Source organism: Pseudoxanthomonas mexicana, assembly GCF_010093385.1.
Lineage (GTDB): Bacteria > Pseudomonadota > Gammaproteobacteria > Xanthomonadales > Xanthomonadaceae > Pseudoxanthomonas_A > Pseudoxanthomonas_A mexicana.
In genome coordinates this window covers 1-57,671 of the sequence record NZ_PDWV01000014.1, presented here as the reverse complement: position 1 = coordinate 57,671, position 57,671 = coordinate 1, and the positions used below count along the sequence as shown (strand labels likewise).

Genomic DNA, 57,671 nt, shown 5'->3' with positions numbered 1-57,671 from the left:
AATGTCAGCGGCGATGGCGTCGATCACCGTCCGGGCATTGGGCGTGTGCAGACCATTGCGCCAGGCCCATTCGGCCACGGCGTGGGTGTCCAGCGGGCCCTCGATGCCGGTTTCGGCTTTGTAGCGCTCGACGTATTCTTTGACAGCGGTGGTGTAGGACATGGGGAGCCTCCATCAATCGGTGTGGACAACGCCCCAGCCATCGGTATGGGCTGAGCCGGTGACAAACGAGCGAACCTTGACCTGGTGCTTGCGAAACAGATCCCAGCGACCCAGGCGACGCTGCAATTGGCCTACGACCAGGCCGGGGTGAACGTTCAAGCGCTGCGCAAACAGCACCACACGCTCTTCCTTGAAGAACGGGTTGACCCGAGCAATGAAGCCGCTCATTTCAGCCGGGTCCACGCAAAAGGCGCCAGCGGCGGTGTTGGCTACCACTTCTTCCTCATTGATCTGTTCGGAGGCGGTGGCCTCAATTTCCTGATCCAGGATGTAACCCCGCTCACGCCCATGCCGATGCAACACGTGCTCCAGCTCGTGGCGCAATACGAACCAGAAGTTGTCGATCCGATCCAAGCGCAGCGACAAGGCCACCACCGGTTGGTCGTCGGCCAGCCAGAAGCAGGCACCATCGATCTTGGTACCTGCGATCGGTTCCACGACCACAAAGCGGACCCCGCACTCGGCCAGCAGGCGCGCCACGTGGCGCGTTTCCTCAGGCGCGCTACGCATCGCCGCAAGGCTTGGCAGGGCCTTCCGCAATGCGGCCTCGTCGTAGGGCGCGCTCACGATCTGTCCAGCCACTTGGCAGGCCCGGCGCAACCAAGCCAGTTGCAGGATCATCGGTGGCGCCTCGGCGTCGCTCTTCTTGGCCGCATGCGAAAAGAAAACCGGCTCATCCAACTGCCCGAGGCCGAAGAACTGCAGGAACTGTTGTTCCAGCACATCGATGTTCTTGCTTGCGGTGATCCAGCCCCGCTTGACCATCTCGCGTACGGGGAAGCGCTCATACAGATGCGCCCGCCGGCTGATCAGGTCATCGGCCGTGCGAACCTTGGAAAGCTGATATTGGCTCTCCAAGTTCATCCAAAGCTCGGCACCGGTACCCAGCGAGTCGCCCAGCTGGATAGCGGTCTCGGGGGTAATGCCTTTTTTTCCGGCGATGATCTCGTTGATCAGCCGCACGGGGCGACCGATGATCTCGGCCAACTCGGTCTGCGTCCATCCCCGTGCCTCCAGTTCCTCTCGGAGGAATTCGCCCGGCGGAAAGACTTCGGCGAACGTGTTCATAGGCGTGTCCTTGGGGATCAGTGGTAATCGGCAATTGAAACAATCACGACCAGCTTGCCGGTCTCGTCCTCTTCCAGGCGGAGGATCAGTCGCCATTGGTCGTTCAAGCGCATCGAGCGTTGATGCGCACGATCTCCTTTAAGCTTTTCGTAGTGCAGGGATTTCATGGCGTAGAAAACGCGTTCATCTGGTGCAGCACGGATCAGTTGCATGCGTTTGCGGAAGGCTTTGACCAGAGCGCCATCCAGGCCTGCCGTAAACGTGGCATCCGATTCCAGTCGCTTGAGGGTTTCGTTCTCGAACCTGACTTCCATGTCTGCGGACGCCCAGCCTGCTGTATGCCTCTTTTACACTTAGTGTAATAGGGTCATATCTTGCTTTCAAGCGTGAGTATGTTTGTGCAAGTGGGCGAGTTTCGCCGGGTTTCGTACCGTCAAATCGCCATCTTGGGAGTCCAAGAGCCTTCACACGGGATAATTCAACATTATCCCGCCTGAGCAAAGCCGCCGCCGAACGGCCGCCTGCACTCTTTATTAGTATGTAATTACATGGTATGTAATACATTACGAAATAATTGGAGAACAGCATCATGGCGCGCGCAGGACTCTACAAAGGGGATGTCCAGAAAGCGCGTGACGCGCTGCTGGCCCAAGGCAAGAAGCCTTCCGTGGACGCGGTTCGGGTGGCTCTGGGCAACACGGGCTCCAAGACCACGATCCATCGCTACTTGCGTGAACTGGAAGAGGAGGAGGGCGGCGGTCCGTCACGTGCGGTGGCCGTGAGTGAGGCCTTGCAAGACTTGGTCGCGCGCCTGGCTGCGCGACTTCAAGAGGAGGCAGAAGCGATCCTCACCAGGGAGCGAGAACGCCATGGGGCCGAACTCCAGCGTCAGCAACAAGCGCTTTCCACCGCCCAACAGGAAGCCGCTGCCCTGGGCAGTCAGCTGCAGCGCACTGAGACCAGCTTGACGCAAGAGCAAGCCGCTCACGCCCTACTTCAGCAGAATCTGCGCGACAAGGTCGCGGAAATCGCCCAGTTGAATGAGCGCATCGCCGGCATGACGGTGCGGCTGGCTGATTACGAGGCGCATACGCGTTCTCTGGAGGACAAGCATGCCCACGCCCGGGAAGCGCTCGAGCACTACCGCGCTTCAACCAAAGAGCAGCGCGAGCAAGAGCTTCGCCGTCACGAGCATCAGATCCAAGAGCTGCAAGTAGCCTTACGTCAGGCCAATGAAGCCTTGGGCGCGAAGAATCAGGAGCTGTTGGTGCTTAACCGCGACAATGGCCAATGGCTGGAGCGCCATGGGCGGATTGAGCGTGAGCTTGTCCAGTTGAGGCAGGTCCACGAAGGCCAACACAGCGAGATCGTGGCGTTGCGCCAGACCGCAACGGACCACATGGCACTGCAGGAGCGCTGGAAGACTGACGTCAAGGCCTTGGATGCCCTGCGCAGCGAGCTAGCTCAAGTCCAAGACACCCTTGCGCAGGAGCGTGAGCGCCGCCAGAGCGCTGAAGCCGATGCGTTGCGTGCCAACGCGCGTCTTGAAGCGCTGGAGCCCCTGCTGAATCAACTGACGCCGGCACAAAATACGGTGAAGAGAACCCGGCGCAGCAGTACGCAGGGTGGGGGAGCGGACTAACGAGGCTACTCGTTTGCCTGCTAGCGGCCGGGATAGCGCTCCCCAGTCCAGTACGCCCATTCCATAGGTACGACCCAGTCTACGAACAGCTTGGCTACTGAGGACTCCGGTGCCAGATGGTAGGGCTTGAACATGCCTTGCTGGGGCGAACTGGTCATCAGGTAGCGCAAGCGCTTCTTGACCTCTTGAAAGATGGCCTCGCGCACATGGGCGCTGTCGTGCACGCCAAGACGCATTGCCACCGACGCGCCTTGGCGTACCGCCGCCCAGCAACAATAGCGCCACTGCGCGATCGGCAGACCCCGCGGTCCGGATTGAAACACGAACCCCACATCACGTGCCCAGCCTGGGTCGAAGTGATGTTTGAGCAATTGCTGCTCTAGAAACTGCTCGGTCTCCCAGAGTGCAAGTTCATCCCACAGCTCTAGTTTTGCGTCCGCCAGTTCTACATCGTGTGCCATATCACCGAGTTGGTCTTCCAGCACCGGGAGCAGGTGCCTGCGCTCGTGGGTAGACCAGGCGAAAGCCCATTGCAGATCTTCGATGGGCGTGACCTCGGCATCGGGTCGGATCTGCCATCGATCCGCTGGCCAGGGAACTTGGATCAGGGCCAAGTCTCGCAAGGCGTCCAGCACCAGCAAGGTGGAGCGGCGTGTGGGCGCCACCGGTATGCGTCGTAGCTGCGCGGCCAGCAGCGCGGCAAGGAAAAGGGTGCCACGAAGCCCCAACGCCTCGATGCTGGCGACCCCAGATGGCGTCATTGACGAGGTTCCGGGCATGCGGGTTCCGGGGGTGAGGGAGCGGCGTGGCTCCTGGCGATGGCAGCGCTACCGGGGTCGCCGGTTGCCTCAAAGCTAAGAATATCTTAGTATGCAAGGCAGGGTACATCCGCCATCCTTATGGGGTCTCCATGGGGTGCGCGCGTGACTTTGTCAGTCGACTCAACACCGACCTTCGCTCGACGCCTCAAACAAGCCCGCCTGCACACGGGCTTGTCGCAGAAGGAGTTGGGCATCCGGGCCGGTCTGGATCCTCACGTGGCCAGCCCCCGAATCAACCAGTACGAGCGTGGCAAGCACGAGCCGAAGCTGGAGACCGCTGAGCGGTTGGCTCAAGCGTTGGGGATCCCCGCCGCGTTGCTGTACACCGATGATGATCTGCTGGCCAAGTTGCTCCTACGCTGGGGCTCGCTCAGCAAGCAGCAGAAGCGCGAGCTGGTGAAGCTGATCGAGAGCACATCCGAGAAGTAGGCCGTACGGTCGCTCGCTTTATGGGCAGCACTTCGCTTCAACCCGGCCCTTTGGAGCGCCCCCGGATGGAACACCAGTGGGCGCGGCTAGCGCGACTAACGGGGCGCGGCATCTCAGGCCTGCCTGAGATTTTGTTCACGACCGATACACGCGCGCCTTGTCTAAAGTGATTTACCATGTCGCCCGTGTCAGCCTCCTCACTTCTACTGCGACTGATCCTGATCGCCATGCTCGTGCTTAACGGGGCGTGGTCGGCGTTTGCGTCGGTCAGTATGAATCCGGTGATGGAAGAGCAGGCCAGCGAAGTCGCTGCCGCGGTGCAAGTCGACGAAGACTGCGTCGCCCATCACAGTGCTGAGCATCATCCCGATGCCACATCGATTGAAAAGGCTGGCACTGGGCACGGCGATCATGCCGGCCCCGACTGTTGCAAGTCGTCTGCGTGCCGGTGCGCCTGCGTGCACGCGTGCGCGAGCGCATTGCCTGCGCGCCTGCATGTTTCGGTACAACTGGCCTTGGGCCTGGATGTCATGCCGCTGCCCTTGGGGCATCCGGCGCCTGCCTTGCCTCATCTGATCCGACCACCGATCGGCTAAGCGTCCCTAGGCGCCGCAATGGCGCCGTTGGTGTGGCTTGCATGCCTGTATAGGCCAGCCACCCGCTCTGTACCACCGCCTGCCGGTGGCAACACGACGCTTGGAGCATTTACATGTCGCATGATGATTTTCGTGGTCCACATGGTGGACCGCTGCTGCCTTCGCGGCGGCGATTTGTCCAAGGCTTGGCCTTGGGAGGCGCAGTCGCAGGATTGGGGTTCTGGCCCAAAGCCAGTTGGGCGCTCAAGGGCCCCGGACAAGCCAACGTATTGTCGGGCACCGAGTTTGACCTGACCATCGGCGAGACGCCGATGAACTTCACCGGCAAGACCCGCACCGCGATCACGGTCAACGGGTCCGTTCCGGCGCCGTTGCTGCGGTGGCGGGAAGGCACCACGGTCAACCTGCGTGTCTCCAATGCATTGCCGGCCAACTCCCTCCATGGCACGGATACTTCCATCCATTGGCACGGCATCATTCTGCCGGCCAACATGGACGGCGTGCCGGGCCTGAGCTTTGACGGCATCGGACGTGGTGAGACCTACCACTATAGGTTCACCCTGCATCAGGGCGGAACCTACTGGTACCACAGCCACTCAGGTTTCCAGGAACAAGCTGGGCTTTATGGACCGATCGTGATCGATCCACTGGAGCCAGAGCCTTTCAGCTTCGATCGCGACTACGTCGTGATGCTGAGCGATTGGACAGACCTGGACCCGACGGCCCTGTTCGATCGTTTGAAGAAGATGCCGGGCCATGACAACTACTACAAGCGCACGGTCGGCGATTTCGCGCGCGATGTGAAGCGCAATGGTCTGTCGGCCACGTTGGAAGATCGCAAGATGTGGGGCGTGATGCGAATGACGCCCACGGATCTGTCCGACGTCAACGCCAACACCTACACCTACCTGATGAACGGCACGACCTCTCTGGGCAACTGGACCGGGTTGTTCCGCAGTGGCGAGAAGGTGCGTCTGCGTTTCATCAATGGCTCTGCCATGACGTACTTCGATGTGCGTATTCCGGGGTTGAAGATGACCGTGGTCGCGGCGGATGGCTTGTACGTCCATCCGGTTTCGGTCGACGAGTTCCGCATTGCAGTAGCAGAAACCTTCGATGTGATCGTGGAGCCCTCCGGGCAGGACGCATTCACCATCTTTGCCCAGGACTCCGGTCGCACCGGCTACGTCAGCGGCACGCTCGCCGTGCGCGAAGGACTACGCGCGCCTCTTCCGTCTGTGGATCCCCGGCCGCTGCTGACGATGGCAGACATGGGCATGGATCATGGATCGATGGATATGTCTGGCGGCAGCAAGGGCATGGAAGGCGGCTGTGGTGCAGCCATGGGCATGCCCGGCATGACCCCACCTGCCAGCGGCAATGAGGCCTCGGCCCATGCGGGTCACGCGATGCCCGCCGCCGGCGATGGTGCCATGGCCGGCATGCAGCATGGGGGCATGCAATCACACCCTGCCAGCGAGACCAACAATCCCCTGTTGGACAACCAAGCCATGAGCGTGACTTCGCGCTTGGACGATCCGGGCAATGGCCTGCGCGATAACGGCCGTCATGTACTGACGTATTCCATGCTCAAGAGCACCTTTGAAGACCCTGACGGACGCGACCCCGGTCGCGAGATCGAGCTGCATCTGACCGGACACATGGAGAAATTCTCCTGGGGTTTCAATGGTCAGAAGTTTTCCGATGTCGAGCCGCTACGGCTGAACTACGGCGAGCGCATGCGCATCGTATTGGTCAACGACACGATGATGACCCACCCGATCCATTTGCACGGCATGTGGAGCGATGTGGAAGACGATAGCGGCAACTTCATGGTGCGCAAGCACACGGTGGACATGCCGCCAGGCAGCCGACGTACGTATCGCGTGCGTGCCGATGCGTTGGGCAGCTGGGCGTTCCATTGCCACCTGCTCTATCACATGGAAGCCGGAATGATGCGCACGGTGAGGGTCGACGAATGAACATCAATAGACGCAATACCACCCTGACTGCGCTGACCCTGGCTATCTCGCTGGCCCTGGCCAATGCGGCCAGCGCCCAATCCATGCAGCACGGCTCCATGCCGATGGAGCAGGGCGCGCAGACCCAGGCTCAGGATCACTCTGCACATCAGGCGCCGACATCAAAGCCTGCGCCAGCCCCCAAACCTACAACACCGGCCAAGACCAGCGAAGCGACTATCGATCATGCGGCGATGGGCCATGCCGCGCCGCCGGCTCAAGCAGCCGAGCCTGCCATGCAGGGCATGGACCACTCGCAGATGGGGCACAGCTCGCCCGCGAGTACACCTGCAGCGCCCAAAGCGCAGACGCAGCCGATGCAGGGCATGGATCACAGTCAGATGGCACAGCCCGCTGCGTCCGACGCCTCCAGCACGTCCACGCCTGCGATGCAGGGGATGGACCATTCGCAGATGGGCCACGGTTCGCCCGCATCCGCTACGCCAGAAGCTGGCATGCAATCGATGGAGGGCATGGACCACAGTCAGATGGGACATGGGCCTGTCGCACCAACGCAGCCGCGCACCCCGATTCCTGCGGTGACCGAGGCTGATCGTCAGGCGGCCATCGCGCCCGCACACGCGCATCCGGTGCATGACAATTCGATCAAGAGCTACGTACTGCTCAATCGCCTGGAAGCCTGGGATGCCGATCCGGGCACCGGGCTGGGTTGGGAGGGTCAGGGTTGGATCGGTACGGACCTCAATCGCGTCTGGTTCCGCAGTGAAGGCGAACGCACAGATGGTCAGACCGAGTCGGCTGATCTGGAAGTGCTCTACGGCCGCAGTATCTCCACGTGGTGGGATGTGGTAGCCGGTGTGCGCCATGACTTCAAGCCGGGGGCTTCGCAGAACTTCGCCGCTATCGGCGTACAGGGCTTGGCACCGATGAAGTTCGAAGTATCCGCCACAGCCTATCTCGGCGAAGGCGGCCAGACTGCTGCCAATGTCGAGGCCGAGTACGAACTGCTGCTGACCAATCGGCTGATCCTGCAGCCGCTGGTGGAGGTCACGGCGTATGGCAAGAACGATCCATTGCGCGGAATAGGTTCGGGTCTGAGTACCGCTGAGGCGGGCCTGCGACTTCGTTATGAGTTCACCCGAAAGTTCGCTCCCTACATCGGCGTGGTGTACGAGCGTGCGTTTGGCAATACCGCAGACATGCGACGCGATCATGGCGAGTCTTTTGAAGACACGCGCTTGGTCATCGGCCTTCGTACCTGGTTCTAAGGGGAACTGACAATGAAATCCAACAAGAAGATGTGGGTATGGCTCGGCGCCGGCGTGGCATTGGTTGCGGTGGTCGCAACCGCCGCGGTCTCTCTGGGCGTGTACAACGTGGCCGCTGATGATCCGCATAGTCGCCCGGTGTATGCGCTACTTGAAACGGCGCGTGAGCGTTCCATTGAGGTGCGCGCCGCCAAGCTTCAGGTACCCACGAACCTGGATGATCCTGAGCGTATCCGCCAGGGTGCGGGCAACTACAACGCTATGTGTGTGACCTGTCATCTTTCGCCAGATGCGGCGGCCACCGAGATGAGCAAGGGTCTGTACCCCGCGCCACCAAACCTAAGCAAGCACCCGGTGGGTCCAGCTGAGGCGTTCTGGGTGATCAAGCACGGCATCAAGGCCAGCGGCATGCCTGCGTGGGGCGGCAGCATGGACGATGAGTTCATCTGGAACATGTCGGCCTTCCTGCAGAAGCTGCCCAAGCTGGACAAGGCCGGCTACCAGGCGTTGGTAGCCAGCAGTGATGGCCATTCACACGGTGGCGGTGAGACCGGCGGGCACTCGCATGGCGAGGAAGCGGGTGCAGATCACCATGGCGGCGGTGATAGCGAAGAGATGGGTGATGGCCATGGCCATGGCCAGGGGCATGAAGCAGGTGGCATGGGCATGGACATGAGCAAGCCTAAGGAAGGCACCACGCATGTGCATGCCGACGGCAAGACGCACGTGCATGCGGCCGAGCCGGCAAAGCAACCTGCGCAGGCCAAGTCCGAGGGCGAGCACGATCAGCACGGTTCCATGCCAGCCAAACCAGCCGAGCCAGCTCCCAAGGCCGATGACGGCCACGATCACCAGCATTGATCCCTTCATGGAGCTGCCCCGGCTCCACGCCCGAGCGCCTCGGCGCTCGGGCATCTCTTAAGGAAGCATGATGAACACTTCACGCAGCTGTCTCTTTCTGCTGGCCACGGCCTTGTCGCTGACCGCATGCGCGCGCCCCGAATCGGCTGTCAATTCAGAGGCGGCATCGGACGCCCAATCTCCGACATCGGCGGCTGCGCAGCAGGTCACTCAACCGCAGCGTCCGTTGCCGTTGGTCAAAGTACATAAGAGTGCGACCTGCGGTTGCTGCCAACTGTGGGTGGAGCATCTGGAGAAAGCAGGTTTTACGGTTGAGGTGCACAACAGCGAAGACCTGAACCCGATCAAGGCGCGCTTGGGCGTTCCTTATGGACGCGGCTCGTGCCATACCGCCGAGATCGATGGCTACATCGTCGAAGGTCATGTGCCGGTGCAAGACATCCTGCGCCTGTTGCGTGAGCGCCCGGTAGGCCGTGGATTAGTGCTACCGGGGATGCCTGCCGGTTCTCCTGGCATGGAGATGCCCGACGGACGTGTTCAACCCTATACGGTGGAATTTGTACTGCCCGATGGCACCACGCAGCCTTACGTCCTGCACGGTCAACGCAGCTGACAGTTTGCTCGCGATCCCTTCTTCCAGCCCAGAGTGATCCATGTCCCCTCATTCCCACGATGAAGCCGGCAAGGCGATGCCGCAGGGTGCCAGCGATGGTCCAGACTCGGTGCGTGATCCGGTATGCGGTATGCAGGTCTCCGCGGCTAGAACGCCGTACCACGCTCTGCATGGCGGAACGAAGTATCACTTCTGCTCAGCCAGATGCCGAGAGCGGTTCATCACTAATCCCGACCGTTATACGGACGGTGCTGCCCAGCAAGTTGAAATGACCGCCCCAGCAGCGGTGGCTCCCCCCCGCGATACCCATGCCACGGTCTATACCTGTCCGATGCATCCGCAGATTCGTCAGCCAGGTCCCGGCACCTGTCCGATCTGCGGCATGGCACTGGAGCCGGAGATGCCGTCGCTGGAGGAGGACGACAATCCGGAGTTACGCGATTTCACCCGACGCTTCTGGTGGACGTTGCCTTTGACGTTGATCGTCCTGGTCTTGGCCATGCTGGGACATCGTCTGCCCGGCTTGTCCACGCAGGCGCGCACCTGGATTGAGCTCGTGCTGAGCGCCCCGGTGGTGCTCTGGGCGGGGTGGCCTTTCTTTGTGCGCTGCCTACAGTCCATCGGCAATCGCAGCCCCAACATGTGGACGCTGATCGGCATCGGCGTGGCCGCCGCGTTTGGCTACAGCGTGGTGGCCACCGTGACGCCGGGCCTGTTTCCGGACTCTTTCCGCGAGCATGGACGGGTGGGGGTCTACTTCGAAGCAGCGGCGGTCATCGTCTCGCTCACGCTGCTCGGCCAGCTGCTGGAACTGCGGGCGCGCTCCAAAACCTCGGCAGCCATCAAGTCGCTGCTGGGGTTGGCGCCCAAGACGGCACGCCGCGTCAAGCCCGATGGGGGCGAAGAGGACGTTGCGCTGGATCACGTGCATGTGGGTGATCTGCTTCGCGTACGACCGGGCGAGAAGGTGCCGGTCGATGGGGAAGTCATCGAAGGTCGCACCAGTGTCGATGAGTCGATGCTGACCGGTGAACCCATTCCGGTGGAGAAGACTGTCGGTGACCACGTCATAGGCGCCACGCTCAACGGGACGGGCGCCCTGGTCATCCGGGCGGACAAAGTCGGATCCGGGACGGTACTGTCGCAGATTGTGCAGTTGGTGGCCCAGGCCCAGCGCTCTCGCGCGCCGATGCAGCGTATGGCGGACAAGGTGGCGTACTGGTTCGTTCTGGCCGTGCTGGCCACGGCGGTGCTTACCTTCTTCGGATGGGGCCTGTTTGGACCCGAACCGTCATGGACCTTTGCCGTCCTCAATGCCGTATCGGTTCTGATCATTGCGTGCCCGTGTGCCCTGGGTTTGGCTACCCCCATGTCGATCATGGTCGCCACCGGCCGCGCTGCGCAGGTCGGAGTTCTGTTCCGCGACGCTCAGGCGATCGAACAGCTACGTCTGATCGACACCTTGATCGTGGACAAGACCGGTACGTTGACCGAGGGACGTCCAGCCTTTCGCGACACGCTCTCCTACGCCGGTTTCGACGCCGATCAGATCCTTCGTTTGGCCGGCAGCCTGGAGCAGGGCAGTGAGCACCCCCTGGCCGAGGCCATCGTGGCTGAAGCCCAACGACGTGGCTTGAACCTGGTGGCCGCCCAGGATTTTGATTCGCTCACCGGCCAAGGCGTTCGCGGGCGCGTGGCCGATCAGGATGTCGTGCTCGGCAACCAAAGCCTGATGGCATCGGTTGGCGCCGATGTAGCCCCCTTGCAGAGCAGCGCCGAGCGTCTTCGCAAAGAAGGCGCCAGCGTGATGTTCCTGGCGGTCAATGGGCGGTTGGCCGGCGCCATTGCGGTGGCTGATCCCATCAAAGCCACGACCTTGCCTGCCTTGAACCTGCTACGTGCCGATGGCCTGCACGTGGTGATGGCCTCCGGTGACGCACAGGCCACGGCCGAGGCCGTGGGGCGCACGCTGGGCATCGACGATGTGCGTGGCGGCGTCAAACCTCAGGACAAGGCCGAACTGGTCCAGCAACTCAAAGCCCAAGGGCGTCGTGTGGCCATGGCCGGCGATGGCATCAACGATGCGCCGGCCCTGGCGGCAGCCGATGTGGGCATCGCGATGGGGACGGGCACGGATGTGGCCATGTCCAGCGCCCAGCTCACCCTGGTCAAGGGTGATTTGAGGCGCATCGTGCAAGCCCGTGCCATCTCGTCTTCGACAGTGGCCAACATGAAGCAGAACCTGGGCTTCGCCTTCGTCTACAACGCCATCGGCGTGCCCATCGCCGCCGGCCTGCTGTACCCCAGCTTCGGCCTTTTGCTCAGTCCGATGATGGCGGCCCTGGCCATGAGCCTGAGCTCGGTTTCGGTGGTCACCAATGCCTTGCGTTTGTCCGGCTCCACCGTTGTTGCCACCTCTCACCCTGACCGCGCCGATGAGCCTGCGCGCGGCCATTCCTGTCACTGATGGCTCATATCCCACAAGGAGTACTGCAATGAAGCGTTATGCCTCCCTCTCGATGATGGCCCTGTTCCTGATGGCCGGCGCGGCCTTCGCCGGTGGCCAGACCACCACGCCCACCACCGACCACGGCCAGCACAAGCCGATGGATCATAAGAAGCAGGAGCATGGTCAGCACAAGCCGGCCGCGGCCGATGCCGACTTCACTAAGCTCGATGCCAACAAGGACGGCTCGTTGTCCAAGGAAGAGCTGGCCAAGCACAAGCTGGCACCCCACTTTGGCATGCTCGATAGCAACAAGGACGGCAAGCTGAGCCCGCAGGAATTCGCTGCCGGCAAGGGTATGTAACTGCTATCTCCCCGGGGGCTGGGTCCTTGGCCCCCGGGATTCGGCGATGTTCTGCTATTCCCACGGAGATCGACATGTCTTCTTCGCACGGTAAGCACGAAAGCACGCACACGCAGCATCTAGGGCAACACGCCTCGCAAGGAAGTCCCGGTCAGACGCATCAGGGGCACTACGGTCGCCTGCTGCTGATGATGGCCCTGTCGTTCCTGGCTATGTACGCCCTGATGTATGCCATGGTCGATCAGTGGGCCAACGTCTATCACAACGTCAACCAGCTCTACATGGCAGGGCTAATGGCTGCGCCGATGCTGTTGATCGAGCTTTGGCTCATGTCCAGCATGTACCCCGATCGTCGGCGTAACCTGATCCTGGCCAGCGTGACCGTGGCGTTCATGCTGTTCTGTTGGTGGGGAATCCGTACGCAGGCCGCGGTGACTGATCGGCAGTTCATCCGCTCTATGATTCCCCATCATGCCGGCGCCATCCTGATGTGCGAAGAAAACCGCCTGAAGGATCCCGAGCTGACCAGACTCTGCCTGGACATCATCACCTCGCAGAAGCAAGAGATCGCCCAGATGAAGCAACTTCTCGCCAATTGATCGCGGTGACGTCTGCTGTCTACTTGCGCCGCTCAAAGACTAGGTAAAACGGTGTCCCCGCCCAGGAGGGGTTAGCTAGGCTGCGCCAGAACAGCAGGAGCTGTGCCGTTGAATAGGCGGGCACGGCACCGGGCCGGAAGAACAGAAAACGCAGCAATCGCCTGTTTTGGGCTGAATCAACTTATTGCAGTTCACGCATTCATAGAAGAACTGACATGAGTCTATGGACATGGTCTCTGTTGCCCGATGACCGCATACAGGGCAAGTCAAGGTGCTGGCCAGTTGCATGTCAGCCACTTTCCGATCCTGTCTTGATGGTCGCTGGAAAACCGGCGTCAGTGATCGCCTTTGCTATTCTCGCTGAATCCACGATTTTCGCATCAAAAATAACGGTCACTGTTCCAGCCCGTGTGTCTACCTGAGTGGACGTTACCCCAGGCACCTTGTCCAAGGCCTTCTCGATGGTAATGCTGCATGCCGGACACGTCATGTTCTCCACATGCAACATGACCCGTTGAGGTGTGATGGCCCAAGCCGCCGACATCCAGATCGTCATGATCAGACCAAGAAGCATTGCGCGCATAAAGTGCTCCTTACAAGAACCAGCTAATGTAATAGGGAAAGAGTAGCAACAGCACGATCCCGCTGGCGGCCATCCAGAGCCAACGACGGCGGCGCCTTAGTGATGGGGTATCCGTGCAGCCACCGTCATTGCTGCACCGCTGCGCGCCTGAGCGATACTGGGTCCAAAACGCCCAAGCCAAGCAAAGTATGGTGAGCGCGCTCAACCAAGGGCGCCAGACGTCAAAGGCCGTGAGGTTAGCGATCCATGCTCCGCTGATTCCCATTAAGACCAGCACCAGCGGCACCACGCAGCATATTGACGCGCCAACAGCGGCAACCGCCGCGCCCCAAAGAGGTGGCAAAAAGGACTTGGGAGGACGATGCTGACTCATGGCAGTATGTTATTCTCCGTACCATGGTACGGAGTCAAGCAGTGATCATGAGTGCCATGACCATCGGTCGGCTGGCAAAGGCCGCGGATGTACATATCGAGACGATTCGCTATTACCAGCGGCGGGGCTTGCTTCCTGAGCCCGAACGTCCACAACGCGGTGGACGGCGCTATGGCGAGGCTGATGTTAGCCGGCTTAGATTTATCCGACGAGCTCAGGCGGCCGGGTTCCGTCTTGATGAGATAGCTAGTTTGTTGCAGATCGAGGGCAGGGGCGCGTGTGAGCAAACCCGATTGCTGACGGAACAGAAGTTGAGCGAAGTCCGCCAGCGCATTGAAGATTTGCGTTTGTTGGAGACCGGGCTGAAACAATTGGTAGACGAATGCCAAGCCTCCGCGGGTGATGCTTGCCCCGCGCTAGATCGGTTGGCAAGGACAAGTCGGTAGCCTCAAGCCATAGAGTTCAGCTGCCCGCTCCTGTTGAGCGCCGGTCGTACCGCGCTACAGGCGCGGTGGATTAGGCGAGCGGCTATGCGCGCAGTAGCTTGATCTAAGTCCAAGGGCGGACACAGCTCAGCCACATCCATCAACCGCACCTTTCCTGAAGCCAGGATCAAGTCCATCAATGCTTCCACGACCTCTAGGCTCACGCCTCTTGGATTAGGCGCGCTCACACCCGGAGCAGTGGCTTGCGGCAATACATCCAGGCACAGGGTCAGGTAGATTACGTCCACCGCATCACACCAGCGATTCACCACTTCCGCTTGTGCGTGCCAATTCCACGCGTTTAGGGCGTCATCGGTGATGTAGTGGGCGCCCTCACGTTCGGCCGTAGCGAACAAGCGCGGTGTATTGCTGGAGCGACTGACGCCAATGCAGTGGTACTGGAGCGGCGTGGCACTCCTGTGGGCGTGCTCCAATGCTTGAAGGAAGGGCGTGCCGGAACTCGCACACCCCTGCTCGCGTAAATCGAAATGAGCATCGAAGTTGAAAATGCCGATTCGCGATGGTGATGGTCCGAGGTGGCCGCACAGGGCCGCATAGCTGGCATAGCCAATTTCGTGACCTCCGCCTAAGCCGACGACCCAATGCCCGCTATCCAAGAGTTGTTGGGCGCGCTGGGAGTAGTGGGCCTGTGCCAGCTCCAGGGCACGATCCTCGCAGACGATATTGCCTGCGTCGTAAAGAGGGCAGGGTTGTAGCACGGGCAGGTTGGCCAACGTCCTGCGAAGTGCATCGGGCCCTTGTGCAGCACCTGGCCGTCCGGCATTGCGACGAATGCCTTCATCGCTGGCAAAGCCCAGCAGGGCAATGCCAGGAGCGCCAAGATCCGGGTCCGACGCCACCACCTGATGCCAGCGCTGGGTATCGGCCGACAACGGCAGATCCACGCGCCCCGCCCATGCAGGATTCACCTGCCCGTCTCCTGCAATGGCCACTCCAGGAACGGTTGCAGCCCCCCTCGTTGGATGAAGGCCTCGATGGCCTGCATCTCGGGGGCCAGATAGCGGTCCTCGTCGTAGCGGGGTACCAGGGCGCGTACCTGCGCGTGCACCGCTTCCAAAGCCTGCGAAGACTGCAGCGGCCGTCGGAACTCGATGCCTTGGCAGGCGGCAAGCATTTCGATGGCCACGATGCGACGCACGTTATCGGCCACCTCGCGAGACTTGCGCGCGGCGAAGGTCGCCATGCTGACATGGTCCTCCTGGTTGGCCGAGGTCGGCAAAGAATCCACGCTGGCGGGATGGGAGAGGGTTTTGTTTTCGCTGGCCAGTGCAGCGGCGGTCACGTGGGCGATCATGAAACCTGAATTGACGCCCGGGTTGGCCACCAGGAATGCGGGCAGACCTGACAAAGTCGAATCGATCAACAAGGCAATCCGGCGCTCGGCTAAGGCACCGATCTCCGACACTGCCATGGTCAGTTGATCCGCAGCAAAGGCCACGGGCTCGGCGTGGAAGTTGCCACCCGAGATCACTTCGCTGGTATCGGTGAAGACCAGTGGGTTATCAGAGACCGCGTTGGCCTCTGTCCACAACACTTGTGCCACATGTTGCATCACGTCGCGTATGGCCCCCATCACCTGAGGCTGGCACCTGAGACTGTAAGGATCCTGCACACGCGTGTCGTTCTGACGATGCGACTCACGGATCGCGCTACCGGCCAGCAGGCGAAGGGAGTGCTTCGCCACGACAATCTGGCCCGGCTGGCCACGCACGGCATGGATGCGCGGATCGAAGGGCGAGTCAGAGCCGCAGGCGGCATCGACGCTCATCGCGCCGCTCAACACGGCAGCTGAGTAGATCTGCTCTGCCGCGAACAGCGCCATCAATGCAATGCCGGTGGATACCTGCGTGCCGTTGAGCAGGGCCAGCCCCTCCTTGGCCGCCAGCCGGATCGGGGTGATGCCCGCGTGTTCCAGCGCCTGGCTGGCGGGCAGCACCTGTCCGTCAACCCGCACGTGGCCTTCGCCCATGGCTGCCAACGTCAGGTGCGCCAACGGTGCCAGATCGCCGGAGGCGCCTACTGAGCCTTGGGCAGGAATGCAGGGCCAGATCTGTGCGTTGTAGATCGCCACTAGCGTAGCCAGCGTCTGCTCGCGTACGCCCGAGTAGCCTCGGGCCAGAGACGCGATCTTGGTGGCGAAGATCAGTCGTACGCAGGCGTCATCGAGCAGCGGGCCCATGCCAACGGCATGGGAGCGCACCAGGTTGGTCTGCAGTTGCTCCAATTGCTCGCGCGCTATGTGGACCTTGGCCAGCTTGCCAAAGCCGGTGTTGATGCCATAGGCAGGCTCACCGGCCACCACGATGGCCTGGACGGCTTGGGAAGAGGCGCGCACCTGATCCCAACAGGCGGGGTCCAGTGCGATGGGGGCGGCACCTTCGGCGATCTGCCGCAGCTGCGCCAAGGTCACTTGGCCAGGCGTCAAGTTCAGCATGATGCTCACTCCAGGATGGCCGGCAAGATCAACTCATGCTCACGCGCGCACGCCAATGCTTGCTCGTAGCCGGCATCAGCATGGCGCATGACCCCGGTGGCCGGATCGTTCCATAGCACGCGCGCTAGCCGCCGGTCGGCTTGTTCAGTGCCATCGCAGACGATGACTACACCCGAATGCTGCGAAAACCCCATGCCCACGCCGCCTCCGTGATGCAGGCTTACCCACGTGGCGCCGCCACTGGTGGCCAGCAGGGCATTGAGCAGCGGCCAATCCGATACCGCATCGGAACCATCACGCATGCCTTCGGTTTCGCGGTTGGGGCTGGCGACCGAGCCACAATCCAGATGATCACGCCCAATCACGATGGGCGCCTTCAATTCGCCGTTACGCACCATTTCATTGAATGCCAAAGCCGCTTTGTGTCGCTCGCCCAGACCCAGCCAGCAAATGCGGGCAGGCAGGCCTTGGAACGCGATGCGCTCCCGCGCCTGATCCAGCCACTGGTGAAGATGCGTGTTATCCGGAAACAGCTCTTTGACCTTGGCATCGGTCTTGTAGATATCTTCCGGGTCGCCGCTGAGGGCCACCCATCGGAAAGGCCCCATGCCCCGGCAGAAGAGCGGACGGATACAGGCGGGCACGAAGCCAGGGAAGGCGAAGGCCTTGTCCACGCCTTGATCCAGGGCCACTTGCCGGATGTTGTTGCCGTAGTCGATCGTCGGCACGCCCAGCGCGTGGAAATCAAGCATGGCGCGTACGTGCGTGGCGCACGAGGCGGCCGCGGCCTGCGCCAATTCACGGCGTTGGCCGTCGCTGCCCGCCCGGGCCTGCTCCCACTGCGACACCGTCCATCCCGACGGCAGATACCCGTTGATCAGGTCATGCGCCGAGGTCTGATCGGTCACCGCATGGGGGCGGGCGCCGCCATTGCGTGCAAGAGCGACGAACTGCGGGAGTAATTCGGCCGCATTGCCCAGCAATCCCACCGACACGGGGACTGGACTGCTTTCAATGATCTGCAGGGCCTGCTCGATGGAGGTGGCCTTGTGATCGACATAGCGTGTGCGAATGCGAAAATCGATTCGCGACTCCTGACACTCGATCACGATGCTGCTGGCGCCGGCTAGCGTTGCGGCCAATGCTTGCGCGCCGCCCATACCGCCCAAGCCTGCGGTGAGGATCCACTTGTTCTGCCAGTTGCCACCGTAGTGCTGGCGACCCAGCTCAACGAACGTCTCGTAGGTTCCCTGCACGATGCCCTGGCTACCGATGTAGATCCAGCTGCCGGCGGTCATCTGCCCGTACATCATCAAGCCCTTCTTATCGAGCTCGTTGAAATGCTCCCAAGTCGCCCAGTGGGGCACCAGGTTGGAGTTGGCGATCAGTACGCGCGGTGCATCCTTATGCGTGCGGAACACGCCTACCGGTTTTCCCGATTGCACCAACAAGGATTCATCATCCTCAAGCGATCGCAACGTTTCCAAGATACGGTCAAAGCTTCTCCAGTCGCGCGCAGCACGACCGATGCCGCCGTAGACCACCAGGTCTTCCGGGCGCTCGGCAACATCGGGGTCCAGATTGTTCTGGATCATGCGGTAGGCCGCTTCAGTCAGCCAGCTCTTGCAGTGCAGCTGGGTGCCGATCGGAGCGCGAACGGTGCGCGCAGGGGAAGCGGAGCGTTCCAAGGTATCCATCAAATCCTCAAGGGGTCAGGGGGGCGCCAACCTGGAAGGTGCCCACAAAGCGGTAACGAGATGCCGGGTGAATCAACCGCACAAAGCTGGCCACCTGTCCGCGCGACCACGTACGTCGGGTCAGCACCAGCAACGGATCGCCTTCGTTGATCTTCAGTTGCGCAGCCAGACGCTTGCTGGCCGTCTCGGCTTCAATCACATGTTCGGCGCGCTCCAGCGGCGCAACGCGCATCAAGTACTGATGCGGAATCTCGGTGTGGAAATCGATGTCCAGGTAATCCGGCGCCACGCTGGGTTGCACAAAGCGATCCTCCAACTGCACCGGCTTGTCATCGCTGTGGTGGAGCAGGCGACTGTGGAACAGCTCCGTGCCCGGCGTCAGGCCGAAGTTGGTCGTCACACTGGAGCGCGCCTCGACCGTCTCGCAGATCAGCACTTGGACCGAGTGTGTCTGGCCGCGTGACTGAATCTCGTCGCGAATATTGCGCACCTCGAACATCGCCGATTCGGCCTTGGGGCCGGCGACGAACGTGCCGACACCTTGCACCCGGGTTAGTACGCCGGCATCGGTCAACTCGCGCAGCGCTCGATTCACTGTCATGCGAGACAAGCCGAACTTGGCCGTCAGTTCGTTCTCGCTGGGGACGCGACTGCGCGCGGGCCAGTCGCCGTTGGTGATGTGACGCAGGATGAAGTGCTTGAGCTTCTGGTAGTGCGGCTTGGGTTCGTCCATGGCCCAAGCATTACATGTCTATACAACCAGTCCAACCACTTTCGATGCTGTACTGCACAAGCAGTTGACACTAAGAATTTCCTCGTGCTATTGCTGTGGTATAGACAACCTGCGGGTTCGCCACACGCTCATGCCTTCGCTTCGCGTGCTACTGCGTATGTTCCTGATCCTCGTGCTCTGCGCGGATGGGATCCTGAGCGCGCAGGCCACCACGCGGATGGCCGTGCGGCATATTCCTCCCCCAGGTGCGGTGAATGGCACCCACTCGGTGCATGGCGGCGCGCGTGTCAATGAACGCGCCAAGATTAGTAACGATTGCAACAAAATTCTTCCCGGTGGCAAGCGAGCCGGGCAGGGTGATCAGAACGATCATCAGTGCGACTGCAGCACCACCTCCTGCGACTGCAGCTGTGTGCTCACCTTCTTCGCCGGGCGTGTGCCGGTCATCTTTGCCGCCCAGCACGCCCTGACGAGCACCTACCTACCTACGCCTGAGTTGCCGCCGCTGCGACGACAGGTATCCCGGCTGTTCCGACCTCCCATCGGCTAATGCTGCTTGGTCGCCATTGATTGGCGACGTCTACGCACGCCCTGATGTCGCATAGGCCCCCACGTCTGGGGCACCAGGGTCATACGCATGCATTGCCCTTCGGGGGAGAGAGAACCCATGTACTTCAAGCGCAATCCTTTGGCGGTATCCGTCGGTGCCCTTCTGTGCGCCGGTTTTTCCACGGTGGCTCTGGCTCAGCAGGCTGAACAGGGCGCCACGAGCGAGTCGGCCAAGACGCTGGACACCGTCCAGGTCACCGGCAGTCACATCAAGCGGCTCCAGATTTCCGGCGTCGGCCCGGTCAGCGTCGTGGATGCCGAAGCCATCGAGCGCTCCGGCGCCACTTCAGTGGAGACGCTGCTGCAGCGCCTGCCGGCCTCGGCCGGTTTTGCCGGCAGCCAGTCCAATGCCTACTGGGCCGAGAACGGCTACGGCACTACCCAGGTCAATCTGCGCGGCTTGGGCATTAACCGCACGCTGGTTCTGCTCAATGGTCGTCGTGTGGTCAATGGCGGCACCGGTGCCAACAGCTCGGTGGACCTGAACATCATCCCCGTAGCGCTGATCGAGCGGATCGAGGTCCTCAAGGACGGTGCCTCAGCCATCTACGGTGCCGATGCCGTGGCGGGTGTGGTGAACATCATCACCAAGAAGAACTACGACGGTGCCGAGGCGGCGGTGCGGTACGGACAGACCTTCGAAAGTGATGGCGAAGAAAAGTCGTTCGATTTCGCCTGGGGTATTACGTCAGACCGCGGTTCGTTGATGGCCGGCATCAACTACTCGGAGACCGGCGCGGTCAACATGGCCTCACGCGCACCGTGCGGCTTGGGTGAGGTCGACGGGCAACTCGAATGTGTGGGCAGCTCGGCCACCATCGGTGGGCGCGCATTGCTAGCCGACGGCTCGCGCGTGAACTTCAACCAGGATCCCAATGGTGACGGGGACTTCTATGAACCGTATTCGGCGGCCAAGCATAACTACAACGGCAATCCCTATCTCAATGCCGTCAATCCGATCAAGCGTTTGAGCTTCAGCCTGTTCGGCGACAGCACTGTGAATGAAACCACGCGCGTGTTCACCGAGTTGATGTTCACCAACCGCCAGTCCGACCAGTTGGCCACGCCCGGCAGCCTGGGTGTCTATCGACCGATCAATATTGCGGCCGGCCACCCGACCAACCCGACCGGCCAAGACCTGCTGCTGCAGCGCCGCCGTCTGGAAGAGGCCGGCCCACGCGAGTTCTTCCAGGAAACCAATACCTTCCGCGTGGTCGCGGGCATTGAAGGCCAGTTGGGCATGAACTGGGACTGGTCGGCCGCGCTGAATTGGGGCCGCAACACTGGTGTGGATGGCTCGACCAATGTGGCGAACCTGGACCGGGTGGATGACACGCTCAACACCGCGCTGTGCAGCAACACGCCCGGCGCGGCGATCCCCTGCGGTGACTATCTCGGCTACGGCGACCTGACCCCCGAGGTGCTCAACTACATCCTGTTCAGGACGCGCGACAACGGCGGCAACGACCAGAAGAGCTTCACCGCCAACATCAGCGGCCAGCTATTCGAGATGCCGGCCGGTTGGGTGGGCTTTGCCTCTGGCATCGAGGTTCGCAAGGAGCGTGGTTGGCGCGATCCCGATCCGCTGACGGTACTGGGCATTGCCAACACGAACCAACAGGATCCGATCGCCGGTGAGTACACGGCCAAGGAAGCCTTCGCCGAGTTTGCCGTGCCGCTGCTTCAGGACAGCGTGATCGCCGAGAGCCTGACGCTCAATGCCGCCGTGCGCTATTCCGACTATGACCTGTTCGGCGAAGACGTGAATTACAAGGTGGGCCTGGATTGGCAGATCGTGCCGTCCTTGAAGGTGCGCGCCAACTACGCCACGGCTTTCCGTATCCCCAACATCCCCGAATTGTTTGGTGGCGTAGCCGAGGGCAACCTGACCACGACCGATCCCTGTAGCGGCTGGAGCAGCTTGCCGGCTGATTCGGTAGTGCGTCAGAACTGTCAGGCGTACGGCGTGCCGGCAGGTTACGTACAGCCGGGCAACACGATCCTGACCACCTCCGGCGGCAATCCTGACCTGGAGCCGGAAGATGCCAAGTCCCTGACCGTGGGTGCGGTCTGGACGCCGAGCTTCTTGCCGGGACTGACGCTGACGGTGGACTACTTCAACATCAAGATCGACAACGCGATCCAGCGTATCGATGGCTCAACCAAGCTGTCGATCTGCTACAACACCCCGGGCTTGGCGCATCCGTTCTGCGGCAATGACAACTTCACCCGCAATCCGATCACCGGTGAAGTGGACTTCCTGTCGTCCCAGCCGGTCAATGCGGCCAACGAACGGGTACGGGGCATCGACCTGGGTGGTCTGTACGAGTTCGCGGTTGCTGGGTTCGATTCGACCTTGAGCGTGGATGTGTCCTATCTGGACCAGTACGACGTGCGGCCGTTCCCGGGCGCGGATGTGATCGAGTACGCCGGCAAGATCACCGGTGGCCGTGGCAGCTTTACTCACTGGCGCGCCTTGACCTCGCTGACGATGGAACGCGAAGCCTGGTCCGGTTCTTACAGCTTGCAGTACATCGGCAAGGCCGATGACATCAATGCCAGCCCCGGCGACATTGGCGATCACGCACCCAGCGTGACCTACCACAATGTCCAGCTCAAGTACGCACCGAACAAGACCTTCGATGTGTCCTTCGGCATCGACAACCTGTACGACAAGAAAGCCCCGCTTATCCAGAGCTACACCGACGCCAATACCGACACGATGACGTATGACCTGCTGGGTCGTCGTTGGTATGCCCGCGTGGGATACCACTGGTAAGACCTGCTTGGCCTGCTCCCGTCCTGGTGACGGGAGCAGGCGTTGTCCTCTTGTCGAACGAGATCACTATGAAATCGGCTTTCTGGGCACGCAAGGCCCACAAATGGATTGGCCTGATCATTGGCGTGCAAGCGCTGCTGTGGATGATCAGTGGCGTGTACATGACGGTCATCTCCCTGGACATCATCCATGGCGATCACTTGGCCCATGCCCATCAGCAGCCGCTGGTGGCACCCACTCACTTGTCCGGTGAGGAACTGCAGCGGCGCTATCCGGGCATGACGCAGGTCAAGCTCAAGCGACTGCTTGAGCGGGATGTCTACGAGATTCACGCCCGCGATCTGGTGTACCTGCTGGACGCTACGACGGGGGAGGTGCTCTCCCCAGGTGATCAGCAGATGGCGATCGCCTTGGCAAAAGACGTCTATCAGGGCCAGGCACCCGTAGCTCGGGTCGAGTGGGTTACCCAGGCGCCGCAAGAAGTGGCCACCCGCCCGGTTCCCATGTGGGCGGTGCACTACGCCGATGCCGGTGAAACTACCCTGTATTTCTCGCCCTACAGCGGCGAGTTACTGGCGCGGCGGCACAGCCTGTGGCGCTGGTTTGATTTCCTGTGGATGTTCCACATCATGGACTACGAGGCCCGTTCGGACGTCAACAACACCTTGTTGCGCGTGGCCTCGGCGGTTGGCTTGGTGTTCGTGCTCAGCGGTGCCTGGTTGCTGTTCTACAGCTTTCGCAGGAGGGCCGCAGCATGACGCCCTGGATGAGAACGCTGCACAAATGGGTCGGCTTGATCATCGGCCTGCAGTTGCTGCTTTGGATGGCCAGTGGCGTGATGATGAGCTGGCTGGACCATGACCAGGTGCAGGGCCATGAGTTCCAGGCTCACGAGCATGCGGCCCATGAGTGGCCTGCCAATGCCCGCTCGCCGGCCAGTTTCCTGGGTGGAAACAAGAAGATCAGTCGCGTCAGTTCGGGCTGGTTGCTGGATACCCCGGTCTATCAGTTGGCCGATGCCCAGGGCATTACCTTGGCCAACGCCGTGTCCGGCCAACCCATTGCCTTGGACGCGGCCTGGGCCACACGCCTGGCGCAAGCCTCCTATACCGGCCCTGGCACGTTGAAAGCACCGCGCCTGTTGGAGTGGAGTGGTGAGGTACGCGATCACGAAGGCCGACTGTGGCGCGTGGATACCGACGATGGCCAGGACACCACGGTGTACCTGTCTGCCCAGACGGGCGAGGTGCTTTACCACCGCAACAAGACCTGGCGCCTGTTCGATGTGTTCTGGATGTTGCACATCATGGACTACACCGGGCGCAAGAACTTCAACAACCCGTTGGTGGTCACCGCCGCGATCGGCGGTCTGTGGTTGGCCCTGACCGGTATCTGGCTGCTGTTTGCCAGCTTCCATTGGAGCGAGTTCGTGCCGCGCCGCTGGCGTCCGGCCCGCGAGTTGTCGGTATTCGGTCCGGATGGGACACGGCTGCGTACCGTCCGGGCGTCGGCAGGCGACAACGTCTACGTCTCGCTGGCGCGCGAAGGCGTGCAACTGCCGTCCAACTGCGGAGGAGGGCAGAGCTGTGGCCTGTGCGAGGTGCGCTTCCGCGGCGCGGCACCCAAAGCCACCGCGGCCGATCGCGCCCACCTGGGCGCCAGCAAGGTCAAGATGGGCTATCGCCTGGCCTGCAATCTGGCCGTGACGGAAGACACCGATGTCGAGGTGGCTGGCGGGGCCAGCCTGTGGACCGAGTATGGCGCCACCGTGGAGCAGGTCACGGCAGTGACGCCGTTCCTGCGCGAGATCGTGCTCAAGCCCGACGAGGCCCCCGGTCCGGAATATCAACCTGGCGCTTACTTGCAGGTGCATGTGCCCAACTACGAGGTACCGGTGAACAAGCTCGTGCGGCCCGAGCACCACCATCAGGAGTGGGCGGGCGTGGACCTGCCCGAGAAGTTGGTCAACCGCGAACCGGTCCGTCGGGCGTATTCGCTCGCCTTGCCTGTCGATCAGGCACAGGGGCGACTGACCTTGCTGGCCCGCTTCAGTCCTGGACGATCGGACAAGAAACGCCATCCTCCTGGCAGGGGCTCAACCTACCTGTACACGCTCTCGCCCGGGGATCGGGTCTGCTTCAGCGGCCCCTTCGGCGACTTTGCGCTCAAGCCTCACGGACGGGAGAAAGTGTTCATCGGCGGCGGCGCTGGCATGGCCCCGCTGCGCGCGATGATTCGGACGCTGTTGGCGGGGCAGGGCGGTGAGCGGATCCACTTCTGGTATGGCGCGCGCAGTCTCAAGGAAGCGCCCTACATCGAGGAGATGGAGCGCCTGGCCCAGCAGCACGAGAACTTCAGCTGGCACTTGGTGCTGTCGGATGAAGCGCAGAACGACGACGCGCTATTGCGGGGCCTGGTGCATGAGGTAGCGCATGACCGCCTGCTCAAGGCCCACCAGGCCTTGGCCGATTGCGAGTTCTACCTGTGCGGACCGCCGGCCATGCTTAAGGCCACACGCGAGCTGCTGACCCGGCTGGGTGTACCCGACAGCCAGGTGGCGTACGACGATTTCAAGATCTGATCCCAACGCCCGCCGGCCGAGCAGGCCGGCGGGTCTTGCGGCGTACCGGATTTCCTGACCGCGCTCGTCCCAGTGAATGGACGTGCTTGAGCCTGCCTGATGAATCAGCGAGTACCCCGGTGACCACGGCGCTGGATGAGTGGTTCATATCCCATGTCCTGCCCCTGGAAGGCTTGATACATGCCTTCCTGCGCCGGCATGGACATGAGGACAGCGAGATTCCTGATCTTCGGCAGGAGGCTTACGCACGCATCTACGAAGCCGCGCGACGGGGCTTGCCCGCGCAGACCAAGCCCTTTGTCATGACCACCGTACGCAACTTGCTCATCGATCGCATTCGCCGCTCTCGTATTGTCTCCATCGAAGCGATGGCCGATGTGGAGCAGGCGGTCATGCAAAGCGATGAGGTCACGCCGGAGCGACACTTAGGCGCCCGTGATGAACTGCGCCGCTTGCAGCAAGGCTTGCAGAAACTGCCCCACAAATGTCGACAGATCGTGGAGCTTCGCAAGATCTACGGTCTATCCCAGCGCGAAGTGGCTGGACGATTGGGGATCGCCGAAGATACGGTGGAGCGTCAGACCCTGTTGGGTATGCGGGCCTTGGCCGACTTCATGCTCGGCGGTACCGGCAAGATCCAGCGTCCGTCACGGCGCTTCAACAAGGAACGTTCGCAGCCATGAGCCCACACAAGGACATCGAACAGGTCGCGGCGCAATGGATCAACCGTGCCGAGTCCCCACAATGGACTGCACAGGACCAGATCCAGCTGCAAGCCTGGCTGGAACAGGACACCGCCCATCGTGTGGCCTGGCTTCGTTTGAAGTCGGTGTGGACGCGCGCAGACCGGTTGGCGGCGGTACGCGCCGTGCAGCCGCCACGCATACACCGTTGGCGAGCGCCGATGCGCTGGGCCATTGCCGCGAGCGTTGCCATGCTGGCGGTGCTGTTCACCCTCACGGGGTGGGGCCCTGGCACGCGCTACAGCACCGAGGTTGGCGGCCGGGAGGTGATCGCCCTGTCGGACGGTTCCCGCCTGGAGCTCAACACGCACACGCAGCTGCGGGCGCAGGTGGACCCCTCGCTGCGCCACGTGTGGCTGGACAAGGGCGAGGCATTTTTTGATGTGAAGCCCGATCCGGCGCACCCGTTCGTCATCCACGCCGGCGAGCATCGTGTCGTGGTACTGGGAACAAAGTTCTCGGTCAGGCAGGAACGCGAACGCCTGGAAGTGGCCGTGCTGGAAGGCAAGGTGCGCGTTGAGCCGCTGGTGGCCAAACCGGGACGGCCGCCGGTGATCGTGCAGGGCGGGGGGCTGCTGTATAGCAAGCCGGCGGGCACGCTGGTGGCAGTCAACGCTCAGGACAAGGTGCGCCGGTCCTTGAGCTGGCGCCATGGCACCCTGGAGTTCGATCAAACCACGTTGGCGGATGTGGCGGCCCAGTTCAATCGCTACAACGATAAGCAGTTGGTACTGATGGATCCGGAAACGGCCCACATGCGTGTGGGCGGCAGTTTCGATGCCACAGGTGTGGATGCCTTCGCACGTCTGTTGGCCACCGGCTTCAACCTGCGCGTGGAGACGCAGGGTGATCAGATTCGCGTGTCCCAACCGCACTGAGACGCCAGCAGACATCAATCTGAAATATTTCATACCGGAAGCGTGCCGTCCTCTCGTCACAGATATCAGGCCGATTCGCGCCGACCTGGGGAAAATGCATGGCACGTACGAAAGTGGCGAGGACAGCGTTGGCTGTCATGTGTGGTCTGGTCATCGCGGCCTCCGCCGCTGCACAAACGAGCAGTTTTGATATTCCCGAAGGGGATCTGAAAGTCGCGCTGGAAGCCTATGCCCGGCAATCGGGCGTTCGCCTGGTCTACTTGAGCGAAGACGTTCGTGATCGACGCACCGCAGGCGCGCGTGGGGACATGTCCCAAGATGCAGCGCTGAACCGCCTGCTCGCCGGAACCGGACTGACGGTCAAGCGCGATCAAAGCGGCGCGCTGGCGATCGTGCGAGAAGGTGCCAACACGCCGACGCCTACGCGCAACGCACCGACCTCCGGTGTAGGGCAAGCCGGTCCCGATGCCTACAGCGCCTCCCTCTCCGGCGGCGCCGACGCCTCAACGCCGTCGGCCGCTTCACCCACCACCTTTGATGCGGTCCAGGTGACCGGCAGTCACATCAAACGCGCCCAGATGTCCGGTGTGGGCCCCACCACGGTCATTGATGCCGAGACCATCCAAAGCTCCGGTGCCGTCTCGGTCGAGACGCTGCTGCAGCGCTTGCCTGCATCGGCCGGTGCAGCCGGCTCGCAATCCAACAACTTCTGGACGGGTAACGGTAACGGCACCACCCAGATCAACCTGCGTGGCTTGGGCGTCAACCGCACCTTGGTACTGCTCAACGGCCGACGCGTGGTCAACGGTGGTACCGGCGCCAACAATTCGGTGGATCTGAACGTGGTGCCCTTGGCCCTGGTTGATCGCATCGAGATCCTGAAGGACGGCGCATCGGCGATCTACGGCGCCGATGCCGTGGCCGGCGTGGTGAACATCATCACGCGCAAGGAAATGGATGGCGTGGAGCTATCCACCCGCTATGGTCAGACTTTCCAGGGCGATGGCGAGATCGGCTCCTTCAACCTGGCCTTCGGTACCACCGGCGAGCGCAGCTCAATGTCTGGCGCCCTGACCTATGCCGAAAGCGGCACGATCACCATGGCGTCGCGGGCACCGTGTCCGTTGGGTGTGGTGGCCGGCACCCTGCAGTGCGTGGGCAACTCGTCCACCATCGGTGGGCGAGCCCGACTGGCCGATGGTCGCGTGGTCAACTTCAACCAGGACCCCAACGGGGATCCACGCTCCTACGAGCTCTATGATCCGGCCAAGCACAATTACAACTACAACTTGTTGCTCAATGCGGTCAGCCCGATCAAGCGAGTGGGCTTGAGTGGCTTTGGTCAGTTCGACCTGACCGAGAACACCCGTCTGTTCACGGAACTGATGGCGACCAATCGCCAGTCCAATCAGCGTGCCTCACCCAATACCCTGGGGGTGTATCGCACCATCCGGATCGCCGCCACTAATCCCACCAATCCCACCGGCCAGAACCTGACCCTGGAACGTCGGCGTCTGGAAGAAGCCGGGGCGCGCATCACCGAGCAGGAGGTCGATACGTTTCGCACCGTGCTTGGTTTGGAGGGGCAGTGGGGCGATAACTGGGCGTGGAATGTCGCGATGAACTGGGGCCGCAACTCTGCTACGGACAGCTCGACCAATATCGCCAACCTGGATCGGGTAGAGAACACTCTCAACACCAGCCTGTGCAGCAACACACCAGGGGCGGCTATTCCGTGCGGCAACTACTTGGGCTACGGCAACCTGACGCCCGAAGTGCTGGATTACATCCTGTTTACCCAGCGCGGCTCCGGTGGCAACAGCCAGCAGGGCTTTAGCGGCACCATTTCCGGCGCCCTGTTCGATTTGCCCGCCGGTAGCGTCGCCTTCGCTTCGGGCGTTGAGTTTCGCAAGGAACGGGGATGGCTGTACCCAGATCCGCTGGTAGTCAACGGCAGCGCCAACATCGTGCGTCAGGATCCGATCGAAGGTGAGTACTCGGCCAAGGAAGCCTTTGTCGAGTTTGCCGTCCCGCTGCTGCAGGACGTCCCGTTGGTGGACTACGCGACCCTGAACCTGGCCGGCCGCTATTCCGACTACGACCTGTTCGGCAGCGACACCAACTACAAGGTGGGGCTGGATTGGCAGGTGGCCGAACCGCTGAAGATTCGTCTCAACTACGCGACGGCTTTTCGTATCCCCAGCATCCCGGAGTTGTTTGGCGGCATCGGCCAAGGCAGCCTGACCACCCTGGATCCGTGCAGCAACTGGAGCACCTTGCCCGCGGACTCGGTGATTCGGGCCAACTGCCAGGCCGCCGGGGTGCCCACCAACTTTCGTCAGTTGGGCAACACCATCCTCACCACGACCGGCGGCAATCCCGACCTCAAGCCTGAAGATGCGCGGACCTTCACGGCAGGCTTTGTGTGGACCCCAGGCTTTGCGCCGGGGCTGACGCTCACGGCCGATTACTACCGTATCCGCATCGAGAATGCGATCCGTAGCATTGAAGGCTCGGTCAAGCTGCGTGCGTGCTACACCACGCCGAACTTGGCCCATCCGTTCTGCTCACCGGCCAACTTCACTCGTGATCCGGTCACCGGTGAGGTCAACTACCTCTCGTCCCAGCAGGTCAATGCGGCCAGCGAGGAATCCGAAGGCGTGGATATCGGTGTGCTGTATCAATTCGATGTGGCCGGCTGGCAGGCAAGCGCGAGTCTGGATGCCTCGTATCTTGAGCGCTACGACGTCACTCCCTTCGCCGGTGCCACCACCATTGAGTACGCCGGCAAGATCACCAGCGGCTTGGGTAGCTACACCCAGTGGCGTGGCTTGGGCTCACTGCGCATGGGCAAGAACCGTTGGACTGGCGTCTATTCGGCGCAGTACATCGGCAGTGCGGACGACATCATCGCCGTGCCCGGCACGATCGGCTCGCATGTGTCCAGCGTGGTGTACCACAACCTGCAACTGAGCTACGGCATCAAGAAGAAATGGGACATCTCGGCCGGCGTTGAGAACGTGTTCGATAAAAAGGCGCCGTTCGTGCAGAACAACCCCAACGCCAACACCGACACCATGACGTACGACTTGCTGGGTCGTCGCTGGAATGTCCGCTTTGGTTACCACTGGTAAGTCACGATCCCAAGGAGCTACACATCATGAGAAACACGCAACTATCTGCCGCACTACTGCTATTCGCGGTGGCCGGTAGCGCCGGCGCGCACGACCTGTTTGTCGCTTTCTCCAAGCCCGGCACCGCAGCGGGCGAGGCGAACACCGCCCTGGTCAACAACGGCACCTTCGATGAAAGTGCTGGCGCAGTCACCCGGGCGCGTCTACAGAACGTTTCGCTGAGCCAGGGTGGCGCCAAGGCGGCCCCGGACTTGGCCAGTTGGAAAGAGGTCGGCAAGCAAAGCCAGCTCACCGTGCATCCGGCGGGCGAGGGCACCTATCTGCTAGGGGTCTCGACGATGGCTTCCACCAGCACCCGTACGGCCAGCGAGTTCGGCAAGTACCTGGAGTTGGAAGACTTGCCCGATACCTTGGCCACCTATGATGCGAGCAAGTTCCCCAACGGGGTCACCTACAGCTATACCAAGCATGCCCGCGCCATTGGACAAGTAGGCACGAAACTGACTGACGACTTCGCCGCCTCGCTGGGCTATCCGTTGGAGATCCGCCTGGCCCGCAATCCTGGAAGCGTGAAGGTCGGCGAACAGCTGTCGTTCCAGGTACTGCAGCAGGGCACGCCAGTGCCCAACCTGCGCGTGTACGTCGGCCATCGCGCTGACGCACCGGTCAAGGGCGGGCACGGTAGCGCCACGCTGCTGCGTACCGATGCCCAAGGCCAAGCCAGTTTCAAGGTGACCTCCGCCAAGACCTGGTACATCCACACCAATCACATGGTGCCCTCTACACAAAAGAGCTTGGATTTTGTGTCGGATCGGGCGTCGCTGAGCTTTGATATTTCCCCGCACGCCGGGCACTGATAAGTAAGCACGTAGGCGGTACTCTCCCCTTTGACGCCAGTCATGACTTCTTCCATGACTGGCGTCTTTTTGTGGGGACGCACCTCAAGTGCTCAGTCTGTCTCTCATTGGTCGCCCCGCGCCGCGCGCAGTCCACGTCGCCGCACCAGATAGAACGCTGCGGGAATCACCACCATGGAGAGCACCGGTGCGGTGAGCATGCCACCCAGCATCGGCGCGGCGATACGTTGCATGACCTCCGAACCGGCACCGGCACCGATGAACAGCGGAAACAAGCCGGCCAGGATGACGGCCACCGTCATCGCCTTGGGGCGTACGCGCTGCACGGCACCTTCGTAGATAGCTTCTTGCAGAGTCGACACATCTTCCGGCGCACCGCTGGCCAAGCGCTGCTCCCAGGCATGGCGCAGGTACAGCAGCATGATGACGCCGAACTCAGCGGCAACGCCGCCCAGGGCGATGAATCCGATCATGCTGGCCACCGAAATCGCATGGCCCAGCCCCCAGATCAACCAGAAACCGCCCACCAACGCCAAGGGCAAGCTGAGCAGGATGATGGATACATCGCTAAGCCGGCGAAACACCATCCAGATGACCAGGAAGATGATCGCCAACGCCGCGGGCACCACCCATTGCAGGCGTGCCAATGCCCGTTGCAGATACTCGTACTGCCCCGACCACGCCAGACCATAGCCGGCAGGCAAACTCACCTGGGTCTGTACCGCGGCTTGCAGGTCCTGGACCACCGATCCCAAGTCGCGATCGGCCACATCCACGTAGATGTAGCCCACCAACCGGCCGTTATCGCTCTTGAGCATCGGCGGGCCTGGGCTGATTGACAGCTCCGCCACCTGGCTCAAGGTCAGTTGCACACCGCCTGGCGCGATCAGCGGCAGATCCTGCAAGGCCTGCAACGAGTCACGCTGGTCACGGGGGTAGCGCAAGACGATGGGATAGCGTTCGCGCCCCTCGATCGTTTCCCCGATTGGATCGCCGCCAACGACCGTGGCAATCAGTTGCTGGAGTTGGCCTTGAGTGAATCCATAACGTGCAGCGATTTCCGGACGCACCTGTACATCGACATAGCGCCCACCCGTGACGCGTTCGGCCAGTGCCGAACTCACGCCGGGCACGGTCTTGGCCACCTGCTCGATCTGCTGGCTCAGGCGCTCGATCTGCTCCACATCCGGTCCGGAGACCTTGATCCCAATCGGGCTCTTGATGCCGGTGGCCAACATATCGATGCGATTGCGAATGGGCGGGACCCATAGGTTGGTCAGACCGGGAATCTTGACCGCTGCGTCCAACTCCTGGCGCAGCTTCTGAGGGGTCATGCCCGGGCGCCATTGATCCCGCGGCTTGAAGGTCACGGTGGTCTCAAACATTTCGATCGGGGCCGGATCGGTCGCACTTTCGGCACGGCCCGCCTTGCCGAACACGTGCTCAACCTCCGGTACGGTCTTGATCATCCGGCCCGAGAGCTGGAGCAACTGACGGGCCTTGTCGGCGGACAGGCCGGGCAGGGCCGTGGGCATGTACAACAGGCTGCCTTCTTCCAAGGGCGGCATGAACTCACTGCCCAACCGGCTAAAGGGGATCAAGGTGAGCACTAGCAGCAGGCCGCTGAGCAGCAAGGTGACAGCGGGATGTTTGAGGACCCACAGCAGGATGGGCCGATAGCCAGCGATCAGGATGCGATTGATGGGGTTCTGCTGTTCCGGGCGGATGCGGCCGCGGATCAGGTAGCCCATCAAGACGGGGATCAAGGTCACCGACAACCCTGCTGCGGCGGCCATCGCGTAGGTCTTGGTGTAGGCCAGAGGCGAGAACAATCGCCCTTCCTGCGCCTGCAGGGCAAAAACCGGCACGAAAGACAGGGTGATGACCAGCAAGCTGGCGAACAGGGCCGGTCCGACCTCGGCCGCCGAGCGGGCCATCAACTGCCAGCGCTCCTCACCCTGAGGTTCCCGGCCGTGCGCCTCCCGCCAGTGCTCCAGATGCTTGTGTGCATTTTCGATCATCACCACCGCTGCATCGACCATCGCACCAATGGCGATGGCGATGCCGCCTAATGACAGCAAGTTGGCGGAGATCCCCTGGGCGTGCATCACGATGAAGGCCGCCAGGATACCCAAGGGCAGGGTGATGACGGCCACCAACGCCGAGCGTAGGTGCCACAGGAACAGCAGGCATACCAGCGCTACGACCAGGAACTCTTCGCCAAGCTTGTGGGTGAGGTTGCGTACCGCATCCTGGATCAGCTCGGAGCGGTCGTACACCGGCACCACTTCCACGCCCTCGGGCAAGCTGGATTGCAACGCCTGCAGTCGCGCTTTGACGTTCCGAATGGCCCCCAAGGCATCCTTGCCGGTCCGCAGGACGATCACGCCGCCGGCCACCTCACCTTGACCATCCAACTCTGCGATACCACGACGGAAGACCGGCCCCCGACTAATCGTGGCAACCTCACCGAGCAAGACGGGGATACCGTCGTTGCCGGTTACTGGCACCTGTTCGAACGCCTCCTGTGTGCGCAGGTAGCCTTCGCTACGCACCATCAGTTCGGCTTCGCCTTGTTCGATCACCGAGCCCCCGGTAGCGCCGTTGGCCGCATCCACCGCCTCGATGAGCTCGGCCACCGTCAGTCCACGGGCCGCCAACGCCTGCGGATCGGGCTGGATCTGCCAAGCGCGCACCGCACCGCCCACACTGGCTACTTCAGCCACGTCCGGCACGGTTTTTAGCTCATAACGAAGAAACCAGTCCTGCAACGCACGCAGCTGCCCCACATCACGTTGACCGGTCCGATCCACCAAGGCGTACTGGTAGATCCAGCCCAGTCCTGTCGCATCAGGACCCAGCGCCGGATTCACATTCGGCGGAAGTCGATCGCGTACCTGACTCAAGTACTCGAGCACTCGAGAGCGCGCCCAGTAAAGATCAGTGGCATCGTCAAACAGGATGTAGACGAACGAATCACCGAAGAAGGAGAAGCCGCGCACCGCCTTCACGCCCGGGACGGACAACATCGTGGTGGCCAACGGGTAGGTCACTTGGTCTTCGATGATGCGCGGGGTTTGCCCCGCCCATTGCGTGCGGATGATGACCTGGGTATCGGACAGGTCCGGCAGCGCATCCAGCGGCGTGTTCTTTACCGACCAGATACCGACCACCGCCAGCAGCGCGGCGGCAACCAGCACCAGCACGCGATTGGCGATGCAAGCATGGATCAGGCGCGCGATCATGGTGTGCTCTCCATCGCTTCGGACATGACGTCGCTTGCCTGGCAATCAGCGGCTGCGGCGGGGCCGAACTTGGGTACCAACTGCATATCCATGAACGGTGACTTGCCCGGCTTGTCGAAATGCTTCTCCGGCACCATCGGGTCATACCAGTACTGCACCGGGCAGCGCGGCGGCGTAGAGGTGGAGGTCCCTGGCGCGACAGGCGCAGGCTGTCTGGACGGTGACGGCACGACAGTGCGAGGGTCGTGCCCGGCGTCATGGCGCTCGTGCACACCTGATGCGCTGGCAGGGCTTGTCGGTTGTGCAGCGCCCAGGCGCTCCAACGCACCGGAGAGACTGGCTTCAGAGTCGAGCAGGAACTGACCCGAGACGACCACGCGTTCACCACCGGCCAAGCCTGCCACGATCTGCGTGCGCCCTTGCACGCTACGTCCGACACTCACCCGCACCGGCCGGAAGCTCCCGTCCGGATCCTGCACGATGACCCGGCTGTCCCGCCCGGTGGCGATCAGCGCCTCCGTGGGAACGACTGGCAGGGCCTGCTCGGCATCGGGCTGCACCAGAACCTCGGCGAACATGCCCGGCACCAGCCGACGCTGCGGGTTGCGCAGCACAATTCGCGCCCGCTGCGTACGACTAGCCATGTCGACCTGGGGAAGCAACGCCTGGATCTGTCCGACAAAGCGCTCTGCCGGCCAGGCACTGACCGTGGCCCGCACTGAGGTCCCTGGCCGCAAGGTGCCCAGCGCTGCTTGGGGCACCGAGGCCTCCAGCCACAGCGTGTCCAGCCCATTGATCTTGAACAGTGGCGTACCGGGCATCACCGTCTGCCCTTCGCGTGCCAGGATCTCGGTCACGACACCACTGTGGTCTGCGCCAAGCACGACGCCACTTCTGGCCGAGGCGCCAGAGGGAACACCCAACGAACGCAACCGTTGTTGCGCCGCACCCTGTAGCTCACGCGCGCCCGCGGACTGAGCTTGGCTCAGGGCATGTGCTTCGGCGATGGCAGCGTTCCATGCCGGGGCCTGCACGGTGGCCAGCGCTTGACCACGACGAACCTCGGTAAACGGCGCCTTTACCTGCACCTGGGTGATCAAGCCTTCCATGCGCGCACTGACCACGGTTTCCTGGGTCAGATCCCACGTCAGTGTGCCCGGCACGCGTACGGCAGTCCCTAGTGACTCTACCGTCACTTCCTGAGTGCGTATGCCCACGTTCTGCTGCAGGCGCGGATCGATCTGCGTTCCGCCCCCCATGGCCTCATCTGCGTATTTGGGCAGCAACTCCATATCCATGAACGGAGATTTGCCCGGCTTGTCGAATCGCTGCTCCGGCGCCATGGGGTCGTACCAGTACAGCACCTTGCGTGCTTGATCTGCGCCGCTCGTGCCGGTGGGCGGGGTGGTATCAGAGGTTCGAGTCATCCAGGCGTAGCCGCCGGCAAAGCCGATCGCCAGCAACCCGAGGGCCACGGCGAGCTGTGTGAGACGCGTTTTGGTCGGGCTCATGGCGTGTTCTCCTCATGGGGCAGCAGATAGGCCAGTGCCGCCCAGGCACGGCCCTGTTCGCCCAGCAGACGGGCGTTCTCCAGTTGCAATTCGATCTCATCGCGCCGCGCTTCCAGCCACGGCTGCAGGTCGGCACCGGCGCCGTAGGCGGCCAACGCCGTGCGTGCGCGATCGCGCGCCAAAGGCAGGCTCTGCGTGTTCTGACGCTCCAACTGGCCGGTTAACCCGCGCCATCGCGCTATCGCGCGTTGCACCGACTCGGCTTGGATGCGCCGGGCCTCATCGCGCTCTGCGGACACCGCCTCCAGCTCGGCCCGCCGTGCCGCGATGCCTCGTGCTTGGCGGTTCTTCTGGAACAGCGGCAGGCCCACACCCACTTCCACCATGAGCATGTCGCTGCGCGCCATGCCGTCGGGTGCGCGCTCGCGACGTCCGTAGGTGAGCTCCACACTCCAATCCGGGCGGGTTTCGGCCACGGCCGCATCCACCTGGGCCTGGGCTAAGCTCTGGCGTGCCTCCCAGCCCAGTAGTGGCGTGTGCTGGTCCAGTTTGACCAGCAGTTGGGTGGGCTCCAATGGCAACTGCGAAAAATCCGGTGCCGCACCACTGGCCAAGATCGCCTCTGGTGCAATACCCAACCACCGCGCCAGGCCGGCCTGCGCGGCGGCGTGCTCCGCATGTACCTGCTCCAGGCGATTGTCCAACTGCAGTAGGGCGGCCTGGGCGGCAAGCACGTCACTGGCCCCGGCCGTGCCACCTGCCAAGCGAGCACGCGCCGCACGCTCGGCTATGCGTGCCGGCTCGCGCAATCCTTCCAACGCATCTACGGCTTGCTGCGTACTCCACAGCTCGATCCAGGCCAGCGCGGCCGCTTGGGCCACCATCTGCTGTTCGGCCATCGACAGTGAGCGCGCTTGCGCCAGCGTCGCTTGCGCCAGCGCGTGCTCGGCACGTCGTTTCGCACGCGCAGGAAACTCCTGCATCAAACCGACTTGCTGGGTGGTCATCTCATCGGCCCGCAAGCTGAAGGCATCGGGTCCGCTGACGGGCCAGTTCGCCAGCCCCACGATCAAGCGTGGGTCGGGCAGCGCGCCAGCACGCGCGGCTTCTTCGGTACTGGCATCGATCTGGGATCGGCGCACCTGCAGGGTTGGGGCGTTAGCAAGCGCCTGTTTTAGGGCTTCTGTGTAGCTGATCGGGATAGCGGGCGATGCCGCCACCACAGGACCACTGAGCGCCAGGGCAAACACGAACCCACACGCCATCCTGCGCCTTGCACGCAAGAAGAAAGACATCTCCATAAGACCTCCGGACAAACGACAACGAGCGCGCTGCAACGCATGCAGCACGAGCACGGGTCAATCCAGGAGGGGGCTTAAATCAGCAGGCTACAGAAGCGCTGCAGGGGAGGCGGATCGGACACGCACACCGGAACATCCCGATAGAACTGCGCGTGTACCGGTGGCAAGAGAGCCTGCACGAGCGCGAAGGCGGCCAGCGCGGGCTGGTAAGGCACTTGAGGGGCCTTCGCATCGGCCGTGGCGATGTGATCGCGCTGGCAATGCTGGTCGCACAACGCCGGAGCATCGGGATCCGGCGCGGACATCTCTTCGCAACCGACCATCAGGGTCGCTTGTCCAGCTTCCACCGATTCCAGCGGACAGGCGTAAGCCACCAGCGCCAGTTGCTGCAGCAGCAGCGCCCACAGCCCCAGCCATGCCAGTCGGGCACGAGAACGGGGTCGCCGCCATCGCCTCAGCAGCTTCACCATGACAGCTCCCGCACGCCCGAAGCAGCGCCTGCGGACGCTGGGCAGATCACGGCAGGGGCCGTGCGAGCTCTCATGATGGCCAGTCTAGCCCTCTTGGGGCTGAGTGGCATTGATCAGGATCAAGCCCTCGCGCGGACTCAGCTGTGGCATCCGCCGCAGCAGGAGGATGCGGCGGCCGGGGCGGCCGGCGTACCAGCCTCAGAAGGGAGCACGGCAGCGATCACATAGCCTTGCCGCTGGATAGCCTCAACCGCCTGTTCTACGGCAAGCAGGCCCTCGATCTTGACCACGCCACTGCCCAGATCGACGTCCACCTGGGCGTGGGGGTCAAGGGCCTGAATGGCTTGGGTCACCGTTCGGACACAGTGACCACAGGTCATACCTTCAACAACGAGATTCATGGACAACCCTCCAAAAGCATCGGCGGTTTGCCGACGCTGTCACGATGAGCCTTCCCACGGTGGGAAGGTCAAGCGACAGGCAAGTTGAGTGGAGAACCGTCCCGTGTTGTTGACCTTCCCATCATGGGAAGGCTCAGGCTACCTGCTCGTTCCTATTGGTCCTTACTCCATGGACATAACGCTCACCTCGCCGCAACCAGTGCCTGCGGCCCCCCATCGCTTCAGTGTCGCCGGCATGACATGCGCCTCATGTGTAGGCCGGGTAGAGCGCAGCTTGCGGGCCGTTGCCGGCGTGAGCGATGCGTCGATCAATCTGGCAACAGAAGTGGCCAAGGTAACCGCGCCGGCGGCCGCGTTGCCCGCCTTGATCGCGGCGGTGAAGCAGGCCGGTTATGAGGTTGCCAGCCATGAGCGGGATCTGATCATCGAAGGGATGACCTGCGCTTCATGTGTGGCACGGGTAGAGCGTGCGCTGCGTGCTGTGCCAGGCGTGATGGAGGTGTCGGTCAATCTGGCCACCGAGCGTGCGCGCATACGGGCCACGTCACTGGTGGAGGTCACATCCCTGGTTGCCGCCGTCAGCGCAGCGGGTTATCGCGCGATCGAACCGCAGACACTGGAAGACAAGATCGATACAGCGCCGGCACGCCAGGCGCTCAGTGGTGACACCCTCAAACTGCTGATCTCTGCGGCCCTGTCCCTGCCGTTGGTCGTCCCCATGCTGGGATGGGTCGCAGGTCAGCACTGGATGCTGCCGGGCTGGATGCAGTTCTTGCTCGCAACGCCGGTGCAGTTCTGGATCGGTGCGCGCTTTTATCGCGCCGGATGGCATGCACTGCGCGCCGGCACCGGCAACATGGATCTGCTGGTCGCTTTGGGGACCAGCGCCGGTTATGGCTTGAGTGTCTATCACTTGTTCAATGATGCCGGACACCACGGCGATGCCGCGCTGTACTTCGAGACCTCGGCGGTCATCATTACCTTGATCCTGCTGGGCAAGTGGTTAGAGGCCCGCGCCAAGCAACAGACCACGCAAGCGATCCGGGCCTTGCAAGCACTGCGGCCAGCCACCGCACGCGTGTATCAGGACGGACAAGAGCGCGAGGTTGCCATTCACGAGGTTGCCGTCTCGGACATTGTCAGTGTGCGGCCAGGCGAGCGCATCCCCGTGGATGGCGTGATCGCGGAGGGCCGCACGCACGTCGATGAGTCCCTGATCACCGGGGAGTCCATGCCCGTGGCGCGCGGGGAGGGCGATCGCGTCACCGGTGGGGCTATCAATGGCGAAGGCCGCATCCTGGTACGCACACTGGCCATCGGCGCCGAAACCGCGTTGTCCCGGATCATTCGCCTTGTGGAGGATGCACAGGCCAAGAAGGCACCTATTCAGCGAACCGTGGATCGGGTGAGCGCGATCTTCGTGCCGGTAGTGATCGGCCTGGCTTTGCTCACGCTGCTCGGCTGGGGTCTGGGAACGGGTGATTGGAACCAGGCGATCCTGAGCGCGGTAGCGGTGCTGGTCATCGCATGCCCGTGCGCGCTGGGGTTGGCGACCCCGACCGCGATCATGGCCGGCACCGGCGTGGCCGCCCGAGCGGGCATTCTGGTCAAGGATGCCGAAGCGCTGGAAGTGGCACGTACCGTAAAGGTGGTGGCCTTCGACAAAACAGGCACGTTGACCCAAGGACGTCCGGTACTGACCGAAGAAACTGCCACCCGTGGCCACGCGGCCGATCTGTTGCCGTTGGCGGCGGCCCTGCAGCAAGGCAGCGAGCATCCCTTGGCCAAGGCCGTACTGAGCGCAATGGGCCAGCGCGCCATTCCGCTCTCACGCGACGTGCAGGCGGTGCCTGGCCGCGGCATCACCGGCAAGGTGGATGGCAGGAACCTGTTGCTGGGCAGTACCCGTATGATGCTTGAGCATGGCGTGGCGCTCACGGCATTGCAGACCCGGGCCGAACTACTCAGCCAGACCGGCCACACGGTGTCCTGGCTGGCAGAGCAGGGCACCGATCATCCGCAGTTGCTCGGCATACTGGCCTTTGAGGATCCGCCGCGTCTGGGTGCAGCCGCGGCTGTGCAACGGCTGCACACGCTGGGTTTGCGCACCGTCATGATTTCTGGCGACAACCCCGGCGCCGCCGCCTCGGTGGCAAAGGTGCTGGGCATCCAAGAGGTGCGCGCCAATGTATTGCCTGAGCAGAAAGCTGCGTTGGTCGCTGAATTGGCTCAGTCGGCACCGGTGGCCATGGTCGGCGACGGTGTCAACGATGCGCCAGCGCTGGCTGCCGCCAACCTGGGGGTGGCCATGGGAACCGGTACGGATGTGGCGATGCATGCCGCTGGGGTTACCCTAATGCGCGCTGAGCCGGGTCTGATCGCCGATGCCATCGACATTTCCCGCCGCACGACCCGCAAGATCCATCAGAACCTGTTCTGGGCCTTCGGTTACAACGTGGTCGGGATTCCTCTGGCGGCCCTGGGCTTGCTTGATCCGGTCATCGCCGGCGCAGCGATGGCCTTGTCCAGTGTGAGCGTGATTGCCAACACGCTGCTGTTGCGCCGTTGGCAGCCAACCAAGATCGATGTGGGAGAGGCATGATGGCAACCAGACGCAGCTCCAGGGCACTGCGACCCGAACTGGCCGACGCGCGCGAAGCCGGATTGCATAACATTGGCGAGGCCGCCGCGCTCAGCGAGGTCAGCGCCAAGATGATTCGCCACTATGAAGGGATCGATCTGATCCCTCCGGCTAGTCGCACCTTTGCTGGCTATCGCCTCTACACCGATGCCGATGTGCACAGGCTTCGATTCATTCGTCGTGCCCGCAACCTGGGATTTTCCATCAAACAAATCCAATCGCTCTTAGGCTTGTGGAGCGATGACCGGCGAGCCAGCGCCCAGGTCAAGAAACTGGCCCAGGGCCACATCGACGATCTGCAGATCAAGATTACCGAGATGCAGGCCATGCAGCGAACGCTGCGCGACCTAGCAAGTCGATGCCATGGCGACAACCGCCCGGAATGCCCGATTTTGGACGATTTGGCGAGTCCGACGAACGGGCATTGACGTTGCCACAGTGGGAAGCCTGACGCTGGCTATCCCTGCTGGTTGGAGCAGCAACGCATGCATCGACTACATATCCCGGCCATGGCTTGCAGCGCATGTGTGGCACCCATTCGACGTGCGCTGATGAGCGTAGACCCCTCGATGCGGGCGCAGTTCATGCCGCACCAACGCCGCATCAGTCTCGAAACCCGCCGTCCGCTTGAGCTGATAACGCAAGCACTCAGCTCGATCGGCTATCCGGCCCATATTGTTCATTAATGGCGTCATTAAAGAATGCGTTGTGCCATTGCGCCATCTCGATCGCCACCTCTCACCCAAATCGCCCAATGAGCCTCATGCACGCCTACCGCGTCATCCGTGGACAGGGTCCACAAAGCCTTCACAGAATCGAGGTTCCGCCATCGTCCTTGGGTGAGAACCAGGTGCTACTGGCCGTCAAGGCCGCCTCGCTCAACTACCGTGACTTACTCGTTGCTCACGGTCAGATGGGGGCCGGCGAAGCCCGCATCCCATTGTCGGACGCCGCCGGACAAGTAGTAGCTGTAGGTTCGGCGATCACCGACTTCTCCATCGGTGATGCCGTACTCCCCATCTTCTTTCCGCGGTGGACTGAGGGATTTCCCAGCGAGCAAGCGCTGTCCCTGTCGCTGGGTGGCAACATCGACGGTGTGCTGACGACACATCTGATGGTAGATCAAAGTGCATTGGTGCACGCGCCACGCACTCTGTCATGGGAGCAAGCTTCTACGATCGCCTGCGCAGGGGTCACTGCCTGGCACGCGTTGTTTGAGTTGGGCGCGCTGCCCGACGGTGCTCATGTGCTGATTCAGGGTACTGGCGGCGTGTCTACATGGGCGGTCCAGCTCGCGCTGGCAGCCGGCTTGCACGTCACGGTGCTCTCTGGGAGGGGAGAGGGCATCGAGCATATGGTGGCATTGGGGGCACACGCTGCCATCAACTACAACACCGATCCCAACTGGGGTGAAACGGTGCTCCGCACGACCGGCGGCGTAGATCTGGTGATGGACATCGGTGGAGCTGACACGATTGCTCGCTCGCTGCGAAGTCTGCGCCCCGGCGGCCAAGTCGTGACCATCGGTGGCGTCGCTGGCGGATTTGCATTGAGCATCGATCCATTCTCACTCATCGGCGGAAAGTCACTCACCGGAGTGGTAGTGGGTTCCAAGAAAATGACCCAAGCCCTTATCCGCTTCATCGACGAACACGCCATCGTGCCCGTTATCGACATCATCTTTCCTTTTGCTGAAGCTGCTGCCGCGTTTGCGCGCATGGAACATGGAAGGCCCATCGGCAAAGTGGTCATCGCCATCAACTAACCTCTCGGCTTCACACGAGTTCCTTCATGCCTCTGATCAACATCAAAGTCTCTGCATCTTCGTCTCCCGCGCTGACCGCGAAGATATCTACACAGGTGAGCGATATGACCAGCCGGATTCTAGGAAAGAAGGCGGGCCTGATCGCGACGATCATCACGTATGTCCGGCCTGAAGATTGGCTGATCGGAGGAAAGACGCTGAGTGAGATTGGCGTCTCAAGCTTCTCGCTGGAGATCATCGTGACGGATGAGACCAACACCAAAGCGCAGAAGGCAGAGTATCTTGCCGAGGTGTTCGCTTGCTTTGAGCGCCTGTTAGGCCCCGTGCACCCGACAAGCTATGTACATGTCCACGATGCGCGCGCCTCGGCGTATGGCTACGGTGGGCGTACGCAAGAAGCGCGGTTCCATCAGTCCTGACATTCCCGTTGCGCGCATATCTCGCACAAAAGGACGCTGTCGGGTCAAGTTTTCAGGCACTCCCAGCCTAGGAGCTTTCGCCGGGTACTGCGAAGATCTGCCTGATGTCCATGGGAGTCGTGCGGCCATCCTTTGCTACGAGCTCATGAAAAGCTTCTTGAACTTTGGAGAGTTGGGCCATCGGCAAAGTGATCTCGCCCGATCTGACCGGATCGCACCAGTAAGCCGTGTTGGTCAACGCAACATGCTGGCGGCAAACCATTGGACGGTCCTCGTAGATCGAACATTGCTCCTGGATGAGAAAGGGGCAGGGCGAACCATGGAAGTCGGCGCTAGGAAGCGACTTCGGCAATCGAGAATGCGAGGAGCGCTTCTCAATAAGCTCGGCCTCAACGGGATAAAGGTGCACCGGGTAGCGGCAACATGCCGAGCAGCCCGCACTGCATGCGACATATGGAGCCATCGCCGCGGACAGGATCTCCATTTCCTTGTGCAAGGCGCGCAGCTTTTTTATCGGGCTTCCAGGCAAAGCGGCCAGCCGACTGGCCAAGCTGGCTTCTCTGTCTTGGATTTCCATCGGAATGCCAGTAATCATTCGATCGAAATTCGCCTGGGCATTCTTCTTGGCCTGAGCAGGATCGCGCTCTGAGTCAACCGTTTGCTGCATCATCGGTGCTCCTCAAACGTGCCGGGTTGATCCTCAAAACCTACCAAGCCTGCGCCCATCGTGCTCGCGGAACTGAGGGCTATCAGGGCTGGAGCGTCCGGCGCGGGCTAGCCGCAACGTGAGCAGGACACCGATCGAGGGCAGAGCCATTCAGACACCAGACTCACCAAACCGGCCACGCCGCGGTTTTACATAAGCGACGTTATGCGAAGTACGTTATTGATTATACCGGATTAATTTGGAAATCGCAAGGTCTGTAGTTGCACCGTGCGCTAGCCGGCCACAGACGCGATAAGCTAAGCATTCCTTAGCTCCAGCCATTCTTGATGTCATGACGACGCCATCTGAGCGCACCCGCAATGTGTTGCAGGCGGGCGCGTTCCTCCGGCAGCTAGCGGCCAGCCAAGCCGTGCCCAAAGAGGTGCGGCAAGAGGCATATCGACTGCTGCGGCACTATCCAACCGTCAGCGACATCGAGGCGATTGCTGAGCACGAAGAGCGGCTGCGAGCGCTGACCCAGTCGGCCTTCGTACGACCCTACCTGAGCAGCGAGATCGAGGCGGATTGGTTCTCCGGATACCCGCTTGGCCCTCATCGCATCTGACTATGAAGCAACCGAGCAGGCCGCGTGCAAGAGGGACTACGTCCGCAGAGGCAGCGCTGGAGGCTTCCTTTGAACGGGCCCGCGACAGCGCAGCCGAGGAACGCGCATTCTTCAAGCGACTGATGGATGCGATCGTGTACGTGCATGCGCCCGTCTCGGATGACGCGCGGACACTGCGGCTGGTCCAGTTCCGCCATCCTGACGGTTTCGATGCGATCCCCTTCTTTACCTCGCTCGACAAGGCGCAGGCGGCCAGTTCGGCTGCTGTCAGAATTCTGGGAGTTCCAGGCCGTGAGCTGCTAACCGGTACTCGCGGCGCTACGTTGATGCTCAATCCCAACGACGACGGCGTTGTCCTCTACCCGGAAGAGGTTGCGGCATTGTTGGATACGGGCTTTCTGGCCAGGGTGGAACGGCTGGAGCCGGCGGAGTTCGCGGTGAGACCTGCCCAAGCCGCACCGGCTTGGCTCGCTCCGGCCATCAGCGGCAGCCTTGAACACGCCGACTTCGTCTCGTCGGCGTATCTCCTGGAAACTCACTCGTCGGGGGGCGTCGAACAGCCTCCCGGTCTGTTGATCTGGCTGGTGGTCGACCTGGCTTTCGCCGAGCGGGCGGCTCGTCTGGTGACCACCGCCATACAGCCCTTATGCTCAGATTTGGACGTCATCATCGACTTGGCGGTCCACGACGTATCGCAGCCTTTGCCGGCGGGCCTGGATGATCCTCAGATCGTGCCCATGTTCACGAGAATCAAGCCAACTTGAGCGCAGCTCATCGGCCTATGAGCCCTGAAGACAAACTGCTAGCACTCCTTCCGGAATTGACCGAGGAAGAGAAGGATCGGCGGACCCGCGAAGGTATCGCCGACGTCGACGCTGGACGTACGATCCCGCACGAGGAACTACTGCAATGGATCAGGCGATGGTCGGAGCCTTCTTGAGGGTTTCCGTTGGGTCAGGAGCGTGGAAACTCTTGAATCCAATATTCAAGAAGGGCACGCGTGCCTAAGCAGCACTTCAGAAATGCCTGGGTCACGCGGCTTCTGGTTCGATCAAGCCTAAGTCTGTAATCCACGCACTGCCTGACGTCGAGGGGTGTTTCCTCGTTGAATCATGGTGTTAGAGCCGATTCGGCTGTTTTTCTCACGAATCCCTGCCGGGGTTCGTCTTCGCCGCGGCTGACACGCTATTGGGCGCCGGCGAGCGGCCTACGGTTGAACGCGTACGGCAGGCCCTGGGACGCGGCTCGCCGAACACGATCGGACCGCTGCTGGATATGTGGTGGATGCAGCTGGCAGAACGCCTGCAGCACCGGCTGAAAATGCCGGCGGTGCCGGAGGCCGTGGGCCCGGCCTTAGCCCAGATCTGGGGGCTGGCGCTGGCGGCCGGACGCCAGCAGGCTGAGGCTACGCTGGTGCCCGAGCGCCAGCGGCTGACCGACACCCCGGCCGCCCTAGCGGCGCAGTTGGCCGCTGCCGGCGATCAGGTCCGCCAGGCCCAGACCCAGGCGCAGCAGGCCACCGCCGCCACCCAGTCTGCCGAGGCGGCCTTGGCCATCAGTACGCAGCGCGCCGACGAATTGGCCAGCCAAGTCGGCCATCTGCAGCGCCAGAACGAGGAGCTCCAGCAACGCAATCGCGCCCAGGAAACGCAGCTCCAGGCAGCGCTGGACCGCGTGGAGCAAGAGCGCACCGCCGCAGCGGCCGAGCGTGAGGCGCTGCAAGCCCATCTGCGCCAGGCCGAGGACCGCGGCTTTGCCGAGATCGATCGGCTCCGCCAGGAGGTGAAGGCGACGAAGGCGCAACTGAGCACGCAGGCGCGTGAGCACACCCGCGCCTTGCAAGCCGCCGGCCAGGCTCAGCGGACGGCGGAGAATGCCCAACATGCGGCAGAGCGCGAGAGTGCCGCGGCCCGTGCCCGCCTAGATGCCCTGTTGGCTACGTCGGGCTCGCGCCGAACCACGGCAAAGAAGGCCGCCACACCGCGCCAGCGAAAACCCGCTTCCAAGACCACGTAGTGGGGGCGCTGGTCTGGCATGCGCTTTCGGCGTAGGCTAAGAATTCCTTAGTTTCAGCTTCAGTGCCCGCATGACCATGCCCAGCGAGCGCACGCGAAACCTGCTGCAGGCCGGCGCGTTCCTGAAAGAACTCGCCGCCAACCAAGCCGTGCCAAAGACCGTTCGCCAAGAAGCCTATCGGCTGCTGCGGCATTACCCGACCATCAGCGATGTCGAGGCCATAGCAGGTCACGAGGAACGGTTACGCGAGCTGACTCAATCCTTCTTCGTACGACCCTACCTAACATCGTGCTTCGAAGCGGACTGGTTGCGGAATTACCCCCTCGGCCCGCATCGGGAGTAGGGCATGCCACCTCGACCACGCATGCCGCCAGGCCACCCGGGACCACCCCATCACGAGTTGGAAGCGCGACTGGAGAGATCGAGGCTCGACCCGACCGAGGAGCCGGCGTTCTTCCGGAGCCTGCTTGAGGCCACCGTCTATGTCCATGCGCCGGTGTCGGACGACAGCAAGCACCTACGGCTTGTGCAATTCCGCCATCCGGACGGTTTTGATGCCATTCCGTTTTTCACCTCCCTACAGAAGGCGCAGTTCGCCAGCTCGCGGGCCGTCAGGATTCTTGAGCTTGAGGCACGTGAGTTGCTGAGCCAGACGCGCGGTGCCACGTTGATGCTCAATCCCAACGATGGCGGTGCGGTGTTGTATCCAGAGGAGATCGCCAGTCTCCTAGACACTGGCTATATGGCCCGCATTGAGAAGATCGAACATACTCAGTTGGAAATCCGGCCCGCCACTACCGTCCCGGCTTGGTTGGTAGCTGCCGTGCGCGACAGTGCGCAAGCCACGGACTACGTGGAGGCGGCTTTCATCGTTGAATCAAGGTACGCCAACAACCTGGATGCGCCGCTGGGCCTGGTGATCTACCTCGTGGTCGATCCGTCACTGGCAGAACGTGCGGCTCGCTTGGTAACTGCGGCGGTACAGCCAATGTGCTCGGACCATGACGCGATGATCGACATCATGATCCATGACCGCAGTTTGCCGCTCCCTGAGCACCTAACGCAGCCTGGCGTTATCGCCATCTTCGACCGAACTTCAGGTTGAAAGAATCGCCACACTAAAGCTGTGACTTGCCCGAACTACACGCTAATTCTGTGACTTGGCCGGGAGCGGGGCGAAAAGTCACAGCTTTACCGAGCCCGGTTCGTATCGCGGGCCTTCTGGATGTCGCTCTTGTACAGGCCGCCGCGTGCCATCGCGCTCTCCGACTATTTCGTAATGTATTACATACCACGAAATTACATACCAATCAAGTTACGGAACGGGCAATAATTTGACCGTATTTTGAAGCGGGATAATAGTGGTTTATCCCGCGTGATGACGGGCTGACGGGGGTTACGGCCGCATCGGCAGTACGTTTGGGCTCTCCGGAGCGACTTGCGCCGAGGGTAGCCAGCCGACCTGAGGGCGGCCGCCAATTCCGATCCATGCTTCCTCTACCCTTGCGCTCCGACTCGGAGGTATAGTGCCGGCAGGTCAGCTTGGGCCATTCTGTTGCGGGTGCTGTTGAGCGTTGCCTTGATTCTTAATGGGGCGACGACGGCGATGGCGTCCGTGCACATGGCACATGGAGCTGCATCGTCGGTCGCTGCGCCGGCGCAGAAGACGATTGCCTCAGCTCCATGCCATGAACGCCATGCCGCCTCGGTGAAATCCGATGGCATGGCAGCCCCAGCCGACTCTGCAGCGCCCGATTGCTGTGGTTCCGATTCCAGTGCCTGCCGTTCCGTCTGCATGCACTCGTCCCCGGTCGCCGTGTCGATGACGACCTTCGCTCCGGTGCAGATCGAGCACCCTAGGAGCTTGCGTCCGCTGTCGCTTGGGCACGCGACTCCCGCCCTGCCACACCTGATCCGACCTCCAATCGGTTAAGCGTCCCTCGGCGCTGCATAGCGCCACATATCGCCCGTTTCCGTCTGCAGCCTTGCTGCAACGGTTTCGCATGGCGCATGGCCCGCACGCCGCTGGCCATGACCCGACGCTACCCACGGAGTTCACAATGTCATCCGACTTTCCCGCCGACGGCCAGCACAAGCCGTCGCGACGCCGCTTTGTGCAGGGCCTGGCGGCTGGTGGTGCCATCGCCGGCCTGGGGCTGTGGCCCAAGAGCAGTTGGGCCATCAAGGGCCCTGGCAATCCCAACGTGCTGTCAGGCACCGAGTTCGACTTGGTCATTGGCGAGACGCCAATGAATTTCACTGGGCGCACGCGACCAGCGATCGCTGTCAATGGCTCGATCCCGGCGCCGCTACTGCGTTGGCGTGAAGGCACCACGGTCAACTTGCGCGTCTCCAACGCGCTGCCCGCCGGTTCGATCCACGGTCACGACACCTCAATCCACTGGCACGGCATCCTGCTGCCAGCCAACTATGGATGGCGTGCCCGGGCTGAGCTTCAACGGCATCGGCCGTGGCGAGACCTATCACTACCGCTTCACCGTGCAGCAAGGCGGTACCTACTGGTACCACAGCCATTCCGGCTTCCAGGAACAAGCGGGCCTGTACGGGCCATTGGTCATAGACCCGATCGCGCCCGAACCTTTCGCCTATGACCGCGATTACGTGGTGATGCTGAGCGACTGGACCGATCTGGATGCAGCCGCGTTGTTCTCGCGGCTGAAGAAGATGTCGATGTACGACAACTACTACATGCGCACGGTCGGCGACTTCTTCCGCGATGCGCGCGAGGACAGCCTGAAAGCCACGCTGGCCGACCGCCGAATGTGGGGCCAGATGCGCATGTCGCCGACCGACCTGTCGGACGTCAATGCGAACACGTACACCTACCTGATGAATGGCACGACTTCGCTCGGCAACTGGACCGGGTTGTTCCGTTCCGGCGAGAAGATCCGCCTGCGCTTCATCAACGGCTCGGCGATGACCTACTTCGACGTGCGCATCCCGGGCTTGAAGATGACCGTGGTTGCCGCCGACGGCCAGTACGTGCATCCGGTGACGGTGGACGAGTTCCGCATCGCGGTCGCCGAGACCTTCGATGTCATCGTCGAGCCGTCCGGCCAGGACGCCTTCACTATCTTCGCGCAGGACTCCGGGCGCACGGGCTACGTCAGCGGCACCCTGGCTGTGCGCGAAGGCCTGCGGGCACCCGTGCCAACGGTCGATCCACGGCCGATCCTGACGATGGCCGACATGGGCATGGATCACGGCCAGGCCGGTGGCGAGCATTCCGGCCATGACATGGGTGCGATGCAAGGCATGGCGGGAATGGATCACGGCCAGCCAGCCAATGAACACGCCGGCCACGACATGTCCGGGATGAACATGCAGGGCATGGACATGGGAAGCGGCATGCAGACGCACCCGGCCAGCGAGACCGGCAATCCGCTGGTCGACAACCAGGCCATGACACCGACTTCGCGGCTGGACGACCCGGGCAACGGCCTGCGCGACAACGGGCGCAAGGTGCTCACCTACGCGATGCTCAGGAGCGCGTTCGAGGATCCCGACGGCCGCGACCCGGGCCGCGAGATCGAATTACACCTGACCGGGCACATGGAGAAGTTTGCCTGGGGCTTCAACGGCATCAAGTTCTCGGGCGCCGAGCCGCTGCGGCTGAATTACGGCGAGCGCCTGCGCATCGTGCTGGTCAACGACCCGATGATGACCCACCCGATCCATCTGCACGGCATGTGGAGCGATGTGGAAGACGACAACGGCAATTTCATGGTGCGCAAGCACACCGTGGACATGCCGCCGGGCAGCAAGCGCAGTTACCGCGTGCGCGCCGATGCGCTGGGCATGTGGGCCTACCACTGCCACCTTCTGTATCACATGGAGGCCGGCATGATGCGTGCCGTGCAGGTGCAGGAGGGCGGCGCATGAACGCGACGAACCTGCCGATGCGCCACGGCTTGCTGGCCTTGGTACATACAGCCAGCTAGCTGGACACTGCCGCCAAATGAACTGGACACCGTCGCCAAGTAAACTGGACAGTCCCACCAAGCATCTGGGCATTTGGAGTGTCGGCCTACACGCCTGCACTACTGCTTGATCCTAGCCAGTTCGCAATTCCGAGCGACTCAACCCTCCGTCGAGTGCTCAATAACGAGACGGGTGGCTGCCACATAAGCGCTAAAGGCGTGAGTCAGTTCAGCGGAAGATTCGGACACATCGTAGATCCTGAGGCCATCAATGGCGGATCTTACGTCGACAGGTTTCCCTACCGAATGAAGCTCATGAAATCGCTTTCCAAGGACCTTCGCTGAAGGAAGTCCTAGCACCCAGGGCACCCACAACAAGATTGCATGTCCATTTCGGACAGACGGCTTAGCGCTGAGCCCTAAAGCCATACAGGTTGACTCAGTAAGCGCGAACGAAGCGATGAATTTTCCGTCGACTAGTTTCCTGCTCTTTACGAAACTTCCAGTGTTGGCTGCGACGTAGCCTGACAAATACTCCACAACGTCAGCTTGGCTAGAGAAAAAGTGGCTCGGAAATCGGCCAATAGCTTCAGACTTGAAAGCTGCTCGTGCACGCTCAGCGATCAAGCCTGCTTGCTCTTGTGCAAGAGTTCCGTTCGCTTTGAACACGTGTAGGAGGCGTTCCGTAGGAAGTACGCCCTTTCCTTGACATGCTGCGACCCTCAAACTATTCAAGTACGGAGAGGCATAACCATCTCCGGCACCCATCGAACTTCCCGAGTCTCTTACTGCAGACAGTATCTCTGCAGCGCGCTCCTCGTCATACCTTGATAGCAGCTGGACATCATCATGCGTAGCAAACAAAAGCCTCCGCTCCTGGAGAATTTTGAAAGCACCAAATCCTTTCGCAACAAGCTCTTCCTCAATGGCCTTTATCTGCAGGCCAGCGCGTGCAAAGTCAAGGTTTTGAAAAGCCACAGGACCATTCATCGACAGAAACCCGGCCGCACGCAAACTGGGATCCGCTGCGGCTGCCCTGGAAGAACGCCCGGAGCCATCTCGTTAGAATTGGCTGGCAGTCGCCACAGGCTTCTTACCCTTTGGCTGATGAGTCGCTTCGAGTAGAAGACAAGGCCGGAGTTCAAGTTGTGGGGATCGGCCAGTACGGTGATCTCGTAGGTTCTGTTCATAAACAAAGAACTCGTTCTAATTTCAAACGACCTTGCGCCAGTCATGATGTGTTCGCCGCCCTTAAACCATCTGTTTGCGCCTGCAGCCGAAACATAACCCTGCACCTGGTCGAGTGCCATTGCGTACTTGTATCCGCTCAACATGTAGCTCTCTGGCTTGATCTCGATGATGTACTGATCAATTGCTAGGTCCGTATAACCATCAAGATAGCCCATGTTCCCCACTTTACCTCTGGTCACAGGTAAAGGATTGGTCGCGAGTTCGTTCTCATAGATTCGGTCGTGAACCAATCTCCCAATCTCTGCGTCCTCCGTGTACCCATGCAAAGCATCATTGAACGCTGCACTGAAGGCCGCCTGTAGTGCGCCATTGCCGAACTTTCCGCCCGTCACCTCCGACACGGTGCCGCCAACAAGCGCCGCCACCGCGACTCGAGCTGGTGCGGCGCTTTGGGCACCGTTCCCGATGCCTGCAATCATCGGCGCGCTCAACTCTGCCACGCCCGCACTCAGGAATCCATGCCCGAACTTCCCACCCTGCAGGCGCGACATGACACCACCGGCAACACCGTGGCTGAGCACCTTGTTGGCGAACTGCTCGCCGGTCAGGCCAGTGCCGAACACACCCTTGAATTCCGCGCCGTTGGCGGCCTGTAGCTGCTGGAACTTGGTGCCTATCCCGTAGAAGACCGCCGCCGAGAACGCGCCGAACAGACCGCCCTGTAGCGTCCCCGTGCTGACATAGCCGCTGACGAAGCCCACCAGCATGGCTGCCCCCAGCTTGGTGAACACCGGCGCCAGGTACGGCATGAAGATCGTGCCTACGATGGCGATGATCAGCCCCAGCGCCTGCCGCAGGCTGAAATTACCCGTCGGGTCGGTGTACACCAGCGGGTTATTGAACACGTAGGTGTAGGCATTCCAGCTCTGGCCGTTGGGCGGCGCCTGAATCAGCGGATCGGCCTGCAGGAACCGCCCCAGCGTCGCGTCGTAGATGCGGCCATTCATGTGGATGACGTCCGTGCCGTCCACGTACTCGTGCCCGGTAAAGCCGCGCGGGGTGTTGGACGAGGCGGTACCGCTTCCGGCCGGGTTGCCGAAAGCGCGACGCGCACCGAAGGTGGCGTAGTCCAGCGCTTCGGCCACGCTGCCATCGCTGTTGGCGACGCGGATCAAGCTGCCCAGGTGATCGTGGAACAGGAACTTCGTCGCCTGGACCACGCCATCGACGACCGTCTGCAGGGCTACCCCGGCCACATACCGGCGGGCGGTCTGCAAGCCGTTCTGGATCACGAGCTCGACACCGCCGATGTACAGGGTGATGGTGGCGCCGTCCTGCCGCTTGTAGCGCTGCCCATCCGGGCCGTACCAGAACCGCGTGGTCTGCCCGTTGCCCATCTGGATCTCGTGGGCCTTGCCATCGGCGGTGTACCGGATGGTGCGATCGTTGCTACTGCCGGGTGCATCGCGCAGCGTCTGGTTGCCGCGATCGTCGTAGTAGTAGAACGTGGCGGCGGCGCCGTCACCGGTCCTGTTGACTGCGTGGGGGCTGTTGGCCACGGACGTGACCGCAGCTGAGGTCGTGGCTGTGCGCGTCAGCGTCGCCAACTGAGCGCCCGCGGTGGGCAGCGCGATCTCCTGCGAAGCCGGTCGCGCCGGTTTGGTCCTGCGTTGCCAATCGCCGCCCTGCGGCTGCTCGAAGCCTAGCGACCAGCCATCGGCTTCATCGTCCCAACTTGGACGATCATCGCCTGCGCTGTAGCGGCGGTTGCGATACTCGGGCGCAAACAGCTGGCCGCGGTTCAGCGCCGAAAAACTGGGTCGTGCTGCGGCGCTGGTGAGGCTAGTGAGCGTCTGCGGCGCTTGGCTGGCCAGCGAAGGGATGGCCCCAGCTTGAGGCATCGGCAGCGCACCCACACAGCCATCGGCGCCGGGATAGCCGTATCCCAGTCCGTCCTTGCTACAGATGTTGCCGAGCTGGTCGTAGGCATTGGCCAGCAGCACCTGGTTGACGGTGACGCCATTAGCCATGGTCAACCGCCCCTCGATAACCCGGTTCAGGCTGTCATAGGTGAACTGCTCCAGGTAGCGTCCTTCCTTCTGGTGCGAGGCCAGATTGCCGGCGGCATCCCACACATAGCCTTCCTGCACCAAGTTGCAGTTGGTATTGCCTGCGCAGATCTCCGTCAGGCGCCCGGTAAGGGCGTGGTACTGCCGGCGCACTTCCATGCTGGACTGGCCGGCGCGGATCTCCCGACTGACGTTACCCCAAGCATCGGTGGCCAGCGTGCGGTTGTAGGTGTCGATCGCGCTGCTACAGATCGGATTACTGTCCAACTCATCGCTGGCACAGGTGGCCCGCGCACCGCGCGCCCCGAACTCGGTCTTGCTCCAGGCGCCGCTGGCATCACGCGCCTTCCACGGTCGGCCCAACACGTCGTACTGCACCTCGGTGCCGAACATGCCCTCCTCGACAATGACGCCCATGCCCGCCGGGCGCCCCATCGCATCGTAAAGAAACTGCCGAAGGTAATCGGTCGCGTTGTCGGGTTGTCCCGCCCAAGCCTCGTATTGCCCGGTGGTGGTCTCCATCACCGGTTGGCCGCTGGCGGCGATGTAGCTGTCGTACTCGGTGGTGGTCTGGCTTTCGATAACGCCGCCGGGCAGCTTCGCAGTGATCCGCCAGGCCCGCCCGCGCGCGTCAATCTCACGCTCGGTACGATAGCCACCATTGTCGACCTGGGCGATCACTTCGCCCAGCGCGTTGTACTCCAGCGTCGAGGTGCCCGTGTCCGGGTCAACCTGCTGGATCTTGCGGCCTAGCACGTCATAACTGAAGGTGTTGGTGATTGCTCCCGCGCCTGCGTTGCGGGTGACGCTGGCCACGTTGCCGTCGGCCTGGTAGGTGAACTGCGTGGTGAAACCACTGGCGTCCTGCATGGCCAGCACTTCGCCCTTGCCGTTGACCACCTGCACCGTCGGGTTGCTGCGCTGATCCCACGCCGTGGTGGTCCGTCCCGCGTACTGAGTACTCTGCTGCGATCCATCCGGCGCTTGGATCAGCGTCGGCCGCCCCAGCAGGTCGTAAGTGGTAGCGGCCCACGCGCGCGAGGGCGCACTGCACACGCTGCCGACATCGCTCGGCCCGGTCGTGCCCGCGGTTCCGGCCAGGAAGAATGGCGTGGAGGTCCGCACCACGCGTCCGGCGCCGTCGTACTCGGTGCACGTGGCCGAGACGTCCTGATCGATGACGCCGACGTTGAAGGTCTCGCTGGCCTTCATGATCGGGCGGCCCAGCACGTCGAACCACGTCCATTGGCGGGCGGCCGCGGTGGCGGCAACCTGCTGCCGGAACACCGCCCCGGCCGGACAAGCCACTGCGCCCGTGCCACTGCACCAGCGGTACGTGGTAGTGCCTATGATGCCGCCATTGCCAGGCGACGCCCCGGGCAGGGTCTGCCTCCAGGTGAAGTAGTCACGGCCCAGCGCGCCCTTGATGGCCAGCGAGCGCACGCCGTTGACGTCCAGCACATCGGTGGCTTCGCCGAAGATGTTGCGGGAGACCACGTAGGTGGTACGACGTTCCTCGCCAGTGAACCCGTTCCAGAACGGCTCGTAGGTGGCGACCGGGAAGCGGCCCTGCGTGTCGTACTCCACGCGCGAGTAGCGGCGGATCGCATCGATGCCTGAGGGTTGGAAAACGAAGCCTGATAGCGAGCAGCCTGCGGCGGGGGCTGCACAAGTCACCGATTGCAGGCGATTGCCGAACTCATCCAATGCATAGGCCTTGGCCGAGGCCAGGTTCGCGGCGGCGCTTGGCTGGGGCTGCTCCAACGTCAGCAGACCGGTCCTGGCCCCGCCCATCGCATAGCCGAAGCCGGCCGTGCGCACCACATCTGGATAGCCCGGCCGGCGGTGGGTGATGGTGCTCGCGGTCAGGCGTCCCAGCCGCCAGGCGCCAACGTCATCGCTGTATGTGTTCTGGGTGATTTGCGTGGCGGTCAGGTTCGACGCCCCTGTATAGGTATCCACCACCGTTTGCGTCACGTTGCCATGACTGCCGTAGCTGAAAGCGGTGGCGACCTTGCTTGTGACCTCGCCGGTGAACGGGTCGCGCAAAGACTCTTCGCTGCCCTGGGTGCGCACGTGGATTGGCACCTGCGTCGCCAGCGAGGTTGGCGCCATCTCCCAACTCTGCACGCTATTGGAGAACCACTGGCCACCCAGGTCGGGGTGGGCCACGCCCGGGCCGCTAAAGCACGCGTTTGCGGGAATCGCGTTTAGGCAGGTGGGGGCGACATACGCCCCGCTGACGGCCTTCTTGATGGTCTGCACCGGCATACCGGTGAAGGGATAGTTCTGGGCATAGGTGCTCACCGTGACCACATACCCGCCGGTCTGGTTGGGATCGATCGTCTCGATGCGGCCAAAGCCCAGGAAGCCGCGACCGCCGGCCTGTACCCTGGCGTTGGCATAGCGGTAGTACAGGCTGGCCATGGCGGCGGGATTGCCCGCCCGCGGCGCGCTGCTGCTGGCCTTGGCCACCACATACGTGGGCGCAAGCAGATCGACCACAGGCGAGCCCCGACCCCAGTTCAGGCCATTGCGCGAGCCCGTGCTGCGGCGATAGATCGCCGTGTTGGTCAGCGGGACGTACTGCAGTTGGGTTGTGGCGCCCAGGCCGTTGGTGATGCTGGTGATCAGATCGCGCGGCTGGAAAGTCTGGGCGCTGCGCGAGAAGGCGGTGCCGACGGTGCTGCCCGCAAAGCTCAGCGCCTGGAAATCCATGTTGCCGTCGCCATCGACGTCCCCAAAGATCGGAACGTGCTTGTTCTGATCGCAACCGCTGCCTTGGCACAGCCGTGCGTTGCCGCCAGGCAGCGTGGAGCCGGTCGAGAAACCGCCCTCGGGCAGTGCCCGACGCACGGCGTAGCCTTTGTGGGTGCCATAGTTGATCAGATACAGCATGTCCGCACGGCCATCGCCCGTGACGTCGAGAAAGCGGACCTGATCGCGATAGTCGGTCAACGTCAGTGCGCCGCCGCCGACAAAGTACCGACCATTGTTCAGGGCGTAGGTCCACTCCGAGTTCGACGTGCTACGCACGGCGCGATCGCTCAGGCCATCGCCATTGAAATCCGCGAACACCACCGCATGCGGATTTCCGACAGAGACGACATCGAAGCCTGCCAGTGACACGGTGCTGGCGGTTTGCGCCTGCACGGTCAGCGCGTAGAGGGAGTCGGAGGTGACGCGTTCCCAGCAAGGATCATTCGGCACAGAAAAGGCCACGGCCGTGCCTGCGTCTTCTTCATCATTGTGGAAGCGCGAAATGAAGCCGGGCGTGCCGCCATCATTGACACGACGTTCCAGTGGTCCAATCTCACATCCAGGAAAGCCAGTGAACACGTCGGCACGGGTGGTGATGCGAATCAGCAGGTCTGACGCCGCATCGCCATTGAAATCCACCATCTGCATGAAGCCGGTCTTGGTGGTCAGCGTGCCGGAGATGGTGCGCTCGCAGTTGCGCACCAGATTGTTGAAAGGATCATCACAACCCAGGGCAGGCTCAGGCAGCGTGCTCTCATCCACGATCACCGACCGCTCGCCACCCCAAGCAAAGCCGCCGGCCTGGCGCTCCATCATGCGCGCCCGTAGGGTGCCGCTGGTGGGATATACGATGTCGGTCAGGCCATCGCCGTTGATATCGGCCAGATGGACCTGTGAGGACTCGGCCGTGGCCGAGGGCACGATCGGGGACAGGCTCGCGATCAGATTGGTGGCCATGTCGAAGTGCACGCCATTGGAGGGGTGCACACGCCAGCCTTGACCCGAGGCACTGGAGACGAACAAGTCATCCTGCCCATCGCCGTTGTAGTCGAATAGGTGCCAGGCACCGTCGCCGCGGTCGGTGATGTTGGCCGGCACGCAGTTCCAGGTCGTGTTGGCGTATGCCGGCTGCCCACTGGCATTGAGGCTGCCCAGCATCGAGATCACCCAACTGCCGCCGGAGCAGCCGGCACCGGCCAGGTACAGCACCGCTAGGTCCTGGCGGCCATCCCCGTTGATATCACCCAGCTTGAAGTTCTTGAAGTGATCGGTGGCCAATGTCAGGTTGGGCGGTGCCTCGTACGTCGCGAACGCATGGGTGGCCGTGCTCCAGCCGAACATCGTGGCCGCCGAGCAGACGGCCGCTGTGCTGTCCCGACATTCCTGCAGGCCGATCAGCGTGTCCTGGCCGCTGCCGGAGGGTGACGGCGCATAGGTGAGCACGACATGGCGCGCCTGCTGGTCCGCAGGGCACCCGGCGCCGGCGCTGGCGCAGCTGGTGATACTGTCCAGCCTCTGGGTCGCGGTGACCAAGCCGCCGGCCAGATACCCGCGACTCCATTGCTCGGCAGGCAGCGTGGTGTAATTGAACTGCACCTTGGCATAGGGCGCACTGCTGGATGACTGTCCAGCCAGCGCCACCTTGCCGGTGTAGCGGATCTCTCGGACATGGTGCTCTCCGGTGCCGGCCCCGGCCGGATTCTCGTTGTAGAGATAGTCGATGTATGGACCGGCCAGCCTTTCGTAGACATCCGGTTGCCATAATTGATGGCAATGACCGAGGTGTTTATGGGCAACAGCAAGCAGTACACAGATGAGTTCCGGGCCGAAGCGGTGAAGCAGGTGATCGAGC

General features: G+C 62.2%; 48 protein-coding genes and 1 pseudogene (1 of these 49 running past the window's edge). 30 read left to right on the top strand and 19 right to left on the bottom strand.

Features of this window, described 5'->3' with window-relative positions:
• The 3 genes in view from CSC76_RS07280 to CSC76_RS07270 are tightly spaced (at most 17 nt apart) and all read right to left on the bottom strand, a layout consistent with a single transcriptional unit that may run on beyond the window.
• Positions 1-162, bottom strand: the 5' end (the start) of a protein-coding gene (locus CSC76_RS07280; protein WP_162109365.1) for a hypothetical protein. The gene continues 315 nt to the left of window position 1, outside the view; 162 of the gene's 477 nt are visible here — the first part of the coding sequence; the start codon lies at positions 160-162; the stop codon falls past the left edge of the window.
• Positions 163-174: 12 nt separating this feature from the next.
• Complete coding sequence (locus CSC76_RS07275; RefSeq protein ID WP_162109364.1) at positions 175-1,290, bottom strand: HigA family addiction module antitoxin; 1,116 nt, start codon at positions 1,288-1,290, stop codon at positions 175-177.
• Between the two features lie 17 nt (positions 1,291-1,307).
• Positions 1,308-1,604 carry a type II toxin-antitoxin system RelE/ParE family toxin gene (locus tag CSC76_RS07270; RefSeq protein ID WP_162109363.1) on the bottom strand — a complete coding sequence of 99 codons (297 nt, stop codon included), beginning with the start codon at positions 1,602-1,604 and terminating at the stop codon, positions 1,308-1,310.
• A 275-nt stretch (positions 1,605-1,879) separates the two neighbouring features.
• Between CSC76_RS07270 and CSC76_RS07265 the strand changes: the two genes are divergently transcribed.
• Entirely contained in the window at positions 1,880-2,932 is a 1,053-nt protein-coding gene (locus CSC76_RS07265) for a DNA-binding protein (RefSeq protein ID WP_054668669.1), read from the top strand.
• Positions 2,933-2,952: 20 nt separating this feature from the next.
• Here the strand turns inward: CSC76_RS07265 and CSC76_RS07260 are convergent, their stop codons facing one another.
• Positions 2,953-3,711 (bottom strand): hypothetical protein, encoded by a 759-nt coding sequence (locus CSC76_RS07260; RefSeq protein ID WP_228903388.1) that lies wholly within the window; start codon positions 3,709-3,711, stop codon positions 2,953-2,955.
• A 120-nt stretch (positions 3,712-3,831) separates the two neighbouring features.
• Between CSC76_RS07260 and CSC76_RS07255 the strand changes: the two genes are divergently transcribed.
• The 9 genes from CSC76_RS07255 to CSC76_RS07215 all read left to right on the top strand — a co-directional run bounded on the left by CSC76_RS07255 (position 3,832) and on the right by CSC76_RS07215 (position 12,911).
• Positions 3,832-4,182 carry a helix-turn-helix domain-containing protein gene (locus CSC76_RS07255; RefSeq protein ID WP_046934799.1) on the top strand — a complete coding sequence of 117 codons (351 nt, stop codon included), beginning with the start codon at positions 3,832-3,834 and terminating at the stop codon, positions 4,180-4,182.
• 176 nt (positions 4,183-4,358) lie between these two features.
• The gene (copL, locus tag CSC76_RS07250; protein WP_046934798.1) at positions 4,359-4,778 is read left to right on the top strand and encodes a transcriptional regulator CopL; all 420 of its coding nucleotides are present in this window, start codon (positions 4,359-4,361) and stop codon (positions 4,776-4,778) included.
• Between the two features lie 113 nt (positions 4,779-4,891).
• Complete coding sequence (locus CSC76_RS07245; protein ID WP_046934797.1) at positions 4,892-6,760, top strand: copper resistance system multicopper oxidase; 1,869 nt, start codon at positions 4,892-4,894, stop codon at positions 6,758-6,760.
• Positions 6,757-8,028, top strand: coding sequence for a copper resistance protein B (locus tag CSC76_RS07240; RefSeq protein ID WP_162109362.1), 1,272 nt, complete (start codon positions 6,757-6,759; stop codon positions 8,026-8,028). Before CSC76_RS07245 ends, CSC76_RS07240 begins: the two co-directional genes overlap by 4 nt.
• A 12-nt stretch (positions 8,029-8,040) precedes the next feature.
• Complete coding sequence (locus CSC76_RS19015) at positions 8,041-8,889, top strand: c-type cytochrome (RefSeq protein ID WP_228903386.1); 849 nt, start codon at positions 8,041-8,043, stop codon at positions 8,887-8,889.
• Positions 8,890-8,959: 70 nt separating this feature from the next.
• The gene (locus CSC76_RS07230; RefSeq protein WP_080955570.1) at positions 8,960-9,502 is read left to right on the top strand and encodes a DUF411 domain-containing protein; all 543 of its coding nucleotides are present in this window, start codon (positions 8,960-8,962) and stop codon (positions 9,500-9,502) included.
• Between the two features lie 40 nt (positions 9,503-9,542).
• Positions 9,543-11,969 carry a heavy metal translocating P-type ATPase gene (locus CSC76_RS07225; protein WP_379605912.1) on the top strand — a complete coding sequence of 809 codons (2,427 nt, stop codon included), beginning with the start codon at positions 9,543-9,545 and terminating at the stop codon, positions 11,967-11,969.
• Between the two features lie 28 nt (positions 11,970-11,997).
• Entirely contained in the window at positions 11,998-12,312 is a 315-nt protein-coding gene (locus CSC76_RS07220) for a hypothetical protein (protein WP_046934794.1), read from the top strand.
• Positions 12,313-12,386: 74 nt separating this feature from the next.
• The gene (locus tag CSC76_RS07215) at positions 12,387-12,911 is read left to right on the top strand and encodes a DUF305 domain-containing protein (protein ID WP_046934793.1); all 525 of its coding nucleotides are present in this window, start codon (positions 12,387-12,389) and stop codon (positions 12,909-12,911) included.
• Between the two features lie 75 nt (positions 12,912-12,986).
• On the opposite strand, the gene CSC76_RS19010 is transcribed toward CSC76_RS07215, so the two are convergent.
• From CSC76_RS19010 to CSC76_RS07205, 3 genes are read right to left on the bottom strand one after another with little or no spacing between them, the layout of a single operon-like run.
• Positions 12,987-13,199, bottom strand: coding sequence for a GDCCVxC domain-containing (seleno)protein (locus CSC76_RS19010; protein WP_343160890.1), 213 nt, complete (start codon positions 13,197-13,199; stop codon positions 12,987-12,989).
• A gap of 1 nt (position 13,200) precedes the next feature.
• Positions 13,201-13,494, bottom strand: a complete 294-nt coding sequence (locus CSC76_RS07210) for a heavy-metal-associated domain-containing protein (RefSeq protein ID WP_046934792.1) — start codon at positions 13,492-13,494, stop codon at positions 13,201-13,203.
• Positions 13,495-13,504: 10 nt separating this feature from the next.
• Positions 13,505-13,867: a mercuric transporter MerT family protein gene (locus CSC76_RS07205; RefSeq protein ID WP_046934791.1), complete on the bottom strand. Its 363-nt coding sequence runs from the start codon at positions 13,865-13,867 to the stop codon at positions 13,505-13,507.
• Between the two features lie 47 nt (positions 13,868-13,914).
• Between CSC76_RS07205 and CSC76_RS07200 the strand changes: the two genes are divergently transcribed.
• Positions 13,915-14,313 (top strand): MerR family transcriptional regulator, encoded by a 399-nt coding sequence (locus tag CSC76_RS07200; RefSeq protein ID WP_162109361.1) that lies wholly within the window; start codon positions 13,915-13,917, stop codon positions 14,311-14,313.
• Positions 14,314-14,315: 2 nt separating this feature from the next.
• On the opposite strand, the gene hutG is transcribed toward CSC76_RS07200, so the two are convergent.
• The 4 genes from hutG to hutC are packed head-to-tail and all read right to left on the bottom strand — an operon-like array spanning position 14,316 to position 19,237.
• On the bottom strand, positions 14,316-15,281 hold the full coding sequence (hutG, locus tag CSC76_RS07195; protein ID WP_046934806.1) for a formimidoylglutamase: 966 nt from the start codon (positions 15,279-15,281) through the stop codon (positions 14,316-14,318).
• On the bottom strand, positions 15,278-16,816 hold the full coding sequence (hutH, locus tag CSC76_RS07190; protein WP_202923499.1) for a histidine ammonia-lyase: 1,539 nt from the start codon (positions 16,814-16,816) through the stop codon (positions 15,278-15,280). Before hutH ends, hutG begins: the two co-directional genes overlap by 4 nt.
• Positions 16,813-18,504, bottom strand: coding sequence for a urocanate hydratase (hutU, locus tag CSC76_RS07185; RefSeq protein ID WP_162109359.1), 1,692 nt, complete (start codon positions 18,502-18,504; stop codon positions 16,813-16,815). Before hutU ends, hutH begins: the two co-directional genes overlap by 4 nt.
• Positions 18,505-18,511: 7 nt before the next feature.
• Positions 18,512-19,237: a histidine utilization transcriptional repressor HutC gene (gene hutC / locus CSC76_RS07180; protein WP_046934788.1), complete on the bottom strand. Its 726-nt coding sequence runs from the start codon at positions 19,235-19,237 to the stop codon at positions 18,512-18,514.
• Positions 19,238-19,394: 157 nt separating this feature from the next.
• Here hutC and CSC76_RS07175 point away from each other — a divergent pair, with 157 nt between their 5' ends.
• The 8 genes from CSC76_RS07175 (at position 19,395) to CSC76_RS07140 (ending at position 30,818) form a co-directional block, all read left to right on the top strand.
• Positions 19,395-19,787 carry a CopL family metal-binding regulatory protein gene (locus CSC76_RS07175; RefSeq protein WP_046934787.1) on the top strand — a complete coding sequence of 131 codons (393 nt, stop codon included), beginning with the start codon at positions 19,395-19,397 and terminating at the stop codon, positions 19,785-19,787.
• Positions 19,788-19,904: 117 nt separating this feature from the next.
• Positions 19,905-22,625, top strand: coding sequence for a TonB-dependent receptor (locus CSC76_RS07170; RefSeq protein ID WP_162109358.1), 2,721 nt, complete (start codon positions 19,905-19,907; stop codon positions 22,623-22,625).
• Between the two features lie 68 nt (positions 22,626-22,693).
• Positions 22,694-23,383 (top strand): PepSY domain-containing protein, encoded by a 690-nt coding sequence (locus tag CSC76_RS07165; protein WP_046932627.1) that lies wholly within the window; start codon positions 22,694-22,696, stop codon positions 23,381-23,383.
• Positions 23,380-25,206, top strand: a complete 1,827-nt coding sequence (locus CSC76_RS07160; protein WP_046937801.1) for a PepSY domain-containing protein — start codon at positions 23,380-23,382, stop codon at positions 25,204-25,206. The genes CSC76_RS07165 and CSC76_RS07160 overlap by 4 nt, the downstream gene beginning before the upstream one ends.
• 86 nt (positions 25,207-25,292) lie before the next feature.
• The gene (locus CSC76_RS07155) at positions 25,293-25,889 is read left to right on the top strand and encodes an RNA polymerase sigma factor (RefSeq protein WP_200909222.1); all 597 of its coding nucleotides are present in this window, start codon (positions 25,293-25,295) and stop codon (positions 25,887-25,889) included.
• Complete coding sequence (locus CSC76_RS07150) at positions 25,886-26,827, top strand: FecR family protein (RefSeq protein WP_052756063.1); 942 nt, start codon at positions 25,886-25,888, stop codon at positions 26,825-26,827. Before CSC76_RS07155 ends, CSC76_RS07150 begins: the two co-directional genes overlap by 4 nt.
• Before the next feature lie 98 nt (positions 26,828-26,925).
• Positions 26,926-29,961, top strand: a complete 3,036-nt coding sequence (locus CSC76_RS07145; RefSeq protein ID WP_080952948.1) for a TonB-dependent receptor — start codon at positions 26,926-26,928, stop codon at positions 29,959-29,961.
• Between the two features lie 26 nt (positions 29,962-29,987).
• Positions 29,988-30,818 (top strand): DUF4198 domain-containing protein, encoded by an 831-nt coding sequence (locus CSC76_RS07140; protein ID WP_046932602.1) that lies wholly within the window; start codon positions 29,988-29,990, stop codon positions 30,816-30,818.
• A gap of 104 nt (positions 30,819-30,922) precedes the next feature.
• Here the strand turns inward: CSC76_RS07140 and CSC76_RS07135 are convergent, their stop codons facing one another.
• From CSC76_RS07135 to CSC76_RS07115, 5 genes are all read right to left on the bottom strand, one after another.
• Complete coding sequence (locus CSC76_RS07135) at positions 30,923-34,063, bottom strand: efflux RND transporter permease subunit (protein ID WP_162109357.1); 3,141 nt, start codon at positions 34,061-34,063, stop codon at positions 30,923-30,925.
• Positions 34,060-35,574: an efflux RND transporter periplasmic adaptor subunit gene (locus CSC76_RS19250; protein WP_162109356.1), complete on the bottom strand. Its 1,515-nt coding sequence runs from the start codon at positions 35,572-35,574 to the stop codon at positions 34,060-34,062. Before CSC76_RS19250 ends, CSC76_RS07135 begins: the two co-directional genes overlap by 4 nt.
• Entirely contained in the window at positions 35,571-36,875 is a 1,305-nt protein-coding gene (locus tag CSC76_RS07125) for a TolC family protein (RefSeq protein ID WP_202923498.1), read from the bottom strand. Before CSC76_RS07125 ends, CSC76_RS19250 begins: the two co-directional genes overlap by 4 nt.
• Before the next feature lie 74 nt (positions 36,876-36,949).
• A complete protein-coding gene (locus tag CSC76_RS07120; RefSeq protein ID WP_102254386.1) occupies positions 36,950-37,345 on the bottom strand; it encodes a hypothetical protein in 396 nt (131 codons plus the stop codon).
• A gap of 137 nt (positions 37,346-37,482) precedes the next feature.
• The gene (locus tag CSC76_RS07115) at positions 37,483-37,746 is read right to left on the bottom strand and encodes a heavy-metal-associated domain-containing protein (protein ID WP_162109355.1); all 264 of its coding nucleotides are present in this window, start codon (positions 37,744-37,746) and stop codon (positions 37,483-37,485) included.
• A gap of 169 nt (positions 37,747-37,915) precedes the next feature.
• Between CSC76_RS07115 and CSC76_RS07110 the strand changes: the two genes are divergently transcribed.
• The 4 genes from CSC76_RS07110 (at position 37,916) to CSC76_RS07095 (ending at position 42,571) form a co-directional block, all read left to right on the top strand.
• The gene (locus CSC76_RS07110) at positions 37,916-40,348 is read left to right on the top strand and encodes a heavy metal translocating P-type ATPase (protein ID WP_162109380.1); all 2,433 of its coding nucleotides are present in this window, start codon (positions 37,916-37,918) and stop codon (positions 40,346-40,348) included.
• Complete coding sequence (gene cueR / locus CSC76_RS07105; protein WP_201417330.1) at positions 40,348-40,815, top strand: Cu(I)-responsive transcriptional regulator; 468 nt, start codon at positions 40,348-40,350, stop codon at positions 40,813-40,815. The genes CSC76_RS07110 and cueR overlap by 1 nt, the downstream gene beginning before the upstream one ends.
• A gap of 326 nt (positions 40,816-41,141) precedes the next feature.
• Positions 41,142-42,152 carry a zinc-dependent alcohol dehydrogenase family protein gene (locus tag CSC76_RS07100; RefSeq protein WP_162109354.1) on the top strand — a complete coding sequence of 337 codons (1,011 nt, stop codon included), beginning with the start codon at positions 41,142-41,144 and terminating at the stop codon, positions 42,150-42,152.
• 26 nt (positions 42,153-42,178) lie between these two features.
• On the top strand, positions 42,179-42,571 hold the full coding sequence (locus CSC76_RS07095) for a tautomerase family protein (RefSeq protein WP_162109353.1): 393 nt from the start codon (positions 42,179-42,181) through the stop codon (positions 42,569-42,571).
• A 67-nt stretch (positions 42,572-42,638) separates the two neighbouring features.
• On the opposite strand, the gene CSC76_RS07090 is transcribed toward CSC76_RS07095, so the two are convergent.
• Positions 42,639-43,241 (bottom strand): YkgJ family cysteine cluster protein, encoded by a 603-nt coding sequence (locus CSC76_RS07090; protein ID WP_162109352.1) that lies wholly within the window; start codon positions 43,239-43,241, stop codon positions 42,639-42,641.
• Positions 43,242-43,569: 328 nt separating this feature from the next.
• On the opposite strand from CSC76_RS07090, the gene CSC76_RS07085 reads away from it, so the two are divergent.
• The 7 genes and pseudogenes from CSC76_RS07085 (at position 43,570) to CSC76_RS07055 (ending at position 49,761) form a co-directional block, all read left to right on the top strand.
• Positions 43,570-43,842: a BPSL0761 family protein gene (locus CSC76_RS07085; RefSeq protein WP_046933515.1), complete on the top strand. Its 273-nt coding sequence runs from the start codon at positions 43,570-43,572 to the stop codon at positions 43,840-43,842.
• Between the two features lie 2 nt (positions 43,843-43,844).
• Positions 43,845-44,606, top strand: coding sequence for an SseB family protein (locus tag CSC76_RS07080; protein WP_162109351.1), 762 nt, complete (start codon positions 43,845-43,847; stop codon positions 44,604-44,606).
• A 388-nt stretch (positions 44,607-44,994) separates the two neighbouring features.
• Entirely contained in the window at positions 44,995-45,858 is an 864-nt protein-coding gene (locus tag CSC76_RS07075) for a DNA-binding protein (RefSeq protein ID WP_274382086.1), read from the top strand.
• A gap of 70 nt (positions 45,859-45,928) precedes the next feature.
• The gene (locus tag CSC76_RS07070; RefSeq protein ID WP_162109349.1) at positions 45,929-46,201 is read left to right on the top strand and encodes a BPSL0761 family protein; all 273 of its coding nucleotides are present in this window, start codon (positions 45,929-45,931) and stop codon (positions 46,199-46,201) included.
• 57 nt (positions 46,202-46,258) lie between these two features.
• Complete coding sequence (locus tag CSC76_RS07065) at positions 46,259-46,963, top strand: SseB family protein (RefSeq protein ID WP_162109348.1); 705 nt, start codon at positions 46,259-46,261, stop codon at positions 46,961-46,963.
• A 456-nt stretch (positions 46,964-47,419) separates the two neighbouring features.
• Positions 47,420-47,791: a CopL family metal-binding regulatory protein gene (locus CSC76_RS19400; RefSeq protein ID WP_379605932.1), complete on the top strand. Its 372-nt coding sequence runs from the start codon at positions 47,420-47,422 to the stop codon at positions 47,789-47,791.
• A gap of 127 nt (positions 47,792-47,918) precedes the next feature.
• Positions 47,919-49,761, top strand: a pseudogene (locus tag CSC76_RS07055) (copper resistance system multicopper oxidase).
• A gap of 197 nt (positions 49,762-49,958) precedes the next feature.
• On the opposite strand, the gene CSC76_RS07050 reads toward CSC76_RS07055, so the two are convergent.
• Together CSC76_RS07050 and CSC76_RS07045 are read right to left on the bottom strand one after the other, a co-directional pair.
• Complete coding sequence (locus CSC76_RS07050; RefSeq protein WP_162109346.1) at positions 49,959-50,789, bottom strand: hypothetical protein; 831 nt, start codon at positions 50,787-50,789, stop codon at positions 49,959-49,961.
• Positions 50,786-57,460, bottom strand: coding sequence for an FG-GAP-like repeat-containing protein (locus tag CSC76_RS07045; RefSeq protein ID WP_238394896.1), 6,675 nt, complete (start codon positions 57,458-57,460; stop codon positions 50,786-50,788). Before CSC76_RS07045 ends, CSC76_RS07050 begins: the two co-directional genes overlap by 4 nt.
• Positions 57,461-57,671: the final 211 nt, after the last annotated feature.

Bases quoted from the DNA above. Each gene is read 5' to 3' on its own strand.
- CSC76_RS07120 (WP_102254386.1), bottom strand. From the start codon at position 37,345: ATGGTGAAGCTGCTGAGGCGATGGCGGCGACCCCGTTCTCGTGCCCGA.
- CSC76_RS07210 (WP_046934792.1), bottom strand. From the start codon at position 13,494: ATGCGCGCAATGCTTCTTGGTCTGATCATGACGATCTGGATGTCGGCG.
- CSC76_RS07070 (WP_162109349.1), top strand. From the start codon at position 45,929: ATGACCATGCCCAGCGAGCGCACGCGAAACCTGCTGCAGGCCGGCGCG.
- CSC76_RS07170 (WP_162109358.1), top strand. From the start codon at position 19,905: ATGTACTTCAAGCGCAATCCTTTGGCGGTATCCGTCGGTGCCCTTCTG.
- CSC76_RS07135 (WP_162109357.1), bottom strand. From the start codon at position 34,063: ATGATCGCGCGCCTGATCCATGCTTGCATCGCCAATCGCGTGCTGGTG.
- CSC76_RS07080 (WP_162109351.1), top strand. From the start codon at position 43,845: ATGAAGCAACCGAGCAGGCCGCGTGCAAGAGGGACTACGTCCGCAGAG.
- CSC76_RS07145 (WP_080952948.1), top strand. From the start codon at position 26,926: ATGGCACGTACGAAAGTGGCGAGGACAGCGTTGGCTGTCATGTGTGGT.
- CSC76_RS07265 (WP_054668669.1), top strand. From the start codon at position 1,880: ATGGCGCGCGCAGGACTCTACAAAGGGGATGTCCAGAAAGCGCGTGAC.
- CSC76_RS07150 (WP_052756063.1), top strand. From the start codon at position 25,886: ATGAGCCCACACAAGGACATCGAACAGGTCGCGGCGCAATGGATCAAC.
- CSC76_RS07200 (WP_162109361.1), top strand. From the start codon at position 13,915: ATGAGTGCCATGACCATCGGTCGGCTGGCAAAGGCCGCGGATGTACAT.
- CSC76_RS07275 (WP_162109364.1), bottom strand. From the start codon at position 1,290: ATGAACACGTTCGCCGAAGTCTTTCCGCCGGGCGAATTCCTCCGAGAG.
- CSC76_RS07220 (WP_046934794.1), top strand. From the start codon at position 11,998: ATGAAGCGTTATGCCTCCCTCTCGATGATGGCCCTGTTCCTGATGGCC.
- CSC76_RS07115 (WP_162109355.1), bottom strand. From the start codon at position 37,746: ATGAATCTCGTTGTTGAAGGTATGACCTGTGGTCACTGTGTCCGAACG.
- CSC76_RS07245 (WP_046934797.1), top strand. From the start codon at position 4,892: ATGTCGCATGATGATTTTCGTGGTCCACATGGTGGACCGCTGCTGCCT.
- CSC76_RS07260 (WP_228903388.1), bottom strand. From the start codon at position 3,711: ATGCCCGGAACCTCGTCAATGACGCCATCTGGGGTCGCCAGCATCGAG.
- CSC76_RS07215 (WP_046934793.1), top strand. From the start codon at position 12,387: ATGTCTTCTTCGCACGGTAAGCACGAAAGCACGCACACGCAGCATCTA.
- CSC76_RS07140 (WP_046932602.1), top strand. From the start codon at position 29,988: ATGAGAAACACGCAACTATCTGCCGCACTACTGCTATTCGCGGTGGCC.
- CSC76_RS07270 (WP_162109363.1), bottom strand. From the start codon at position 1,604: ATGGAAGTCAGGTTCGAGAACGAAACCCTCAAGCGACTGGAATCGGAT.
- CSC76_RS19015 (WP_228903386.1), top strand. From the start codon at position 8,041: ATGAAATCCAACAAGAAGATGTGGGTATGGCTCGGCGCCGGCGTGGCA.
- CSC76_RS07160 (WP_046937801.1), top strand. From the start codon at position 23,380: ATGACGCCCTGGATGAGAACGCTGCACAAATGGGTCGGCTTGATCATC.
- CSC76_RS19010 (WP_343160890.1), bottom strand. From the start codon at position 13,199: ATGCAACTGGCCAGCACCTTGACTTGCCCTGTATGCGGTCATCGGGCA.
- CSC76_RS07125 (WP_202923498.1), bottom strand. From the start codon at position 36,875: ATGGAGATGTCTTTCTTCTTGCGTGCAAGGCGCAGGATGGCGTGTGGG.
- copL (WP_046934798.1), top strand. From the start codon at position 4,359: ATGTCGCCCGTGTCAGCCTCCTCACTTCTACTGCGACTGATCCTGATC.
- CSC76_RS07230 (WP_080955570.1), top strand. From the start codon at position 8,960: ATGAACACTTCACGCAGCTGTCTCTTTCTGCTGGCCACGGCCTTGTCG.
- cueR (WP_201417330.1), top strand. From the start codon at position 40,348: ATGGCAACCAGACGCAGCTCCAGGGCACTGCGACCCGAACTGGCCGAC.
- CSC76_RS07225 (WP_379605912.1), top strand. From the start codon at position 9,543: ATGTCCCCTCATTCCCACGATGAAGCCGGCAAGGCGATGCCGCAGGGT.
- CSC76_RS07205 (WP_046934791.1), bottom strand. From the start codon at position 13,867: ATGAGTCAGCATCGTCCTCCCAAGTCCTTTTTGCCACCTCTTTGGGGC.
- CSC76_RS07090 (WP_162109352.1), bottom strand. From the start codon at position 43,241: ATGATGCAGCAAACGGTTGACTCAGAGCGCGATCCTGCTCAGGCCAAG.
- CSC76_RS07110 (WP_162109380.1), top strand. From the start codon at position 37,916: ATGGACATAACGCTCACCTCGCCGCAACCAGTGCCTGCGGCCCCCCAT.
- CSC76_RS07240 (WP_162109362.1), top strand. From the start codon at position 6,757: ATGAACATCAATAGACGCAATACCACCCTGACTGCGCTGACCCTGGCT.
- CSC76_RS07255 (WP_046934799.1), top strand. From the start codon at position 3,832: ATGGGGTCTCCATGGGGTGCGCGCGTGACTTTGTCAGTCGACTCAACA.
- hutU (WP_162109359.1), bottom strand. From the start codon at position 18,504: ATGGATACCTTGGAACGCTCCGCTTCCCCTGCGCGCACCGTTCGCGCT.
- CSC76_RS07085 (WP_046933515.1), top strand. From the start codon at position 43,570: ATGACGACGCCATCTGAGCGCACCCGCAATGTGTTGCAGGCGGGCGCG.
- CSC76_RS07050 (WP_162109346.1), bottom strand. From the start codon at position 50,789: ATGAATGGTCCTGTGGCTTTTCAAAACCTTGACTTTGCACGCGCTGGC.
- CSC76_RS07175 (WP_046934787.1), top strand. From the start codon at position 19,395: ATGTTCCTGATCCTCGTGCTCTGCGCGGATGGGATCCTGAGCGCGCAG.
- CSC76_RS19250 (WP_162109356.1), bottom strand. From the start codon at position 35,574: ATGAGCCCGACCAAAACGCGTCTCACACAGCTCGCCGTGGCCCTCGGG.
- hutC (WP_046934788.1), bottom strand. From the start codon at position 19,237: ATGGACGAACCCAAGCCGCACTACCAGAAGCTCAAGCACTTCATCCTG.
- CSC76_RS07095 (WP_162109353.1), top strand. From the start codon at position 42,179: ATGCCTCTGATCAACATCAAAGTCTCTGCATCTTCGTCTCCCGCGCTG.
- CSC76_RS07100 (WP_162109354.1), top strand. From the start codon at position 41,142: ATGAGCCTCATGCACGCCTACCGCGTCATCCGTGGACAGGGTCCACAA.
- CSC76_RS07165 (WP_046932627.1), top strand. From the start codon at position 22,694: ATGAAATCGGCTTTCTGGGCACGCAAGGCCCACAAATGGATTGGCCTG.